Origin of the sequence: Thermus islandicus DSM 21543 (assembly GCF_000421625.1) — a bacterium.
GTDB classification, from domain to species: Bacteria; Deinococcota; Deinococci; order Deinococcales; family Thermaceae; genus Thermus; species Thermus islandicus.
Genome location: NZ_ATXJ01000003.1, coordinates 53,738 through 106,937 on the forward strand (window position 1 = coordinate 53,738; position 53,200 = coordinate 106,937).

General features: G+C 69.7%; 58 protein-coding genes and 1 other RNA gene (2 of these 59 cut by a window edge). 22 read left to right on the plus strand and 37 right to left on the minus strand.

Going from position 1 to position 53,200, the window contains the following annotated elements:
* On the plus strand, positions 1 to 668 hold the 3' portion of the coding sequence (locus H531_RS0104130) for a sodium-dependent bicarbonate transport family permease (protein WP_022798098.1). 286 nt of this gene lie to the left of the window's left edge; the window shows 668 of its 954 coding nt (coding positions 287-954); the start codon falls outside the window, past its left edge; it ends in the stop codon at positions 666 to 668.
* A 3-nt stretch (positions 669 to 671) separates the two neighbouring features.
* Positions 672 to 974, plus strand: coding sequence for a P-II family nitrogen regulator (locus H531_RS0104135; protein WP_022798099.1), 303 nt, complete (start codon positions 672 to 674; stop codon positions 972 to 974).
* Here the strand turns inward: H531_RS0104135 and H531_RS0104140 are convergent.
* From H531_RS0104140 to H531_RS0104150, 3 genes are all read right to left on the minus strand, one after another.
* On the minus strand, positions 971 to 1,498 hold the full coding sequence (locus tag H531_RS0104140) for a DedA family protein (RefSeq protein ID WP_022798100.1): 528 nt from the start codon (positions 1,496 to 1,498) through the stop codon (positions 971 to 973). The genes H531_RS0104135 and H531_RS0104140 overlap by 4 nt on opposite strands.
* A gap of 1 nt (position 1,499) precedes the next feature.
* Positions 1,500 to 2,198 (minus strand): TerC family protein, encoded by a 699-nt coding sequence (locus tag H531_RS0104145; RefSeq protein WP_028490636.1) that lies wholly within the window; start codon positions 2,196 to 2,198, stop codon positions 1,500 to 1,502.
* 151 nt (positions 2,199 to 2,349) lie between these two features.
* The gene (locus H531_RS0104150; protein ID WP_022798102.1) at positions 2,350 to 3,231 is read right to left on the minus strand and encodes a DUF72 domain-containing protein; all 882 of its coding nucleotides are present in this window, start codon (positions 3,229 to 3,231) and stop codon (positions 2,350 to 2,352) included.
* 71 nt (positions 3,232 to 3,302) lie between these two features.
* On the opposite strand from H531_RS0104150, the gene H531_RS0104155 reads away from it, so the two are divergent.
* Entirely contained in the window at positions 3,303 to 4,247 is a 945-nt protein-coding gene (locus tag H531_RS0104155) for a YbgA family protein (protein ID WP_022798103.1), read from the plus strand.
* A 147-nt stretch (positions 4,248 to 4,394) separates the two neighbouring features.
* Here H531_RS0104155 and fni read toward each other — a convergent pair whose 3' ends face one another.
* From fni to H531_RS0104195, 8 genes are all read right to left on the minus strand, one after another.
* Entirely contained in the window at positions 4,395 to 5,393 is a 999-nt protein-coding gene (gene fni / locus H531_RS0104160; RefSeq protein WP_022798104.1) for a type 2 isopentenyl-diphosphate Delta-isomerase, read from the minus strand.
* Positions 5,390 to 6,958 (minus strand): phytoene desaturase family protein, encoded by a 1,569-nt coding sequence (gene crtI / locus H531_RS0104165; protein WP_022798105.1) that lies wholly within the window; start codon positions 6,956 to 6,958, stop codon positions 5,390 to 5,392. Before crtI ends, fni begins: the two co-directional genes overlap by 4 nt.
* A gap of 113 nt (positions 6,959 to 7,071) precedes the next feature.
* Entirely contained in the window at positions 7,072 to 8,094 is a 1,023-nt protein-coding gene (locus H531_RS0104170) for a glycosyltransferase family 2 protein (protein WP_022798106.1), read from the minus strand.
* On the minus strand, positions 8,091 to 8,768 hold the full coding sequence (locus H531_RS0104175) for a lysophospholipid acyltransferase family protein (protein ID WP_022798107.1): 678 nt from the start codon (positions 8,766 to 8,768) through the stop codon (positions 8,091 to 8,093). The genes H531_RS0104170 and H531_RS0104175 overlap by 4 nt, the downstream gene beginning before the upstream one ends.
* 4 nt (positions 8,769 to 8,772) lie before the next feature.
* Positions 8,773 to 9,474, minus strand: coding sequence for a lycopene cyclase domain-containing protein (locus H531_RS0104180; protein WP_022798108.1), 702 nt, complete (start codon positions 9,472 to 9,474; stop codon positions 8,773 to 8,775).
* Positions 9,471 to 10,640 (minus strand): cytochrome P450, encoded by a 1,170-nt coding sequence (locus tag H531_RS0104185; protein WP_022798109.1) that lies wholly within the window; start codon positions 10,638 to 10,640, stop codon positions 9,471 to 9,473. Before H531_RS0104185 ends, H531_RS0104180 begins: the two co-directional genes overlap by 4 nt.
* A gap of 9 nt (positions 10,641 to 10,649) precedes the next feature.
* Positions 10,650 to 11,936, minus strand: a complete 1,287-nt coding sequence (phr, locus tag H531_RS0104190; RefSeq protein WP_028490637.1) for a deoxyribodipyrimidine photo-lyase — start codon at positions 11,934 to 11,936, stop codon at positions 10,650 to 10,652.
* Positions 11,933 to 12,760 carry a phytoene/squalene synthase family protein gene (locus H531_RS0104195; RefSeq protein ID WP_022798110.1) on the minus strand — a complete coding sequence of 276 codons (828 nt, stop codon included), beginning with the start codon at positions 12,758 to 12,760 and terminating at the stop codon, positions 11,933 to 11,935. The genes phr and H531_RS0104195 overlap by 4 nt, the downstream gene beginning before the upstream one ends.
* 110 nt (positions 12,761 to 12,870) lie before the next feature.
* Between H531_RS0104195 and carH the strand changes: the two genes are divergently transcribed.
* Genes carH through H531_RS0104210 form a run of 3 tightly spaced genes read left to right on the plus strand, consistent with a single transcriptional unit; the run spans position 12,871 to position 15,174 of the window.
* Positions 12,871 to 13,728, plus strand: a complete 858-nt coding sequence (gene carH / locus H531_RS0104200) for an HTH-type transcriptional repressor CarH (protein ID WP_022798111.1) — start codon at positions 12,871 to 12,873, stop codon at positions 13,726 to 13,728.
* Positions 13,725 to 14,312 (plus strand): transcriptional regulator LdrP, encoded by a 588-nt coding sequence (gene ldrP, locus H531_RS0104205; RefSeq protein ID WP_022798112.1) that lies wholly within the window; start codon positions 13,725 to 13,727, stop codon positions 14,310 to 14,312. The genes carH and ldrP overlap by 4 nt, the downstream gene beginning before the upstream one ends.
* Before the next feature lies 1 nt (position 14,313).
* Positions 14,314 to 15,174 carry an NAD-dependent epimerase/dehydratase family protein gene (locus H531_RS0104210; RefSeq protein WP_022798113.1) on the plus strand — a complete coding sequence of 287 codons (861 nt, stop codon included), beginning with the start codon at positions 14,314 to 14,316 and terminating at the stop codon, positions 15,172 to 15,174.
* 67 nt (positions 15,175 to 15,241) lie between these two features.
* On the opposite strand, the gene H531_RS0104215 is transcribed toward H531_RS0104210, so the two are convergent.
* From H531_RS0104215 to mraZ, 16 genes are read right to left on the minus strand one after another with little or no spacing between them, the layout of a single operon-like run.
* Positions 15,242 to 15,736 carry a crossover junction endodeoxyribonuclease RuvC gene (locus H531_RS0104215; RefSeq protein WP_022798114.1) on the minus strand — a complete coding sequence of 165 codons (495 nt, stop codon included), beginning with the start codon at positions 15,734 to 15,736 and terminating at the stop codon, positions 15,242 to 15,244.
* 6 nt (positions 15,737 to 15,742) lie between these two features.
* Positions 15,743 to 16,798, minus strand: a complete 1,056-nt coding sequence (gene ftsZ, locus H531_RS0104220; protein ID WP_022798115.1) for a cell division protein FtsZ — start codon at positions 16,796 to 16,798, stop codon at positions 15,743 to 15,745.
* A gap of 17 nt (positions 16,799 to 16,815) precedes the next feature.
* Positions 16,816 to 18,060 (minus strand): cell division protein FtsA, encoded by a 1,245-nt coding sequence (ftsA, locus tag H531_RS0104225; RefSeq protein WP_022798116.1) that lies wholly within the window; start codon positions 18,058 to 18,060, stop codon positions 16,816 to 16,818.
* A complete protein-coding gene (locus H531_RS0104230; protein ID WP_028490638.1) occupies positions 18,057 to 18,644 on the minus strand; it encodes a cell division protein FtsQ/DivIB in 588 nt (195 codons plus the stop codon). Before H531_RS0104230 ends, ftsA begins: the two co-directional genes overlap by 4 nt.
* Before the next feature lie 31 nt (positions 18,645 to 18,675).
* On the minus strand, positions 18,676 to 19,473 hold the full coding sequence (locus tag H531_RS0104235) for a UDP-N-acetylmuramate dehydrogenase (RefSeq protein ID WP_022798118.1): 798 nt from the start codon (positions 19,471 to 19,473) through the stop codon (positions 18,676 to 18,678).
* Positions 19,463 to 20,803, minus strand: a complete 1,341-nt coding sequence (gene murC / locus H531_RS0104240) for a UDP-N-acetylmuramate--L-alanine ligase (protein ID WP_022798119.1) — start codon at positions 20,801 to 20,803, stop codon at positions 19,463 to 19,465. The genes H531_RS0104235 and murC overlap by 11 nt, the downstream gene beginning before the upstream one ends.
* A complete protein-coding gene (locus tag H531_RS0104245; protein WP_022798120.1) occupies positions 20,800 to 21,819 on the minus strand; it encodes a UDP-N-acetylglucosamine--N-acetylmuramyl-(pentapeptide) pyrophosphoryl-undecaprenol N-acetylglucosamine transferase in 1,020 nt (339 codons plus the stop codon). The genes murC and H531_RS0104245 overlap by 4 nt, the downstream gene beginning before the upstream one ends.
* Complete coding sequence (locus tag H531_RS0104250; RefSeq protein WP_022798121.1) at positions 21,807 to 22,862, minus strand: FtsW/RodA/SpoVE family cell cycle protein; 1,056 nt, start codon at positions 22,860 to 22,862, stop codon at positions 21,807 to 21,809. The genes H531_RS0104245 and H531_RS0104250 overlap by 13 nt, the downstream gene beginning before the upstream one ends.
* The gene (locus H531_RS0104255) at positions 22,841 to 24,094 is read right to left on the minus strand and encodes a Mur ligase family protein (protein WP_022798122.1); all 1,254 of its coding nucleotides are present in this window, start codon (positions 24,092 to 24,094) and stop codon (positions 22,841 to 22,843) included. The genes H531_RS0104250 and H531_RS0104255 overlap by 22 nt, the downstream gene beginning before the upstream one ends.
* Complete coding sequence (locus tag H531_RS0104260) at positions 24,091 to 24,942, minus strand: MraY family glycosyltransferase (RefSeq protein WP_022798123.1); 852 nt, start codon at positions 24,940 to 24,942, stop codon at positions 24,091 to 24,093. The genes H531_RS0104255 and H531_RS0104260 overlap by 4 nt, the downstream gene beginning before the upstream one ends.
* Entirely contained in the window at positions 24,933 to 25,634 is a 702-nt protein-coding gene (locus tag H531_RS0104265) for a hypothetical protein (protein ID WP_022798124.1), read from the minus strand. Before H531_RS0104265 ends, H531_RS0104260 begins: the two co-directional genes overlap by 10 nt.
* Positions 25,622 to 26,932, minus strand: a complete 1,311-nt coding sequence (locus H531_RS0104270) for a UDP-N-acetylmuramoyl-tripeptide--D-alanyl-D-alanine ligase (RefSeq protein WP_028490639.1) — start codon at positions 26,930 to 26,932, stop codon at positions 25,622 to 25,624. The genes H531_RS0104265 and H531_RS0104270 overlap by 13 nt, the downstream gene beginning before the upstream one ends.
* Entirely contained in the window at positions 26,916 to 28,235 is a 1,320-nt protein-coding gene (locus tag H531_RS0104275) for a peptidoglycan D,D-transpeptidase FtsI family protein (protein ID WP_028490640.1), read from the minus strand. The genes H531_RS0104270 and H531_RS0104275 overlap by 17 nt, the downstream gene beginning before the upstream one ends.
* On the minus strand, positions 28,232 to 28,477 hold the full coding sequence (locus H531_RS0104280; protein WP_022798127.1) for a hypothetical protein: 246 nt from the start codon (positions 28,475 to 28,477) through the stop codon (positions 28,232 to 28,234). Before H531_RS0104280 ends, H531_RS0104275 begins: the two co-directional genes overlap by 4 nt.
* Positions 28,474 to 29,334, minus strand: a complete 861-nt coding sequence (gene rsmH, locus H531_RS0104285; RefSeq protein WP_022798128.1) for a 16S rRNA (cytosine(1402)-N(4))-methyltransferase RsmH — start codon at positions 29,332 to 29,334, stop codon at positions 28,474 to 28,476. The genes H531_RS0104280 and rsmH overlap by 4 nt, the downstream gene beginning before the upstream one ends.
* Before the next feature lie 6 nt (positions 29,335 to 29,340).
* The gene (gene mraZ, locus H531_RS0104290; RefSeq protein WP_022798129.1) at positions 29,341 to 29,775 is read right to left on the minus strand and encodes a division/cell wall cluster transcriptional repressor MraZ; all 435 of its coding nucleotides are present in this window, start codon (positions 29,773 to 29,775) and stop codon (positions 29,341 to 29,343) included.
* Positions 29,776 to 30,000: 225 nt separating this feature from the next.
* Between mraZ and rnpB the strand changes: the two genes are divergently transcribed.
* From rnpB to H531_RS0104300, 3 genes are all read left to right on the plus strand, one after another.
* Positions 30,001 to 30,370, plus strand: an RNA gene (gene rnpB, locus H531_RS13630) — RNase P RNA component class A.
* A gap of 123 nt (positions 30,371 to 30,493) precedes the next feature.
* On the plus strand, positions 30,494 to 30,709 hold the full coding sequence (gene rpmE / locus H531_RS0104295) for a 50S ribosomal protein L31 (RefSeq protein ID WP_028490641.1): 216 nt from the start codon (positions 30,494 to 30,496) through the stop codon (positions 30,707 to 30,709).
* A gap of 71 nt (positions 30,710 to 30,780) precedes the next feature.
* Complete coding sequence (locus H531_RS0104300; RefSeq protein WP_022798131.1) at positions 30,781 to 31,359, plus strand: thymidine kinase; 579 nt, start codon at positions 30,781 to 30,783, stop codon at positions 31,357 to 31,359.
* Here H531_RS0104300 and H531_RS0104305 read toward each other — a convergent pair.
* A complete protein-coding gene (locus tag H531_RS0104305; protein WP_022798132.1) occupies positions 31,356 to 31,757 on the minus strand; it encodes an Hsp20/alpha crystallin family protein in 402 nt (133 codons plus the stop codon). The genes H531_RS0104300 and H531_RS0104305 overlap by 4 nt on opposite strands.
* Before the next feature lie 18 nt (positions 31,758 to 31,775).
* On the opposite strand from H531_RS0104305, the gene miaA reads away from it, so the two are divergent.
* The 4 genes from miaA to H531_RS0104325 are packed head-to-tail and all read left to right on the plus strand — an operon-like array spanning position 31,776 to position 35,904.
* Entirely contained in the window at positions 31,776 to 32,684 is a 909-nt protein-coding gene (gene miaA / locus H531_RS0104310; protein WP_022798133.1) for a tRNA (adenosine(37)-N6)-dimethylallyltransferase MiaA, read from the plus strand.
* Between the two features lie 7 nt (positions 32,685 to 32,691).
* On the plus strand, positions 32,692 to 34,107 hold the full coding sequence (gene gatA / locus H531_RS0104315; protein WP_022798134.1) for an Asp-tRNA(Asn)/Glu-tRNA(Gln) amidotransferase subunit GatA: 1,416 nt from the start codon (positions 32,692 to 32,694) through the stop codon (positions 34,105 to 34,107).
* Positions 34,107 to 34,850, plus strand: coding sequence for a 3'-5' exonuclease (locus H531_RS0104320; RefSeq protein WP_022798135.1), 744 nt, complete (start codon positions 34,107 to 34,109; stop codon positions 34,848 to 34,850). The genes gatA and H531_RS0104320 overlap by 1 nt, the downstream gene beginning before the upstream one ends.
* A 1-nt stretch (position 34,851) precedes the next feature.
* Positions 34,852 to 35,904, plus strand: coding sequence for a hypothetical protein (locus H531_RS0104325; RefSeq protein ID WP_022798136.1), 1,053 nt, complete (start codon positions 34,852 to 34,854; stop codon positions 35,902 to 35,904).
* Here H531_RS0104325 and csaB read toward each other — a convergent pair.
* The 4 genes from csaB to H531_RS0104345 are packed head-to-tail and all read right to left on the minus strand — an operon-like array spanning position 35,879 to position 40,372.
* Positions 35,879 to 36,871 carry a polysaccharide pyruvyl transferase CsaB gene (csaB, locus tag H531_RS0104330; protein WP_022798137.1) on the minus strand — a complete coding sequence of 331 codons (993 nt, stop codon included), beginning with the start codon at positions 36,869 to 36,871 and terminating at the stop codon, positions 35,879 to 35,881. The genes H531_RS0104325 and csaB overlap by 26 nt on opposite strands.
* The gene (locus tag H531_RS0104335; protein WP_022798138.1) at positions 36,856 to 38,556 is read right to left on the minus strand and encodes a DUF5693 family protein; all 1,701 of its coding nucleotides are present in this window, start codon (positions 38,554 to 38,556) and stop codon (positions 36,856 to 36,858) included. Before H531_RS0104335 ends, csaB begins: the two co-directional genes overlap by 16 nt.
* Entirely contained in the window at positions 38,553 to 39,188 is a 636-nt protein-coding gene (udk, locus tag H531_RS0104340; protein WP_022798139.1) for a uridine kinase, read from the minus strand. Before udk ends, H531_RS0104335 begins: the two co-directional genes overlap by 4 nt.
* A gap of 53 nt (positions 39,189 to 39,241) precedes the next feature.
* Positions 39,242 to 40,372, minus strand: a complete 1,131-nt coding sequence (locus tag H531_RS0104345) for an ABC transporter ATP-binding protein (RefSeq protein ID WP_022798140.1) — start codon at positions 40,370 to 40,372, stop codon at positions 39,242 to 39,244.
* 82 nt (positions 40,373 to 40,454) lie between these two features.
* Between H531_RS0104345 and mscL the strand changes: the two genes are divergently transcribed.
* Positions 40,455 to 40,820 (plus strand): large conductance mechanosensitive channel protein MscL, encoded by a 366-nt coding sequence (gene mscL, locus H531_RS0104350; RefSeq protein ID WP_022798141.1) that lies wholly within the window; start codon positions 40,455 to 40,457, stop codon positions 40,818 to 40,820.
* On the opposite strand, the gene H531_RS0104355 is transcribed toward mscL, so the two are convergent.
* A complete protein-coding gene (locus H531_RS0104355; RefSeq protein WP_022798142.1) occupies positions 40,765 to 41,619 on the minus strand; it encodes a hypothetical protein in 855 nt (284 codons plus the stop codon). The two genes, mscL and H531_RS0104355, sit on opposite strands and share 56 nt — an antisense overlap.
* A 102-nt stretch (positions 41,620 to 41,721) precedes the next feature.
* On the opposite strand from H531_RS0104355, the gene H531_RS0104360 reads away from it, so the two are divergent.
* From H531_RS0104360 to H531_RS0104395, 8 genes are read left to right on the plus strand one after another with little or no spacing between them, the layout of a single operon-like run.
* On the plus strand, positions 41,722 to 42,051 hold the full coding sequence (locus H531_RS0104360; RefSeq protein ID WP_028490642.1) for an ArsR/SmtB family transcription factor: 330 nt from the start codon (positions 41,722 to 41,724) through the stop codon (positions 42,049 to 42,051).
* Positions 42,048 to 43,697, plus strand: a complete 1,650-nt coding sequence (locus H531_RS15080; protein WP_022798144.1) for a proton-conducting transporter transmembrane domain-containing protein — start codon at positions 42,048 to 42,050, stop codon at positions 43,695 to 43,697. Before H531_RS0104360 ends, H531_RS15080 begins: the two co-directional genes overlap by 4 nt.
* Positions 43,694 to 44,548, plus strand: a complete 855-nt coding sequence (locus tag H531_RS0104370) for a respiratory chain complex I subunit 1 family protein (protein WP_022798145.1) — start codon at positions 43,694 to 43,696, stop codon at positions 44,546 to 44,548. The genes H531_RS15080 and H531_RS0104370 overlap by 4 nt, the downstream gene beginning before the upstream one ends.
* The gene (locus H531_RS0104375) at positions 44,536 to 45,168 is read left to right on the plus strand and encodes a hypothetical protein (RefSeq protein WP_022798146.1); all 633 of its coding nucleotides are present in this window, start codon (positions 44,536 to 44,538) and stop codon (positions 45,166 to 45,168) included. The genes H531_RS0104370 and H531_RS0104375 overlap by 13 nt, the downstream gene beginning before the upstream one ends.
* A 2-nt stretch (positions 45,169 to 45,170) precedes the next feature.
* A complete protein-coding gene (locus tag H531_RS0104380; protein WP_033399262.1) occupies positions 45,171 to 46,517 on the plus strand; it encodes a proton-conducting transporter transmembrane domain-containing protein in 1,347 nt (448 codons plus the stop codon).
* Positions 46,505 to 47,818 (plus strand): hydrogenase large subunit, encoded by a 1,314-nt coding sequence (locus tag H531_RS0104385; RefSeq protein ID WP_022798148.1) that lies wholly within the window; start codon positions 46,505 to 46,507, stop codon positions 47,816 to 47,818. Before H531_RS0104380 ends, H531_RS0104385 begins: the two co-directional genes overlap by 13 nt.
* A gap of 9 nt (positions 47,819 to 47,827) precedes the next feature.
* On the plus strand, positions 47,828 to 48,616 hold the full coding sequence (locus H531_RS0104390; protein ID WP_022798149.1) for an NADH-quinone oxidoreductase subunit B family protein: 789 nt from the start codon (positions 47,828 to 47,830) through the stop codon (positions 48,614 to 48,616).
* A 9-nt stretch (positions 48,617 to 48,625) separates the two neighbouring features.
* A complete protein-coding gene (locus tag H531_RS0104395; RefSeq protein ID WP_022798150.1) occupies positions 48,626 to 49,684 on the plus strand; it encodes a pyridoxal-phosphate-dependent aminotransferase family protein in 1,059 nt (352 codons plus the stop codon).
* Here the strand turns inward: H531_RS0104395 and H531_RS0104400 are convergent.
* The 4 genes from H531_RS0104400 to H531_RS0104415 form a co-directional block, all read right to left on the minus strand.
* A complete protein-coding gene (locus H531_RS0104400; RefSeq protein WP_022798151.1) occupies positions 49,647 to 50,237 on the minus strand; it encodes a TIGR01440 family protein in 591 nt (196 codons plus the stop codon). The genes H531_RS0104395 and H531_RS0104400 overlap by 38 nt on opposite strands.
* 305 nt (positions 50,238 to 50,542) lie before the next feature.
* A complete protein-coding gene (gene mqnP / locus H531_RS0104405) occupies positions 50,543 to 51,397 on the minus strand; it encodes a menaquinone biosynthesis prenyltransferase MqnP (RefSeq protein WP_022798152.1) in 855 nt (284 codons plus the stop codon).
* Positions 51,394 to 51,744: an aspartate 1-decarboxylase gene (panD, locus tag H531_RS0104410; RefSeq protein WP_028490644.1), complete on the minus strand. Its 351-nt coding sequence runs from the start codon at positions 51,742 to 51,744 to the stop codon at positions 51,394 to 51,396. Before panD ends, mqnP begins: the two co-directional genes overlap by 4 nt.
* 23 nt (positions 51,745 to 51,767) lie before the next feature.
* Positions 51,768 to 53,200, minus strand: the 3' portion of a protein-coding gene (locus tag H531_RS0104415; RefSeq protein ID WP_022798154.1) for an Rqc2 family fibronectin-binding protein. The gene runs 118 nt beyond the window's last position; the window shows 1,433 of its 1,551 coding nt (coding positions 119-1,551); its start codon lies off the right edge, out of view — the gene reads right to left on this strand; its stop codon occupies positions 51,768 to 51,770.

Sequence of the window (53,200 nt, forward strand, 5' to 3'; positions counted from 1 at the left end):
GGGAGGACGCCGGGGCCCTGGCCGCCCACTACGGCTCGGTCTCCGCGGTCACCTTCCTCGCGGCCCTCACCTTCGCCCAGGGGGTGGGCCACCGCCCGGAGGGGTTTTTGCCCACCCTGGTGGCCCTCCTGGAGGTGCCGGGGATCGTGGTGGCCCTCCTTCTCGCCAAGCGGAAAGGCGGCCTGGGGGAGGCCCTGCCGGAGGTGCTCACCGGGAAGAGCGTGGTCCTCCTCCTGGGGGGGCTTCTCGTGGGGGCCTTTTCGGGGGAGGCGGGGATGGAGCGGGTCAAGGCCTTCTTCGTGGACCCCTTCTACGGGGCCCTCACCCTCTTTCTCCTGGACCTGGGGATGGTGGCGGCCTCGAGGCTTTCCGCCTTAAGGCGCGTGGGGCCGCGCTTGCTCCTCTTCGGGGTGGGCCTGGCCCTGGTCCACGGGGCCCTGGGGGTCTACCTGGGCCACCTGGCGGGGCTTTCCGTAGGGGGGGCCACGGTCCTGGGGGCCATGGCGGCCAGCGCCTCCTACATCGCCGCCCCGGCGGCGGTGCGCCTCGCCCTGCCCGAGGCCAACCCGAGCTTGTACCTCACGGCGAGTCTGGCCGTCACCTTTCCCTTTAACCTAGTCCTGGGCATCCCCCTCTACCACGCCCTGGCCCAGGCCCTGGGGAGGTGAACCGTGGACCTTGTGCCCTTGAAGCTCTTGACCATCGTAGCGGAGAGCCTCTTGGAGAAGCGGCTGGTGGAGGAGATCAAACGCCTGGGGGCCAAGGGGTACACCATCACCCCGGCCCGGGGGGAGGGCTCCCGGGGGATAAGGAGCGTGGACTGGGAAGGCCAGAACATCCGCCTCGAGACCCTCGTTCCCGAGGAGGTGGCCCTAAGGATCCTCCATAGGTTACAGGAGGCGTACTTTCCCCACTACGCCATGATCGCTTACGTGGAAAACGTCTGGGTGGTGCGCGGGGAGAAGTACGTTTAAGTCCGGCCCTTTTTCCGCCGCGCCAGGGGCAGGAGGGCCAGGAGGAGAAGCCCGGAAAAGAGGAGCCAGGCCGGCACCCTCTGCCCCAGGAAAAAGGCCAAGAGCACCAGGCCCTGGGTCCATAGGAGGCTCCCCATGGCGGCGAGGAGCAGGTAGGGAAGGAGGGGATAGCCCAGGGCCCCGAAGAGGAGGGGGATGAGGGTGCGCAGGCCGGGGACGAAAGGGGCGACGAGGAGGGCGGAAGGGCCAAAGCGGCCGAGGAACCTTTCCCCGCGCCTTAGGAGTTCTGGGGGAAAGCGCTTTCTGATCCCGGCCCCAAGCCGGCGCCCCACCCCGTACCCGAGGGCGTGGCCGGCCAACGCCCCCAGGAAGAGGAGGGGGAGGAGGGGGAAGAGGGCAAGCCTTCCCTCCCCGGCCAGGGCCCCGAGGGCGAGGAGGAGAGTGTCCCCCCCGGGGACGAAGAGGCCAAAGGGAAGCCCCACTTCCAGGAGGAGGACGAGGGCGGGAACAAGGTAGGCGCCCATCCTAGGAGGTCTGGGGGGCGGGCTTTCGTAGGGCCCAGAGGCTACCTACGAGGAGCACCAGGAGGATGAGGAGGCTGAAGGCCTCCTTGTCCAGCCCCAAGGCCAGCTCAGGCCGCCCGAGCGTCTCCTTGGCCAGCTTGTCCCATCCCCCCAGGGCCAGCTTCACCCCCGCCAGGCCCACCACCAGGTAGGCCAGGTGCTTGAACCGGGGATAGCGGTCCAGAAGCGTCACCACCAGGCTGGCTAGGAGCCGCAGGGCGAGGATGCCCAGGAAGACCCCGGTGTAGATCACCCAGAGCGTGTCGGAAAGGGCTACGGCCACCAGGACGGAGTCCACGGCGAAGGCCAAGTCCATGAGCTCCACCTGGGCCACCACCTTCCAGAACTGGGCGGCGCCTACCTCGAGGTGGGCCTGGGCCGGGGCCTGGGCCTCCTGCGACAAGAAGTGCTTGAGGGCGATATAGAGGAGGTAGGCCGCTCCCAGGGCCTGGACCCACCAGAGCTTGACCACCAGGGCAGCGAAGAGCAGGGCGAGCCCCCGCAGGAGGTAGGCCCCCAGGATCCCGTAGAAGAGGGCCTTGCGCCTTAGGGGCACAGGTAGCTTCTGGACCAAGACCCCCAGGATCAGGGCGTTGTCCGCGGAGAGGATGACTTCCAGAACCACCAGGATCAGGATCACCGAGATCGCGCTGGCCTCCATGTCCACCTCCCAAAGAAAAAGACCACCGCAAGCGCGGTGGTCTTGCCCGGGCCTTACCGCCCCCGGCCTCCCGGGGCCTAGGGGCCCGTCCTGACGGGAGGCCGGCCTTGGGGCTACTCCCCAACCTGGTTCATTCTAGCATAAAGGGGGGTCAGGCAAGCCCCAGAAGGGCCTTGAGCCCCAAGGCGGCCTCTACCCCTTGGGTGCCGTAGTTGTTGTTGAAGAGGACGAAAACCCTTTCCGCACCCTCCGCCAGGGTCCTTGTGGCCTGGGCAAGGTCTCGGAGTTCCTCCTCGCTATAGCGCCAGTTGAAGCGCTCGTAGGGCTTCCCGTGGGGTCCCTTCCAGGTGTCGGCGTTCCGGCCGTGGCAGCGGAGGACGGCCACGGGGTGGGTGGCCTCGAGGACCCTCGGGGGGGCCTCGGGGTGGGGGGGTGCGTCCACGCTCACGTGGATGAGACCAAGGCGGGAGAGCTCCTTCCTCACGAACCCCCAGGCGGTGTACCACTTGGGGTTGCGGAACTCCACGGCCACCCAGTACCCTCGGGTCCTCTCCGCCAGGCGCTCTAGGTACTGGAAGCTCCTAGGTTTGGGTTCGGTCCAGGGAGGGAGGCCGAAGTGGAGGTATCCCAGCTTACCCGCTTCCCTCAAGGGGCTTAAGGCGGCGAAGAAGCGCCTCCAGGCCTCCTCCACCACCTCCTCCGGCACCTCCCGCTGGGGAAGGTGGCCCTCCTCTTGGGGGAGGAGGACCTTTAGGTCCTTGGGGAGGGCCTTCGCCTCGAGGCCGTGGCCGGTGAAGGCGGAGAAGGCCTTGACGTGAAAGAGGAAGCCCTCGGGGGTCCTCTCCGCCCACTTCCGCACCACCTCGAGGCGGGGCAGGGCGTAGAAGGTGCTGTCCACCTCCACGGTGTCAAAGAAACGGGCGTAGTGGCGGAGGCGCTTTTCTGGGTCATTTCTCGCCTCGGGGGGGTACCAGCCGGAGGCGAGGAGGGTGGGGTCAGTCCAGCTTGCCGTGCCCACGCGGACTTCCGCCACCCCTCCATTTTACGGCTTCCCTGGGGCCCCTCTTGGGCCGCCTCCCTTCCCCCACCCTGTACCATGGGGTCATGGGCTCCTCCTGGCCCAAGCCTCGCCTCGTGGTGAGCGCCTGCTTGGGGTTCGCCGCCGTGCGCTATTCCGGGGAGCTCATCCCCGACAAGGTGGTGGCGGCCCTTAGGGAGCACGTGGACTTCCTCCCCGTCTGCCCCGAGGTGGAGATCGGCCTCGGGGTGCCGAGGCCGGTGGTGCGCCTGGTGCGGGGGGAAGGGGGCGTTAGGATGGTCCAGCCCAGGACCGGAGAGGACCTCACGGAGAGGATGCAGGCCTTCGGCCGGGGGTTCCTCGAGGGCCTGGGCCAGGTGGAAGGCTTCCTCCTCAAAAACCGCTCCCCCAGCTGCGCCCTCAAGGACGCCAAGGTTTACGCCCACCCCGAAGGGGGCGGGGTGGTGGGGAAGGGCGCGGGCCTCTTCGCCAGGCTCGTGGAGGAGCGCTTTCCCCTCCTCCCCAAGGAGGACGAGGGGCGGCTCACGAACGCCAGGATCCGGGCCCAGTTCCTCACCCGGGTCTTCGGCCTGGCCAGGCTGCGGGAGGTGCGGGACCTTCCTAGCCTCCAGGCCTTCCACGCCCGCTACAAGCTCCTCCTTATGGCCTACAGCCAGAAGGAGGCGAGGGTCCTGGGACGCTTCCTCGCCGAGGCCCAGGGGAGGCCCTTCCCCGAGGTCCATCGGGCCTACGAGGAGGGGTTTTTGCGGGCCACGGAGAGGCCCTACCGCCTCGGCGCCATGGCCGACGCCCTCCTCCACGCCTTCGGGCATTTCAAAAAGGCCCTTTCCCCTAGGGAGAAGGCCCACTTCCTGGACCTTCTTTTGGACTTCCGGGAGGAGCGCCTTCCCCTCGAGGCCCCCCTCGCCCTCCTCGCCTCCTGGGCCCGGCGCTTCGCCGAGCCCTACGTGGAGGCCCAGGCCCTCCTGGAGCCCTATCCCCGGGCCCTGATGCACGTTCCCGGGGCCTAGAGGAACCGGGCGAGAATCCGGCCCAGGGCCTCTATTCGCCCGCGCCCGCCCCTCGGCGCGGGACCCAAAGAGGAAGGCGGCCTGGACCTGGGGGAAGGGAGCGAGGACCTCGCGGAGCCGGGCCTCTTGGGCTTCCACGCCTTCTAGTTACACCCGCTCCACCCGCCCCCGCGCCTCCTTTGGGTTTCCCGCCCCGATGGCGAAGAGGGCGGTCCTAAGCTCCTCCAGGTAGTCCCGGATCCAGGCCGCCACCCTCTCCGCTCCCTCCAGGGCAGGCCGCAAAAGGGGCCGGGCCACGGCCACAAGGTCTGCCCCCAGGGCCAGGGCCTTGGCGGCTTCCGTCCCCGTGTACACCCCCCCAGAGGCCACGAGGGGAAGTTCGGGCAGGACCTCCCGGACCTCCAGGATGGCCCTTGCGGTAGGGATTCCGATCTCGCAGAGCTCCGGGTGGCGTACCTCCCCGAAGCGTACCCACTCCTCCACCCGGGCCCAGCTCGTCCCCCCGGCCCCGGCCACGTCCACCGCCGCCAGGGGTAGGTCCCGTAGGGCGAGGGCCGCCTCCCGGGAGAGGCCGTGCCCCACCTCCTTCACCAAGACGGGGAAGGGAAGGGGTAGGAGGGCCTCTAGCCTCGCAAGAAGGCCCCGGAAGTCCGTGTCCCCCCCCTGCACCGCCTCCTGCAAGGGGTTGATGTGCAAGGCGAGGGCGTCCGCTTCCAAAAGCTCCACCAGGCGCAGGAGGTCCTCCCGGCCGTAGCGCCTGAGCTGGGCGAGGCCTAGGTTGGCGATGAGGAGAACTTTGGGGGCCACCTGGCGCACCCGGAAGCTCCTCAGGGCCTCGGGGCGCTCCAGGACGATTCGGCCCGAGCCCAGCATCATTCCCACCCCCAGGGCCTCGGCGGCCTCGGCCAGGGCCAGGTTGATCCTTTCCCCGTTTTCCTCCCCCCCGGTCATGGCCCCGATGAGGAAGGGGGCCTTCAGGGTCTTCCCCAGGAAGGGGGTGGTGAGGTCTATCTCGGAAAGGGCAAGGCCCGCCAGGGCCTGGTAGCGGAGGCGGAAGGCTTCCAGCCCCGTGGTGGTCCTCTGGTAGGCCACCTCGCCCTCGAGGCAGGCCTCCAGATGCTTCCGCTTCCGCTCGGCGGTGTTCACGTAAGGCCCTCCTGCAGGCTTCTCGGCATCCGCTCCAGCCCCAGGTCGTGGGCGATGAGCCTCGCCGTCATCTTGGCGGACATCATCACGCTGGGCAGGCCCGCCCCGGGCTGGTAGCTCTGGCCCACCAGGTAGAGGCCCTGGACGTCCTCCGAGCGGTTCTTGGGGCGGAAGGAGGCCGTCTGCCAGAGCACGGGCTCGGGGCCGAAGGCGTTGCCCAGGTGGCTATTCAGGGTCCACTGGAAGTAGTCCGGGGTGATGTAGTGGGCGTAGACCAGGCGGTCCATCAGCCCGGGGAGAAAGCCCCTCTCGTCCAGGTAGCGGAGGGCCTTTTCTAGGTAGCCGGGGCCGAGCCTCCCCCAGTCCAGGCCGCTCCCGTTGTGGGGCACGGGGACCAGGGTGTAGGCGGCGTGGTGGCCCGGGGGGGCCAGGGAGGGGTCGGTGAGGGTGGGGAGGTGGAGGTAGTGGGCGAAGTCCTCGGGGAGGACCTTGCGCCCAAAGATGTCCTGGAGGAGCCCCTCGTAGCGGTGGGAGAGGAGGACGTTGTGGTGCTTAAGCTTCTCCCCCTCGTCCCCACGGGCCTTGAAGCCGAAGTAGGCCACGAAGAGGCTCATGGAAAGCCGCGTGCGCCTGAGGCGCCAGTCGGCGTGCCAGAAGCGGTCCTCGGGAGCGAGGAGCTCGCCGTAGGTGTGGACGTAGTCGGCGTTGGAGACCACGAGGTCGGCCTCGAGCTTCTCCCCGTCTTCCAGGACCACGCCCACCGCGCGGCGCCCCTTGGTGAGGATGCGGCGCACGGGGGCGTTAAAGCGGACCTTTCCCCCGAGCTCCTGAAGCTTCCTGACCAGCCCCTGCACCAAGGCCCCCGTCCCCCCCATGGCGAAGTGCACCCCCCAGCGGCGCTCCACAAAGTGGATCATGGCGTAGAGGGCGGGCACGGCGAGAGGGTTTCCCCCGATGAGGAGGGACTCAAAGGAGAAGATCTGCCGGGTCTTGGGGTTTTGAAAGTAGCGGGAGACGAGGCTAAAAAGGGGCCGCACCGCGTCCAGCTTGAGGAGGTCTGGGGCCACCTTGAGGAGGTCAAGGAGGCTGCCGAAGTGGGTGAAGCCGAGCTCCAGAAAGCCCTTCTGGAAAAGGGCCCGGGCGTGGGCCTCAAAGCGGCGGTAGCCCTCGAGGTCCTCCGGAGCGAGGCGGGCGATTTCCCTTTGCAGGTGCTCGGGGTCGTCCCTGTAGTCAAAGTGGGTGCCGTCTGGGAAGTGGAGGCGGTAGAAGGGGTCCAAGGGGACGAGCTTCACGTAGCGCTCGGTGTGGGCAAGCCCTTCCTCCTGGGGGAAGTCGGGGTAGAGCCTGGGGTCGCCGGGCTTCGTGGCAAAGAGGTCTTCCAGGAAGGGGGGGACGGTGATCACCGTGGGGCCCATGTCAAAGGTGAACCCTTGGGCTTGGTGGACGGAGGCCCGCCCTCCCGGACCCCCGAGCTTCTCCAGGACCAGGACCTCAAGGCCCATGGCGGCGAGCCGGATGGCCGCGGAGAGCCCCCCCACCCCGCTTCCGATGACTACAGCGCGCATGGGGAGGAGTCTATCAGGTCGCCTCCCCCCCTCAGTTGGGCTTGGCCCACAGAGGGCTATCCGAGGGGCACGGGGAGGTGGCGGAAGCCCGCCATCCGGCCAGGGTCAGGCGCCTACACCTCCCGCCCCTTCCAGCGCTTCCCCGGGAGGAGGGCCCGCAGGTACACGGGAAGGAGGAGAAGGGGGGCGAGGGGGACGAGGAGGCCGGGCCAGAGGGCCCCCCCCAAGGCCCGCTGCACCAGAAGCCGCTCCAGGAGCCCCATAAGCCCCAGGTCCCACCGACCGAAGAGCCAGGGCAGGGTGTAGAGGGCGAGGTGGTAAATGGCCGAGCCCAGGAGCAGGGCAGGGTTTTTAAGGTGGATGTCCAGGAAGTTTTTCCCAAAGCCCTCCACCGCCTCCCCGTAGCCCCGGTACATGCGCACCCGGAAAAGCCCCCCGCCCAGGAAAAGCCCGTAGGCCCTCGCCCGCCTCGCCAGGGCCACGTCCTCCAAGACCTCCCCCCGCACGGCCCCGTGCCCCCCGGAGGCGAAGTAGGCCTCCCTCCAGAAGGCCAGGACCTGGCCGTTCGCCACCCGTAAGCGCTCCAGAAGGGGGTGGGGCAGGAAGGAAAAGAGCCCGTTCATCACGAAGGCCACAAGGGCCCCGTCCCCAAGGCCTACCTCCTGCTTGGGCAGGGCCGAGACCATCTCCCTGCCCTCCAGGGCTTCCAAAAGCCCCCCCAGGGCCCCCTCCTCCCAGAGGACATCGGCGTCGGTGAAGACCAGGACCTCGCCCCGGGCCTCCTGGGCGAGCTTTGAGCAGGCCCAGTTCTTCCCCTTCCACCCCGGGGGCGGGGGAGTGCCTCGGAGGAGCCGGAAGGCGGGGTGGGTGCCCGCTACCTCCAGGGCCGCTTGGGCGGTGCCGTCCTCCGAGAGGTCGTCCAGGACCAGGACCTCGAGGGCCCCCTGCCGGAGGAGGCTGGGAAGGGTCCTCCTTAGGTTTTCCGCCTCGTTCCGGGCCGGGACCAGGAGGGAGGCCGTGGGCCTTTGGGGCGTGGGGCGGGGCCTTAAGCGGGGGAAGGCGAGGAGGTTAAAGAGGAGGGCGAGCCACCTTAGGAGGAGGAAGAGGAAGACGCCGAAGAAGAAGTCCCCCGTCATGGCCGAAAGAGCCGTACCAAGGGCAGGATCCTTTCCTCCAGGCTCCGCCTTCCCCGAAGCACCTCAAGGAAGCCCTCGGGTATCTCCCTGGGGTGGGTTTGGGCGAGGAGGGCGTCAAGCGCTGCTAGAAGCCCCCCCAAGGCCCCGGCGAGGTCCTCCCCCGGGGGGAGGGGCTTTCCGATCCAGAGGAAGGCCTCGGGGTGCTCGTAACCCCGGAGGACCACCCTTAAGGCCACGGGAAGGAGGGGAACCCCCGCCCGCTTGGCCAGCCACGCTGCCCCCTGCCTCAAGGGGCGGAGGGGCCCGGGGTAGGCCATCGCCCCCTCGGGGAAGAGGGCCACCCACTCCCCCCGCCTAAGCCTCCTTAGGGCCTCCCGGACCCTTCCCGCCTCGAGGGCCCCCGCGAGCTTTAAGACGGGGAAGCTCCTCAGGTTTTCCTCCGCCACCAGGAGGCTCGTGGGCCTCCGGTAGAACCTCCCCAAAAGCCACACCAGGTGCCCGTCAAAGAAGCTGTGGTGGTTTAGGGCGAGCACCAGGGGACCCTCCGGGGCCTCCCCCCGGAGGTAGACCCCCCGGAGGCTCCCTTTTAGGCTTCGGAGGAGGAAGAACCCCACCGCCAGGCGGAGGAGCCTGCCGGCGGGCCTCGCCTCCAGGCGCTCCCAACGCTCGGCCACGGGCCTATCTTAGGCGCCTCAGGGCCTCGGGGTGCCAGGCGAGGAGGAGGCCCTGGACCACGGCCAGGTTGGTGAAGAGGAAGAAGACCATCTCCTCCAGGGGAAGCCCGAAGGCCTTTAGACCCAGGGTGTACCGGGGAGCGATCCACCAGATGCCCTCCCGGAGGATGGCCCAGCCGTCCGCCACCCACAGGTACAAGGTGGGGAGGCCCACCCCCAGGAGGAGGGGCCTCCTCCAGGCCCAGAGCAGGTCCCCCCCGTAGGCCCACTGGAGGACGAAGACGGGGGCGAAGTAGGCGAGGATGAGGCCCAGGTAGAGGAACCTCTCCCCGAGGGCCAGGAGGATCACGCCCGAGGCGGCCAAGAGAAGCCACACCCCTCCCCCCGCCACCCGGGCCAGACCCGGTCCTCCCGGGGGAGGGGTTTGCGCCAGCCGGAAGAGGAGGGCCCCGGTGAGGAGGGGCTGGAGGAGGAAGAAGAGGTACTCCTCCAGGGGCACGTAGCCCAGGCGGAGGAGCACCTTTCCTTCCGGGTACCCCCAGACCCCCCTCCACACCAGGTAGTTGTCCCAGGGGGTGGTGTAGAGGAGGGCGATGAGGGGCATGAGGAGGTAGGCCCAGACCCTCGGGGGCCTCGGCCTCGCCCACAGGAGGAGAAGGAGGAGGGGAGGCAGGAGGAAGAAGAGGTGGAACTCTAGATAGGTCATGCCCTCACCCACAGCCGTGGCTTGGCGGGGACGCCCCCTTCCGGCCGCAGGGTGACCTGGGCCAGGACCCGGGGGAAGGGGAGGGGGTCAAGCCGGAAGCGCCGGAAGAAGGCCTGAAGGACGAGGGGACCCTCGAGGAGGGCCAGGTCCCGCCCCAGGCAGAGCCTCTGGCCCAGGCCAAAGGGGAAGTAGCGCCCCGAGGGGGTGCCCTTTTCCCCCAGGAAGCGCTCCGGCCGAAAGGCCTCCCCTTCGGGGAAGGAAAGCCTGTGGGTCACGTAGGGGGAGAGGACCAGGGTGGTGCCCCGGGGAGGGAGGTCCTCCCCCAGGGAGAAGGGCGCTTCCACCTTGCGGGTAAGGATCCAGGCCGGGGGGTAGAGCCTCAGGGCCTCCTGGAAGGCGGCGAGGGCCGCCTCCTCCTGCTCGGCCACCCTCTCCTGGAAGTCGGGGCGGTGGGAGAGGAGGAGGAGGGCCCAGGTGAGGGCGCTGGCCAGGGTCTCGTGCCCGGCCACGAGGAGGGTCACGGCTTCGGAGAGCGCCCGCCCTCGGGGCAGGCGGCTCAGGGGAGGGTAGGGGAGGAGGGCCTCCGCCTCCCGGTAGAGAAGGGCCTTGTTCCTTTGGAAGCGGACCTCCTCGCGGAGGTCCAAGGCCGCGAGGGGGCTTCGCGTCCGGGCCATGATCCGGTCCAGGGCCAGGAGGGCGAGCCGGGCCAGGTCCGGGGAAAGGGGCTCGCCGAAGAGAACGCGGCCCAAAAGCCTCAGGGAAAGGGCGAGCATCTCGTGTTCCAGGTCCCTCTCCTCTCCTCCCCACCCGGTGAAGAAGGCCTGGGCCTCCTCCTTTATGGCCTCCCGGTAGGTCCAAACCGCCTTGGGCAGGAAGGGGTCCTTGAGGGCCCTCCGGGCCTCCTTCCAGCTAGGCCCCCAGTCGGTGAGGAGCCCCCTTCCCGTGAGCCGGGCGAGGGCCCGGTACTGGAAGGTGGCCTTGGTGGGCCCTTCGGCGAGGAGTACCCTTTCTACCCCCTCCGGGTCAAAGACGAGGGCCAGGGGAAGGCCGGGGAGGGGGAGGAAGACCCTGGGATGGGCCCGGCCCCACTCCAGGAGGACGGCGAGGGGGTCCTCCTGGAGGCGCTTCAGGTGGGGCAGGGCTCCCTTCAAGGAGAGGCGTTCCATGGGCCTATCCTAAGGGGAAGGTGGGGTCGCCGGAGGGTCTTTCTCCCGAAGAAGCCCCTCGGCCAGGGAGAGGTAGCGCCGTCTTGCCGCCTCCAGGCCCACCACGGGGTCTTTGGGGGCGTAGGAGGGGTACTCCGGGGCCCAGCGCCTTAGCCAGCGCCTTTCGGGGTCGTGCCTTTCCCCTTGGAGCACGGGGTTGAAGAGGCGGAAGTAGGGGGCGGCGTCCACCCCCAGGCCCCCCGCCCACTGCCACCCCTGGAGGTTCACCGCCCGGTCCCCGTCCAGGAGGAGGTGGCGGAAGGCCTCCTCGCACCTTTTCCAAGGAAGAAGGAGGTACTTCACCGCAAACTGCGCCGCCACCATCCTCGCCCGGTTGGAGAGGAGGCCCGTGGCGTGGAGCTCCCGCATGGCGGCGTCCACCAAGGGAACGCCCGTCTTCCCCCGGTACCAGGCCTGGAAGAGGGCCTCGTCCTCCTGCCAGGGAAGGGCCTCGAGGCGCCCGTCCATGGGCTTTTCTGCCATATGGGGGAAGTGGTAGAGGAGGTGGTAGGAGAAGTCCCGCCAGAGGAGCTCCGAAACCCACTTCCTCGCCCCCTCTCCCCCCTGGCCCAGGGCCCGGAGGGCGGCCTCCCGGGGGGAGAGGACCCCTAGGGCGAAGTAGGGGGAGAGCCTCGAGCCCCCCTCCCCGTCCAGCCGGTCCCTCTCCTCGGCGTAGCGGGCGAGCTTGGCCTCCAGGAAAGCCCGAAGCCTTCCCCTCGCCGCCTCCTCCCCGGGCTCGGGGAGGGGGACGTCGCTCAGGACCCTGGGCACCTCCCCTTCCTCCTCCTCCCGAGGTAGGGCCTCGGGGGCGGGGAGGGGGGCTTCCACCCCCTGGAAGCGCCGGGCGAAGGGGGTGTAGACCCGGTAGGCCCGGGGGAGGTCGGGGGGGATGAGGTGGGGGGCGGGGAGGAGGTGAAGGGGAACGGGAAGGGCCTCCTTCACCCTAAGGTCCCGGTAGCGGCCGTAGGGGGTGTAACTCCTTAGGGCGTAGACGGCCTTGGCCCGAAGCCGCCTCGCCGCCTCCGGCACCTTTTCCCAGGGAAGGCCCTCCAGGACCCAAAGGGCCCCGCCCCGGGCCCGGTAGGCCTCCCGGAGGGCCCGGACGTTCTCCAGAAACCAGGCCTGCCGCCTGGGGGAGGTCCTCAGGTTGTTGGGGTCCAGGACCACCAGGCCCACCGCCGGGCCCGCCTTCAGGGTCTCGAGGAGGGCCGGGTGGTCCGCAAGGCGGAGGTCGGCGCGGTGCCAGACCAGGTTCACCACCGCACCGCCCATAGGGCCTTGGGGAGGAGCCAAAGCCGCTCCCAGGGCTTGAGGTGGGCCCGCTGGCGCAGGTTGTCGTAGCCCTGGAGGCGGAGCTTGTCCAGGATGCCCTGGTACTGCAAGGCGGCGAGGGCGATGGCCGCCCGGCCCACCCGAAGGTGCCGAAGGCCGGATAGCCCCTCGCGGTAGAGGCTTCGGGCCCTCCCCTCGAGGTGGGCCATAAGGGCCCGGTACCCCGGGGTGACCCGCCCCTCCAGGAGGTCCTCCAGGCGGACCCCATGGGCCTGGAGGAGGGTCCTTGGGAGGTAGAGCCGGTTCCGTCCCAGGTCCTCCCCCACGTCCCTGAGGATGTTGGTGAGCTGCATGGCCTGGCCCAGGCGAACGGCCTTCTCCTCGGCCTCCTCTTTTCCTCCGGCGATGGGGGCGATCATGCGGCCCACGGTGCCCCCCACCCGGTAGCAGTAGGTGAGGAGCTCCTCCTCGGAGTCCAGCCGCACCGGGCCCAGGTCGGTGCGGAACCCCTCCCGCATATCCCTAAAGGCCTCCAAGGGGATGGGCCAGCGCTCCAGGGCCCAGGCCAGGCCCTGCTCCCACGCTTCCCTTGGCCTTCCCCCATAGGCCCGCTCCACCCCGGCCCACCAGCGGGCGAGGGCCCCCTCCCCCCCTCCTTCCCCGTCCACGGCCTCGTCCCCCAGGCGGCAGGCGGCGTAGACGGCCCAGGCTCCCTTCCTCTCCTCCTTGGGGAAAAGGAGGCTTCCCCAGTAAAAGGTGGTGGAGTGGAGGCGGATTAGGCGGGATAGGGCTTTCCAATCGGGTTCCATATGAGGATCATCTTCAGTATAGCCCGGGGCGGGGATGTTTGCCCCGCCCACACTCGGCTAAAACTCTACAAAGACTTGACAAATGATGGACAACGCGCTAGGCTAGGCCCATGACCCGCGCCGGGGTGTACACCATCGCCGAGGTGGAGGCCATGACCGGGCTCTCCGCCGAGGTCCTGAGGCAGTGGGAGCGCCGCTACGGCTTTCCCCGGCCCGAGCGCACCCCCGGGGGCCACCGCCTCTACCGCCAGGAGGAGGTGGAGGCCTTGAGGACCATCCGCCGCTGGCTGGAGGAAGGGGCTACGCCCCAGGCGGCCATCCGGCGCTACCTCGCCCAGGAGGTGCACCCCGAGGCCCTCGAGGCGCCTCTTTACGGGGCCCTCCTCTCCGCCGACCTTTTGGGGGCGGAGGCCGTCTTCCGCCGCGCCGTGAGGCTTTTGGGCCCCGAGGGGGCCCTGAACCGGCTCCTCGTGCCGGTTCTTAGGCGGGTTGGGGAGGCTTGGCACAAGGGGGAGGTGGGGGTGGCGGAGGAGCACCTCGCCACCACCTTCCTCCGGGCCCGGCTGCACGAACTTTTGGACCTGGTGGGCTTTCCCCCAGGGGCCCCCATCCTGGTGACCACCCCGCCCGGGGAGCGGCACGAGATCGGGGCCATGCTGGTCGCCTTTAGCCTCAGGCGGCGGGGCCTGCCCGCCCTCTACCTCGGCCCCGACACGCCCCTACCCGACCTGAAGCGCCTGGGGGAGCGCCTTCAGGCCAGGGCCGTGGTCCTCTCCGCCCTGCTCTCCGAGCCCTTAAAGGCCTTGCCCCAAGGGGCCCTCTCCCGCCTCGCCCCCAGGGTCTACCTGGGCGGGCAAGGGGCAAGCCCCGAGGAGGCTAAAAGGCTTGGCGCACGGTTTGTGGAGGGCCTCGAGGCCCTCGCTGAGGAGCTCCAAAGCCCCGAAGGGGGGGAAAGGAAGGGAACATGAAGAGGTTCGGCCGCAAGGAGACCATCTACCTGAGGGGAGAGAACGCCCACACCCTCTACCGCCTGGAGGAGGGGCTGGTGCGCATCGTGGAGCTTCTTCCAGACGGGCGCCTCCTCACCCTCCGCCACGTCCTGCCCGGCGACTACTTCGGGGAGGAGGCCCTGGAGGGCAAGGGCTACCGCTATACCGCCGAGGCCATGACCGAGGCCGTGGTCCAGGGCTTGGACCCCAGGGCCATGGACCACGAGGCCCTCCGCCAGGTGGCGAGAAACCTTGCCCGGCAGATGCGCCGCGTCCACGCTTACGAGGCCCACCTGCAAATGGGGGAGCTCAGGGCCAGGATCGCCCGCTACCTCCTTTTCCTGGCCGACACTCCGGCCTCCTTCCGGGACGAAAGGGGGCTTTACGTCACGGCCTCCCACGAGGAGATCGCCGACGCCACGGCTTCCACCCGGGAGTCCGTCTCCAAGATCCTCTCTGACCTCCGCCATGAGGGGCTCATCGCCACCGCCTACCGCCGGGTCTACCTCTTGGACCTGAGGGCCTTGGAGAAGGAGGCGGAAGGCGCCCTCGAGGCCGCCTAGGATGCGGGTCTTCGTGGTAGGGGGCACGGGCTTCGTGGGGCGGGCCCTGGTGGCCCTCCTTTTGGAGCGGGGCCACACCCCCGTGGTCCTGGCGAGAAGGCCTAGGGACCTTCCCCCGGGGGCGGTCTTCCTCCGGGGGGACATCACCCGGGAGGTGCCGGACCTAAGGGGGATGGAGGCCGCCATTTACCTGGCGGGCATCATCCGGGAGGGGGAGGAGACCTTCCGGGCCGTGCACGTGGAGGGGGTGAGGAACCTGCTTGCGGGCATGCGCCGGGCCGGGGTGGGGCGGCTTCTCCACATGTCCGCCCTGGGGGCGAGGCGGGGCACCCGGAGCCGCTACTACGAGACCAAGGCGGAAGGGGAGGAGCTCGTGCGGGGAAGCGGCCTCTCCTACGCCATCTTCCGCCCGAGCCTCATCTTCGGACCCGGGGACGAGTTCTTCGGGAAGGTCCTCAAGGGCCTCGTCTGCAACCCCCTCCCCTTCGTGCCCCTCCTGGGGGACGGGGGCTTCCCCTTCCGGCCCGTGTACGTGGGGGATGTGGCCGAGGCCTTCGTGAGGGCGCTGGAGGGGGGCCTCGAGGGCAGCTTTGACCTCGTGGGGCCCAAGGAGTACGCCTTCCGGGAGCTCCTCGCCCTGGTGATGAGGGTGGTGGGGAGGCCGAAGCCCTTCCTCCCCATCCCCCTTTTCCTCCTGGACCTCTTGGTCCCCCTGCTGAGCCTCCTCCCCTTCGCCCCCCTGACCCAGGACCAGTACGTGATGCTCAAGGAGGGGAACACCGCCCCCTTTCCCCCTCCCGCCGACCTCCTCCCCCGCCTCACCCCCTTGGAAGAGGTCCTGCCCGGTTACCTCCGCTGCTGAGCTCATTGGGGTTCTTGCCTAGCCCAAGCCTCGCGGGGGGCCCCATGCGGGCTTGGGCCCGCATGGATCAAAGGGGCTTCGCCACGCCCAGGCGGGCGTAGAAGGCGTGGGTGAGGGCGATGGCCAGGGCGTCCGCCAGGTGGCTGGGCCCGGGGGTCTCCCGGAGCCCCAGGATGCCCCGGACCATGAGGGCCACCTCCTCCTTGCCCGCGTGTCCGTGGCCCGCCAGGGCCTGCTTCACCTGCATGGGCCCGTAGGCGTAGGCGGGCACCCCCGCCTCAAAGGCCGCCACCAGGACCGCCCCCAGGGCCCAGCCCACCTTGTAGGCGAGCTCGTTTTGGCGGTAAAAAAACTGCTCCTCCACCGCCAGGGCCTCAGGGCGGAAGGCGAGGAGGGCCTCCTTGACCCGGGCGTGGATGCGGCCCACCCGTTCCTGGGCCCTCTCCCGGGCGGAGGTCCTCACCACCTCCCCGTGGAGGAGGCGGGCCTTCTGGGGGCCCCTGACCTCCACCACCCCCAGGCCCAGGTGGGTGATGCCGGGGTCCACGCCCAGGACGACCACCGGGCCTTAGTTGCCCCGCTTGGGGAGGAAATCCCCGTCCCCGTAGCGGATGAAGGCGGGGATATCGTAGTTGTAGGCGTCGGTGTGGGCGGGGAAGTCCAGGGGGCGGATGGGCCTGGGTACCACGGTGCTCTCCCCGAAGCCGGCGGCGATGAGGATGACCCGGAGCTCGTCCTGGGCCCTTTCGTCGTAGGTGACCCCGTAGAGGATGTCCACCTCCTCGTGGCCCGTGGCCTCCCGCACCCGCTCCACCACCTCCGCCGCCTCCATGAGGGAGAGGTCCTCCGACCCCACCACGTTGAGGAGGAGCCTCTTGGCCCCCTCAATGGAGCGCTCCAGGAGGGGGCTCTGGGTGGCGGTCTTGGCCGCTTCCTCCACGCGGTTCTCCCCGCGCCCGGCGCCGATGCCCATGAGGACCTGGCCGGCCCCCTCCAGAAGGGCCTTGACGTCGGCGAAGTCCACGTTGATGAGGCCGGGGAGGTTGATCACGTCGGTGATCCCCTTGACCCCGTGGTAGAGGACCCGGTCGGCGATGAGGAAGGCGTCTTTGAGGCTCATCTTCTTGTCCACGGCGGAGAGGAGGCGGTCGTTTTGGACCACCACCATGGCGTCCACCCGCTCCTTGAGCTTCCTTATCCCCTCCTCGGCCACCTTCAGCCGCTTGGGGCCTTCAAAGCTGAAGGGCCGGGTCACCACGGCCACGGTGAGGGCCCCCAGGCGCTTGGCGATGTCCGCCACCACCGGGGCGCTTCCCGTGCCCGTGCCGCCCCCCATGCCCGCGGTGAGGAAGACCAGGTCCGCCCCCTCCAGGGCCTCGGCGATGAGGTCTTCGGCCTCGAGGGCCGCCTTCTCCCCGATCTCCGGGTTCGCCCCCGCCCCCAGGCCCCGGGTGAGCTTCTCCCCAAGCTGAATGCGGTGGTCGGCGAGGCTCTTGGCCAGGACCTGGGCGTCGGTGTTGGCGGCCACGAACTCCACCCCCGAAAGCCCGGCCTCAATCATCCGGTTTACCGCGTTGTTCCCCGCTCCCCCCAGCCCGATCACCTTGATGACGGCTCCTTCCATCTTCCCCCTCCTCGGAATCAGAATAGATTGTTGATAATCTCCTTGAGGCGGGCCCAGAAGCCCACACCCTGCGGGCTTTCCTCCCGCCTCTCCTTCCTCTCCCGCCTCGGCCGGGCCTCGAGGGGCCGGGGGGGTAGGCTGGCCCCGTAGCGCACCAGGCCCACGGCCGTGGCGTGGGCCGGGGTGGCCACCACGTCGGTGAGGCCCGAGACCCCGTGGGGTTTCCCGATCCTCACCGGAAGGCCGTACTGGTGCCGGGCGAGGAGGTCAAAGCCCCGGAGGAGGGCCGTCCCCCCGGTGAGGACCACACGGTTCACCTTGATCTCCAGAGGGCCCAGGGCCTCGTCCACGGACTGGCGGGCCAGGTGGAGGATCTCCCTGAGGCGGGGACGGATGATGCGGGATAATTCCGGAGCGGGCACCTCTCCCAGCGAGCCCCCCTCCTGGTTGATCTCCAGGACGAGCTCGGGGTCCGCGAGCTCCGGGAGGGCGGCCCCGTACTTCTTCTTCACCCGCTCCGCCTCCTCAAAGGGGATCTTCAGGAGCTGGGCGATGTCCTGGGTGACGTGGTCGCCGCCGAGGGGCAACACGGCGGAGTGGGCCAGGCGGCCTTCCCGGAAGACGGCCACATCCGTGGTACCCCCGCCCACGTCCAGGACCAGGACCGTCATGTGCTCCTCCTCCGGGGTGAGGGCTCCGAGGCCGCAGGCCAGGGTCTGGGCCACCAAGGCCTCCACCTCGAGGCCCGCATCCTCCACCGCCCGGCGAAGGTTGGCCAAGGGCCCCCTGCCCGCGGCCACCAGGTGCACGTCCACCTCGAGGCGGACCCCCGCCATGCCCACGGGGTCGCGGATGCCCTCCTGCCCGTCCACCTTGAACTCCAGGGGCAGGGCGTGGAGGAGCTCCTGCTCCCCATCCAGGGGGTAGGCCTTGGCCTGCTCTATGGCCCGTTCCACGTCGGCCTCGGCGATGCTGTGGCCCCGGCGGATGGCGGCCAGGCCGTGGCTGGTCACGCTCTTTAAGTGGGCCCCGCCCACCCCCACCACCACCCGCGCCACCTGGACCCCAGCCACCCTTTCCGCCTGGTGGACGCTCTGGCGGATGGCCTCCGCGGTGCGCTCCAGGTTGACCACCACCCCCCGCTTGAGCCCCTGGGAAGGGACGGTGCCCTCCCCGATGATGTCCAGGATGCCGTCAGGGGCCAGCTCCCCAATGACGGTGGTCACCTTGCTGGTGCCTACGTCCAATCCGGCGATGATCATGGGCTTACGCTCACCCCCCAGGAATACAGGTAAATCCGACTCCCTAATGGCCGGTCCACTTGGGCATACTCTAGCAGAAACCGGGCCTCCGGGGCGAAGAGGAGACTTCCTTGGACCTCCACCCAAAACCCCGCCGGGGTGTAGCGGAGGGCCGTGGCCTTGGGGTAGGCCCGGGCCAGGGCCAGGAGCTCGGCCTTGGGCAGGGGGCCCTTCCCCTCCACCCGGGGGCCCGGGGCCCAGGGGGCGCCGCCGGGGAGGAGGGTGCCGTCCTCCGCCAGGGCGGAGCCGTCCCCTAGGGGCAGGAAGGGCTGCCGCTCCCGCACCCAAAGGCGCACCTCCCCAAGACGGGGCTTTTCCAGGCGGACCTCCGCCACCCAGGGGTCCTGCAGGAGGGGCAGCGCGCGGGAGGGGGCCACCCAAAGCCAGGCCTCCCCTGGGTGGAGGCGGATGCGGGCCAGCACCTCGGCCTCCTTCAGGTGCTTAAGCCCCACCACCTCCACCTTCTCCACGGGGAAGAGGACCAGGCTGGCCACGTAGAGGGTGGCGAGGACGAGGGAGGCCAGGATGGCCCTCATGGCGCCCATTCTATTCCCCCTTTCCTAACAGGCCCCAAACTCACGGCCAGACCTCCCATTCCAGCTCCAGGGGCAGCTCCTCCTGGATGCGCTTGAGGAGCGCCAGCACGTCCTTGGCCTTGGCCTGGCCCAGGTTCACGATGAAGTTGCCGTGCTCCAGGGCCACCATGGCGTCCCCCACCCTTAGGCCCTTCAGGCCCCTTTCGTCTATGAGGCGGCCCGCGGACTGGCCAGGGGGGTTTTTGAAGGCGCATCCGGCGCTCTTGCGCTTGGGTTGGCCCTTCCTCGCCGCGTCCACCTCGGCCATGCGCCGCCGGATCTCCTCCAGGGGCCGCTCCCTTAGCCGGAGCTTGACCCGGGTGACGATGCCCCCGGGGGGCAGGTGGCTTTGGCGGTAGCCGAACCCGAGCTCCTCCGGCAGGTAGATGTGGAACGCCCCCCCGTGGAAGACCTCCACCGCCTCCAGGGCGTCCGCCATCTCCCCGAAGCGGGTGCCCGCGTTCATCTTCACCGCGCCGCCCACCTGGGCGGGGATGCCGAGGAGGCCCTCGAGGCCCGATAGCCCCGCCCTGGCCGCCTCCTGGACCAGGAGGGGGAGGAGGGCTCCCGCGCCCACCCAGCCCTTCAGGTCGTACTCCTGGAACTCCCCCGCCAGGCGGATCACCCGCTCCGGCACCCCTTCGTCCATCACCAAGAGGTTGGAGCCGTTTCCAAGGACCCGGTAAGGGGCTTCCGTGGCCCTCTTGAGGTCCTCCCGGGTCTCCACGGTCCAAAGCTCCGCCGGCCCCCCCACCCCCAGGGTGGTGTAGTCCTTCAGAAGCACCCGCTCAACCCTCATGGGCCAACCTCTGGGCCAGCTCGGTCACGTCCCCTGCCCCCAAGGTGAGCCAGAGGTCCTTAGGGGTGGCGGTGGCCCGGGCGTAGGCCAGGGCCTCCTCCCCCTCGAGGAAGCGGGCAGCCACCCCCCGCCTTTGCAGGCCCTCGGCGATCCTCTGGCTCAGGCCTTCGGGGGAGACCTTTCCCTTCTCCCCGGCGGCGTAGACGGGCAGGACCACCACCTCCTGGGCCAGGGCGAGGGCCTCCACGAACTCGGCCCAGAGGGCTTGGGTGCGGAGGAGGCGGTGGGGCTGGAAGAGGACCCGCACGCGGCGGCCGAGCCGCCTGGCCGCCTCGAGGGTGGCCCGCACCTCCGTGGGGTGGTGGGCGTAGTCGTCCACCACCCAGGCCCCGTTCACCTCCCCCACCCTTTGGAAGCGCCGCCCCACCCCGGGGAAGGCGGCGAGGCCCTCCAGGATGGCCTCGGCCCCCACGCCGAAGGCCAGGGCCGCCAGGGCCGCGGCCAGGGCGTTGCGCACGTTGTGGGCCCCCGGCACCCCGAGGGTGGCCTCGCCCAAAACCCTGCCCTCGTGCAAGAGGAGGAAGCGGCTTCCCCAAGGGCCCAGCTCCACCCTCTCCGCCCAAAGCTCCCCCCCCTCCCCGAAAAGCCTCCGGGGAAGCCCGTGGGAGAGCGCCAGAAGCGTGGGGTCAAAGGCCGGGACCACCACTACCTGAGACTTCTCCAGAAAGCCCCTCATGGCGGCCTTGAGCTCCTCTAGGCTCCCGTGGTAGTTGGGGGCGCGGTGGCCTGGAGGGGCCACGTGGTCGGCCTCGAGGTTGGTGGCCACGGCCACAAAGACCTGGACCCCTTGGAAGAGGGGGTCGGACTCGTCCACCTCGGCCAGACGGGGGCCCGTGCCGAAGCGGGCGTTCCCCGGGAGGAGGGCGAGCTCCCCGCCGAGGAGGACCCAGGGGTCCAGGCGGGCTTGGAGGAGGATGCTCGCCAGCATCCCCGTGGTGGTGGTCTTGCCGTGGGTGCCCGTGACCCCGAGGGAGGGCCTCCCCGAGAGGAGGTGGGCGAGGAGCTCCATACGCCTCAGCACCCTGAGCCCCTTGGCCCGGGCCGCCGCCACCTCGGGGTGGTCCAGGGGGATGGGGGTGGGGACGATGAGGGTGTCCTCCTCCGCCAGGTGGGCGGGGTCGTGGCCGGCGTAGGCGGGGACGCCCAAGGCTTTGGTCCGCTTGCCCGGGGCCAGGTCGCAGCCCGTCACCGCCACCCCCTCCGCCAGGAGGAGGCGGGCCAGGGCGCTCATGCCCACACCCTCTATGCCCATCACGTGCACGCGCTTCATAGGAACTCCTCCAACCAATCTGCAAGCCGCCCCGCGGCTCCCTCGGGGGAAAGGCGGCCTAAGGCCTCTCGGTAAGGTTCCGGATGCTCCAGGATCCGCTGCACCTGCTCCCCCAGGCGGGCGCGGTCCCCAAGCTCCGCTGCCCCCGCCTTCTGGTAGGCCAGGGCGTTGGCCACCTGGGCTCCTCCGTCCAGCTTAGGGGAAAGGGGGAAAAGGAGGGCGGGAAGCCGGTGGAAGGCGGCCTCCGCCAGGGTGCCCGCCCCGGCCCGGGAGAGGAGGAGGTCGGCGGCGCTCATGGCCAGGGGGGCCTCCACGAACCCCGCCACCCGGTACCCGTCCCCTTCCAGGTGGCGGAAGCGGCCGAGCCACCTTTCCCCCACCTGGTGGAGGACGGGGAGGCCGAGGGGCTTGAGGAGGGGGGGGAGGGTTTCGTTGAGCTCCAGGCTCCCCTGGCTGCCCCCGAGCACGAGGAGGAGAGGCTGGCCTGGGTCAAAGCCCAACCTCGCCTTGGCCTCCTCCTTGGGGTAGCGCACCTCCCGCACGGGGTAGCCCACCACCCGGGCCTTCCGGGCGAGCCCCGAAGCCAGGGCCACGGGCACGGAGAGGGCGAGGCCCCGGGCCCAGGGGGAGAGGAGGCGGATGGCGAGGCCCAGCCTGGCGTTTTGCTCGTGCAGGAGAAGGGGAATGCCTCTCAAGGCCCCTGCGAAGGCGCCGGGAAAGCCCGCGTACCCCCCGGTGGAGAGGATGGCCCTGGGGCGGACCGCCTCGAGGACCTCCCGGGCCGCCCGGAGGCCCCGGAGGAGGGCAAGGGCCTCCCCCGGCCGGAAGGCGCTCCGGTCCAGCTTCCCCGCCGGAATGAGGGCGTGGGGGAGGGGGGTTTGGGGGAGGAGCCGGGCCTCGAGGCCCCCTTCCGCCCCCAGGTAGAAGACCCCGTGCCCCCGCCTCCTAAGTTCCTCCGCCACCGCCAAGGCGGGGAAGAGGTGCCCGCCCGTGCCCCCGCCCGTCAGGAGGACCACGTCCTCACCTCCCGGGCCGCCTCGCGGCCCAAGCGCATAAGCACCCCCAGGGCGAGTCCGGAGACGAGGAGGGAGCTTCCCCCGTAGGAGACCAGGGGCAAGGGGACGCCGGTCACGGGCAGGAAGCCCACCGTGACCCCGATGTTGAGGGCGGCCTGCAGGGTGAGGTAGAGGGTCAGGCCCATGGCCACCAGGCTCTGGGGCCCGGGGAGCCTTAGGGAGAGGGAAACCCCCTTGAGGAAGAGGAGGAGGTAGAGGAGGAGGACCCAAAGCCCCCCGGCCCAGCCCGTGGCGAAGACCACGCTGGCGAAGACCATATCGTTGTGGGCCTCGGGGAGGTGGGGGAGGGTCCCGCCCGGCCCTTGGCCCAAAGGCCCCCCCAGGAGGATGGCCTTCTGGGCCTGGAGCACCTGGTAGGCGACCTCCCGGGGGTTGGCCTCCCCCCGCATATAGCTGAGGAAGCCCTGGAACCGCTCGGAGACGTAGGCGAAGCGGCTCAGGTAAACCCCGGAAAAGGGGGCGATGACCAGGGCCCCCGCCAGGGCGATGGCGATGAGCCTCCGCCAGGGCACCCCCGCCAGGATGAAGAGGAGGCCCCCCAGGGTGAGGAGGAAGAGGGCGGTGGCGAAGTCGGGCTCAATGAGCACCAAGCCCACCGTGCTCCCCACCAGAAGGGCGGGCCCAAGGATGGGGTTGTCGTTGCCCTTGCGGCCCACGAAGGAGGCGAGGTAGAAGACCAGGGTCACCTTGGCCAGCTCCGAGGGCTGAAAGGCCACCGGGCCCAGGTAGAACCAGCGCCGCACCCCTCCGGGCCCGTCCCCGAGGAGGAGGACCAGGAGGAGCAAAAAGAGGGTGAAGAGGTGCAGGCCGAAGGCGTGGCGCAGCCAAAGCCGCGGGGGAAGGAGGGCGCCTGCCCCCAGGGCGAGGAGGGCCATCCCTACCCGCAGGAGGTGCTCCTCCAAAAGCCCGGGCTCCGCCACCTCTACGCCCAGGAGGCCGAAGACGAGGAGGAGGAGGCCGGTCAGGAGGTAGAGGGGGTCCACGGCTCACCTCCTAAGGCGAAGACCGCCTCCCGGAAAGCCCGGGCGCGGTCCTTGTAGTCCTGGAACTGGTCAAAGCTGGCGGCGAGGGGGGCGAGGAGGACGCTCCCCTCCTCCAGGCGCCGCAGGGCTTCGGCCACGGCCCGCTCCATGGCCTTTCGCCCCTCCCGTTCCCCGATCACCACCACCTCCACCCCCTCCCCCAGGGAGGCCGCCATCTTGGGCCCATCCCGGCCTATGGCCAGGGCCACCCTTACCCGGGGAAGGAGGGGCCTCAGGGCCTCGAGGTCGGCCCCCTTGTCCTCCCCTCCCAGGATCCAGGCGATGGGGGCAGGGGCGGCCCTAAGGGCGGCGGCCACGGCGGCGGTGCGGGTGGCGATGGAATCGTCAATGAAGACCACCTTGCCCTTGCGGGCGAAGACCTGGAAGCGGTGGGGGGCCTCGGGGAGGGTCCGGAGGCTGGCCTCCAGGGCCTTTTCGTCCAGGGGCCGCCCTAGGAGGTCCAGGTAGGCCCGGGTGGCCTGGAGGGCGGCTTGGAGGTTGCTGGTCCGCGGGTCGTCCCCGGGGGAAAAGGGGTAGAGGCGGGCGGGGGAGGAGCGGGCCGCCTCCCTCACCTTGGGATCGGCCTCGTTGTAGACCAGGGCGTCCTCGGGGGTGAGGTTTTTCAACAGGTTCAGCTTGGCGGTGTGGTAGGCCTCCAGGCTCCCGTGCCGGTCCAGGTGGTCTACCCCCAGGTTGAGGAGGACCGCCACGCGGGGGCGGAAAGCGTGGACGCGCTCCAGCTGGAAGCTGGAAAGCTCGGCCACCGCCACCTCCGCGGCGTCCACCACCTCCACCAAGGGCGGGTCCACGTTGCCCCCCTCCAGGGCCTTGAGCCCCTGGCCCCTTAGGAGGTGGGCAGTGAAGAGCGTGGTGCTGGTCTTCCCCGCAGTGCCCGTGATGCCCACGATGGGGGTGGGGGAGAGGCGGAAGGCGAGCTCCGCTTCCCCCAGGACCCAGGCTCCCCTTTTCCGTAGGGCCTCGAGGTGGGGATGCCCCAGGGGGACCCCAGGGGCGGCCACCACCTCGCGGTAGCTGCCCTCGAGGGCCCAGTCGGGGGCAAAGCCCAGGGCCATGGCCTCGGCCACCTCCCGTTCCTGGGGCCGGTCGTCGTAGAAGCGGGCGGAAAGCCCCCGCCTCCTCAGGAAGCGGAGGACTCCCAGGCCGCTGCGTCCCAGGCCGTAGACCAGGATCATCCGCCACCCCCAAAGGCGAGGGCGGTGGCCAAGGCGGTGAGGACGGCGAAGCGGAAGGTGATCTTGGCCTCCTCCCAGCCGGAGAGCTCCAGGTGGTGGTGCAAGGGGCTCATCCGCAAAAGCCTTTTCCCCGTGCGCCGGAAGTAGAGGACCTGCGCCACCACCGAGACCACTTCCATCACCGGCACGATGGCCGCCAAGGGCAAAAGCCAAAGCTTTCCCGTGAGAACGAAGAGCCCTGCCACCAGGGCGCCCAGGGCCTGGCTTCCCGTGTCCCCCATGAAGACCTTGGCCCGGGGGGCGTTGTGCCAGAGAAAGCCCAGCAAGGCCCCGAGAAGGGTCTGGGCGAAGGGGTGGGGATAGAAGGGAAGGAGGAGGATGGCCGCCACCGAGGCCAGGAGCCCGTCCAGGCCATCGGTGAAGTTGAAGGCGTTGGCCGCCCCCACCACGGCCAGGAGGACCAGGAGGACGTCCAGGAGGGGCCAGGGGGTGTAGGCCACGTGGCGGGCGGCCCAGAGGGCGAAGACCAAGGCCATGAGGCCCTGCAGGGCGAGCTTCTCCCGGGCCCTCAGGGGCCTCGCCAGGCTGCCCGAGAGGTCGTCCACCAGCCCCAGGAGGGCGAAGCCCAGGCCCAGGAGCCACAGGCCCGAGAAGGCGTCCCTCCCCAAGACCAGGTAGGCCACGAAGGCGGCCAGGAGGAAGGCCACGCCCCCCATGCTGGGGGTGCCCTCCTTGGCGAGATGGGCCTCGGGCCCGTCCCGGCGTACCCTTTTCCCCAGGCCCAGGCCCTTCATGAAGGAGATCCAGACCGCGGTAAGCAACCAGGAGAGCACCAAGGCTAGGGCCATACCGCCTCCTTGCAGCTCAGGACCTTTCCCGAGGGCGCCAGGTAGATCTCCTCCCCGTACACTGCGAAGTCCTCCGCCCTGCCCAGGGGCTTTAGGCCCCAGGGCTGCACCAGGTAGAGGGCGTCCAGGAGGGCCACCACCCCGCAGGCCCCCGTCTGGGCCTTGCGCGCGGAATGGGGGAGGGAAAGAAGGCGGCCTTCGGGGTAGAAGTAGGCCTCGCGGCCCAGGGCCACCACCCCCCTTTCCCAGGCCACCACCTGGCGGAAGGCCCCGGGTTTGAGGAGGGTGCCCTCCCGGTAGAGGCCCCGGCCGTCCACGTAGAAAAGGCCCCCTTCCCCTTGGACTGCGTCCAGGGCGGGGTAGGGGTAGAGGGCGTCCCGCGTCCAGACCGCGCCCTCCAGGCCCACGAGGAGCCGGGGGCTTGCCCGGAGGAACCGGGGGATCCCGGGGAGGGGCAGGCTCTCCAGGGCCCCTTCCCGGTAGATCAGGAGCTGGTACGGGTAGGCGGCGTAGAGGGCCTTCTCGTCGGCGTCCAGCAGGAGGGGCGGCCCGGGGAGGGCCACCTGGAAGCGGCCCTCCACCCCTCCCCCCCGGGCGAACCCCCCGGGATAAGGCATCAGGGGGGGTTGGGCCGCCAGGGGGGCGCAGGCGGCGAGGAGCCCGAGGCCCAAAAGAGGGGTCAGCCGTCCCATAGCTCCAGGATCCGTTCCAGCCCCACCGCCCTCGAGGCCTTCAGGTAGACCAGGTCCCCGGGGCGCACCCGTTCCTTGAGCCAGCGGAGGGCGTCCTTTAGGTCCTCCGCCGCCTCCCCGCCGAGGGCGGCCTGGGCCTTGGCGTGGGGGCCGAGGTAGAGGGGGCTCAGGCCCAGGCGGGCGGCCTCCTCGGCCACCTCGAGGTGGAGCTCCAGGGCCTTGGCCCCCAGCTCCCGCATCTCCCCCAGGACCGCCCATTTGCGCCCGGGCTGCGCGGCGAGCCAGGCGAGCCCTGCCTTGGCCGAGAGGGGGTTGGCGTTGTAGGCGTCGTGGAGGAAGACGACCCCCCCTATTTCCCGGCGCTCCATCCGGCCTGGGGGGAGGCGGAGCCCGGAGAGCCTGTCCGCCACCCCTTCTACCCCGTACCCCAGGATCTCCGCCGCGGCCAGGGCGGCCAGGGCGGCCAGGGCGGGGCCGAGGCCGGGGTAGGGCAGCCGGACCCGGATCCCTCGGTAGCGGAAGCGGCTTTCCTGGGGCAGAAGCTCCAGGTCCTCCCCGCGGAAGGTGGCCTCCCCGAAGCCGTAGGTGGGCCAAGGCCCCCGCCGCCCGAAGGCTAAGAGCACCTCCGCCGCCTGCAGGCTCACCAGGACCTGGGGGGCGGAGAGGAGCCCCGCCTCCTCCCGGACCACCCCTTCCAGGTCGCCGAAGGCGAGGAGGTGTTCCTCCCCCAGGGCGGTGAGCACGGCGAGGTGGGGATGGCTCAGCTCCATGAGCTCGGCCATCTCCCCCACCCGGTCCACCCCGAGCTCCACCACGGCCCCCGGAGCCGTGGGGGAGAGGGTTAGAAAAAAGCGGGCGAGCGGGGGCGCCGTGTTCTGGTTCCCCGGCGGGCAGGGAAAGCCCAGACTCTGGGCCAGGGCCTCCTTGGCCGTGGTCTTGCCCGAGCTTCCCCCCACGGCCACCACCGTTCCCGGGAAGAGGTCTCTAAGAGCCCGCCCCAGGCGGAGGAGGGCCCTTTGGGGGTCGTTCACCTCCACCGTGGCCCTGCCTGGGCGGTCGGAGAGGACCAGATGCGCCCCCCGGGCCAGGGCCTCCTCGGCGAACTGCCGGCCGTGGGTCTTGGCCCCAGGGAGGGCCACGAAGAGGGAGCCCGGCCCCACCTCTCGGCTGTCCCAGTGGAGGTCCCTCACCGGCCTTCCCCCGGGATGGAGGCGGCCTCCCGTGGTCCGGGCCACCCACTCCGGCGTCAGTTCCCTACCATGTGCAAGATGCACCACCACCTCACCGCCCCTCAGGATAGGGGGGGATCCCCGCATAGGCCAAGAGGCTCGCGGCCACCTCCCGGAAGATGGGGGCGGCCACCTGGGCCCCGTGGATCTCGCCCTTAGGGTGGTAGACCGCCACCACCACGGTGTAGAGGGGCCTGTCCCCGGGCACGAACCCAGCGAACCAGGCGGTGAAGACCTCCCGGGAGTAGCGCCCGTTCACCACCACCTGGGCCGTGCCGGTCTTGCCGGCGAGGGGGTAGCCAGGGAGGGCGGCCCTAGGGGCAAGGCCCTGGTGGAGGGCTTCCCGGACGGCCCGGGCGGTTTCCCCAGAGAAGACCCGCTCCGCCTTGGCCTCCTGGTCCTGGAAGAGGCGGGGAGGGCGGTAGAGGCCGTCCGCCAGGCTGGCGAAGGCGGCGGCCAGGTGCAGGGGGGTGATGAGGAAGCCCTGGCCGAAGGCGTGGTTGGCGTAGGCCGCCCGGCTCCACTCCTGGGGGGGCGGGACCAGGGGCGGGGTGGTGCGCACCCCAGCCAGGGGTTCAGGATCGGTGAGGTGGAGCCTTTGCATGTAGCCGTAGAACACCTCCTTAGGGATCCTCTCGGCCAGCTGGCTGATGCCCACGTTGGAGGAGTACTTGAGCACTTCCGCCAGGGTGAGGCTGGGGGGGTGGGGCACGATGTCCTGGATGATCCACCCGTCCACCACCCGGTGCATGGGGGCTTCCACGCGGGTGGCCAGGCTGGCCGCCCCCTCCTCCAGGAGCATGGCCGCGGTGAGGGCCTTCATGGTGGAGCCGGGCTCGAGGGCCACCAGGAAGGCGTGGTTGCGCCAGGACAGGTCCTGGTTGGGGTCCTTCCGCGGGGCCAGGGGGTCAAAGGGGGGGGCGTTGGCCACGGCCAGGAGGCGCCCTTCCCGGTCCAGGACGAGGAGGGTGGCGAACTCCCCGCGGCTTTGGGCCAGGCCCGCCCAGAGGGTCCTCTCGGCCATGGCCTGGACCCAAGGGTCCAGGGTGAGGGTAAAGGAGCGCCCCTGGCTGAGGGCGGCGTTCAGGTCCCGCTCCAGCCCCTCGAGGCCGCGCCCGGATCCCCGCTCGCCGAAGCCGATGAGCTGGCTTCCGCTCGTGCCCAAGGGGTAGTACCGCCCCGTCTTCAGGCTCACCGCCAAAGGGGTGCCGTCCCGGGCGTAGAGGTTTCCCCGGGGCGGCGGGGCGGGAGGGGGAGGGGAGGGGGGCCTGGGCCCCCGGGCCAGGAGGGCGTAGACCCCGAGGGCGAAGAGGAGGGCCCAGAGGAAAAGGCCCGCCAGCACCAGGGGAACCCGCTTCACCCCTACGGTCACCGCGCCCACCTCCCCCGGCTCATGGGCACGAAGCCCTCCTTTTCCGCCCACGTGAGGACCCGCTCCGGCCTCGAGGCCCGCCATCCCTCCTTGAGCAGGGCCTCCTCGCGAAGCTCGAGGGCCTCGAGGCGCGCCTTCATCCGCGCCAGGTGGGCCTTCTCCACCTGGTTGCGGTGGCCGAGGCCGAGGAGGAGGAGGAGGGCGAGGAGGTAGAGGGCGCCGAAGCGCAGGGCGGTGCTCATAGGCTCTCCTTCTCCGCCGCACGGAGCTTGGCGCTGCGGGCGCGGGGGTTGCGCGCCACCTCCTCGGGGCTTGGGGTGAGGGGCTTCTTGGTCAGGACCCGCAGGCCGCTCGCCTTGAGGAAGCGCTTCACCAGCCGGTCCTCCAGGGAGTGGAAGGTGAGGACCACAAGCCGCCCCCCCGGGGCCAGGGCCTCCTCCGCCTGCCTGAGCAGCTCCTCCAGCGCCCCGAGCTCGTCGTTCACGTAGATGCGCAGGGCCTGGAAGGTCTTCCGGGCCGGGTGGCCTGCCCTGCGGAAGCCCACCGCCTTCTGCACCACCTGAGCGAGCTCCGTGGTGGTGCGGAGGGGGGCCTTGCGCCGGGCCTCCACGATGGCCTTGGCGATGCGGTAGGCCTGGGGCTCTTCCCCCAGGTCCCGGAGGAGGCGGTAGAGGTCCTCCAGGGGCAGGGTGTTCACCACCTCGGCCGCGGTGGGGCCCTCTTCCCCCATGCGCATGTCCAGGGGCCCCTCGAGGCGGTAGCTGAAGCCCCGCCTGGGGTCCTCCAGGTGGAAGCTGGACACCCCGAGGTCGGCCAGGACGCCGGCCACGCGGTCCACCCCCGCCTGGCGCAGAACCTCAAGGAGGTGGCGGAAGTTGGCCTGAAACACCTGAAGACCTTCCAGGTTTAGGGCCCGGGCCCGGGCCACGGCCTCGGGGTCCCGGTCCAGGCCGATGACCCTCCCCCCCCTCTGGAGGATTCCCCGGGCGTGTCCGGCCCCGCCCAGGGTAGCGTCCACGTAGACCTGGCCCGGCCGCACCTGGAGCAGGTCCAGGGCCTCCTGGTACAGAACGGGAATGTGCTGGGCAACGGTCTCCATAACCCCCTATCCGATGAGTCCCTTGAGGGCCTCGGGAGCGGGTGGGCGGCGCATGATCTCCTCAATCGTTCTCCACCAGCGCTCCTGGCTCCAAATCTCCAGCCTGCCCGGGGCTCCGGCCACCACCACCTCCCCGCCTTCCTGGAGCCCGGCGAACTGGCGCAAGGGCGGGGGGATGAGCACGCGGGAGGCGTTGTCCATGCGGGTCTTGTGGGCTCCTGAGTAGAAAAAGCGCACGAAGGCCCGCGCCTCCGCGTCGGTCAAAGGGAGGTTGACCAGCTGCTCCTCAATCTTGCGCCAGCGGTCCGAAGGGAAGACGTAGAGGCATCCTTCCATCCCCCGGGTGAGCACCAGCCCGTCTTCCAGAAAGTCCCGGAAGGGGGCGGGGATGACCACCCGCCCCTTATCGTCCAGGCTGTACTGGTACTCGCCGAAGGGCATTTCCCACCTGCTCCCACCTTCCGGGGTCCGGGCCTAGGCGCTTCGGGGGACTTTGACCGTACCCGGGACAGGCTTTTCTGGCGTGAGTATAGCACGAGTACCCACGGTTTTCCACCAGGCCCCACCTAGGTCCCACCTAGATCCCACCCCCACCCGGGAGCGCGGACCTCGCCCCGGAGCCGCTTTTGCGTCCGGCGGGCCGAAGGGGTAAAATGAAGGGTGCCCCAGGGTGGGCGTGCGGTCGCGCCTGGGGGACTTCGCCCCTGGGTGAGGAAAGTCCGGGCACCATAGGGCAGGGTGCCAGCTAACGGCTGGGCGGGGTAACCCGACGGAAAGTGCCACAGAGAAGAGACCGCCAGCGGCCGGGGCATGCCCCGGTGCGGGCAAGGGTGAAACGGTGGGGTAAGAGCCCACCGCCTGGCCTGGCAACAGGCTGGGGCACGGCAAACCCCACCCGGTGCAAGGCCCAGTAGAGGGGAAGGGCTGGCCCGGCCCGCCAGAACCCCTGGGATGGGCCGCTTGAGGCCGGTGGCGACACCGGTCCCAGAGAGATGACCGCAGGAAACAGAACCCGGCTTACGGCCCACCCTGGGGGGGCCCCACTTTTTAGGGTGGGGCCCTTTTCCGCTTCCAGGGGGCGGCCCTTGCGCCAGCGCCTTTTCCCCCTTAGACTGAGGGGGTGTTTTCGCACGGCCAAGACCGTGCGGGGGAGGAAGACGTGAAAGAGGGCATTCACCCCAAGCTGGTCCCGGCCCGCATCATCTGCGGCTGCGGCAACGTGATCCACACCTACTCCGTCAAGCCCGAGATCCACGTGGAGGTCTGCAGTAAGTGCCACCCCTTTTACACGGGCCAGCAGCGGTTCGTGGACACCGAAGGGCGGGTGGAGCGGTTCCAGCGCCGCTACGGAGACGCGTACCGGAAGGGGCGCTAAGGGGCTTTGCCGTGCCGGGGGCCCAAAGGCCCCCGGCTTCCGTTAGAATGCCGGGGCGGAGGTCCGGGAACATGCCCCCCGTCTTGCACCGGCAGGGTTGGATTGAGGTGATCGCAGGCCCCATGTTCTCCGGCAAGAGCGAGGAGCTCATCCGCCGGGTGAGGCGGGCCCTGATCGCCCGCCAAAGGGTCTTGGTCTTCAAGCCCCAGTTGGACCGTCGCTACCACGAAAGCCAGGTGGTGAGCCACGACGGCAAGCGGGTGGAAGCCCTTCCTGTGGAAAGCGCCGCGGAGATGGAGGCCTGGCTGGACCCCCTGCCGGAGGTGGTGGCCGTGGATGAGGTCCAGTTTCTGGACCCGGGGTGCGTGTCCTTGGCCGAGCGTTTGGCCCGAATGGGGGTACGGGTGATCCTGGCGGGCCTGGACCTGGACTTTCGCGGGGAACCCTTTGGGATTATGCCCGAGCTTTTGGCCCGGGCGGAGTTCGTGGACAAGCTCACGGCCATCTGCGCGCGGTGCGGGGCCCCGGCCACCCGCACCCAGCGCCTGGTAAACGGGAGCCCCGCCCGCTACAACGACCCCGTGATCCTGGTGGGGGCTTGGGAGCACTACGAGCCCCGTTGCCGCGCCTGCCACCAGGTGCTTCCCTAGAGGGGCAGGGCGCGGGCCTTTTTCTTTTTGAACCGGATCTCCAGGACTCCCTGGCGGAGGTTGGCCTGGGCCGTTCCCTCCTCAATGGGGCCGGGGAGGTCCAGGGTGCGCTGAAAGGTTCCCATGGGCCTCTCCTCAAGAAGGTAGGTGCCGGGCAGGGGATAGCGCACCCCCGCCAGCGTGATGCGGCTTCCTTCCTCCAGGAGTTCCAGATCCTCGGGGCGCACCCCCGGGAGGTCCACCAGGAGGACGTAGTGCTCCTCGTCCTCCAGGAGGTCTACCCTAGGGGTCCAGGCCGCGGGTTCCTCCCCTGTGAGCTGGTGGGCCAGTTGGGCGATGCGCTCTTGTAGCTCCCTCAGCTTCCTGAGGGTTTCCAGGCGGTTTAGGGGCTCCAGCATGCCCTTAGCATAAGGGACGTGGAGGCCATACCGGTCCTCGCCGGGCCCACGGGGAGCGGAAAGACCCTTCTGGCCCTTCGCCTGGGGGAGGAGCTCCCCCTGGAGGTGATTTCCGCAGACGCCACCATGGTCTACCAGGGGCTGGACATCGGCACCGACAAGCCTACCCCGGAGGAAAGGGCCCGGGTGCCCCACCGACTGGTGGATGTCCTAAAGCCCAGCGAGGCCATGAGCGTCGCCCGCTTCGTGGAGCTGGCGGAGGAGGCCATTGCCGAGGTCCTGGCCGGGGGTCGGGTGCCCCTGGTGGTGGGGGGCACGGGGTACTATATCCGCGCCCTTTCCCAAGGGATCCATGAGCTTCCGCCCCCAGACCTCGAGGTCCAGGCCGCCTTGTGGCGAGAGCTGGAGGAAAGGGGGCTTGAGGCGCTAAAGGAGGAGCTTTTCCGGGTAAGCCCTGAAGACGCCCTCCGGGTGGGCAGGAACCCAAGGAGGCTGGTGCGGGCCCTGGAGGTATGGCGGCGCACGGGCCTTCCTCCCGCCCGCCACCCCAGGAGGCCGCCCCGTTTTCGCTACGGAAAGCTGGTGCTTTGGCCCGAGAGGGCCTGGCTTTTCCCCAGGCTACAGGAGCGGGCCCGGAGGCAGTTTGAAAGGGGCCTGGTGGCGGAGGTGAAGGCCCTCTTGGAGCAGTTCCCCAGCATGCCCACCGCCCTCCAGGCCATCGGGTACAAGGAGGTGGCGGGCTACCTCCGCGGGGAGTACGGCTTGGAGGAGGCCATCGCGAGGGATGTCCGGGCGGTGAAGGCCTACGCCAAGAGGCAGTACACCTGGTTCCGCCACGAGCCCGGGGACGTGACCTACCTGCCCAAAGGGGGGGAGGCGGCCTACCCGGGCTTCCGGGACTGGCTTCGCCTCCACTTCCGGATATAGTGGGGGCATGTTGGCCCACGAGATCCGCGTCCGGGTGGCCCGAGGGGAGCTCAGCCCCCTGGAGGTGGCCCAGGCCTACCTGAAGCGGGTCCGGGAACTGGACCCACGGGTCCAAGCCTTTCTCACCCTGAACCCGGACCTCTTGGAGGAGGCCCAGAGGGTAGACCCCGGCCTCCCCCTGGCGGGCCTTTTGGTGGCGGTGAAGGACAACATCGCCACCCGGGGCCTGCGCACCACCGCGGGAAGCCGCCTCCTGGAGCGTTTCGTCCCCCCCTACGAGGCCACCGCCGTGGCCCGCCTGAAGGCCCTGGGGGCCTTGGTCCTGGGCAAGACCAACCTGGACGAGTTCGGCATGGGCTCCAGCACGGAGCACTCGGCCTTCTTCCCCACGCGCAATCCCTTTGACCCCTCCCGGGTCCCCGGGGGGAGCAGCGGGGGGAGCGCCGCGGCGGTGGCCACGGACCTGGCGCCCCTGGCCCTGGGTTCGGACACCGGGGGGAGCGTGCGCCAGCCCGCAAGCTTCTGCGGCGTCCTGGGCCTCAAGCCCACCTACGGCCGGGTGAGCCGCTACGGCCTCATCGCGTACGCCTCCAGCCTGGACCAGATCGGGCCCATGGCCCGTTCGGCCAAGGACCTGGCCCTGCTCATGGACGCTCTCGCGGGCCCGGATCCCCTGGACGCCACCAGCCTGGACCTTTCCCCCCGCTTCCAGGAAGCCCTCGAGGCGCCCCTCCCCCCCTTGCGCCTGGGGGTGGTGCGGGAGGGGCTTTCCGGGAACAGCCCAGGGGTGGAAAGGGCCCTAGAGGAGGCCGTTTCCCTCTTCCAGGGCCTGGGCTTCGCCGTGAAGGAGGTCTCCTGGCCCTCGTTGCCCTTGGCCCTGGCCGCCTACTACATCCTGGCCCCGGCGGAGGCCAGCTCCAACCTGGCCCGCTACGACGGCACCCTCTACGGGGTGCGGGCCGAGGGGGAGGAGCTTTGGCAGGTGGTGGAGGCCACCCGGGCCCTCTTCGGCCTCGAGGTCAAAAGGCGGATCCTTGTGGGCACCTTCGTCCTCTCCAGCGGCTACTACGAGGCCTACTACGAAAGGGCCCAGGCCTTCCGCAGGCGGCTCAAGGCTGAGGCCAGGGCCCTCTTCCAAGAGGTGGACCTCCTCCTCCTCCCCACCGCCCCCCATCCGGCCTTCCCCCTGGGCGCCCGCCCCGACCCCCTCGCCATGTACCGGGAGGACCTCTACACCGTGGGGGCAAGCCTGGCTGGGCTTCCCGCCCTCTCCTTCCCCGCGGGGTTTGAGGGGCACCTGCCCGTGGGGTTACAGCTCCTCGCCCCTTGGGGCAGGGACGAGCTTTTGCTCCGGGTGGCCTGGGCCCATGAGGAGGCTACGGATAGGGCCTTCCTCCGGACGCCCCTGGGAGAAGCCCTGTGATGGACCCCGTCCTGCGCTACCGCCTGGCCACCCGCCTGGCCCGGCGCCTTAGGGCCGAGGGGAGGCCCCTGCCCCTCCCCACCTTGGGGGAGGCCCTGGGCCTGAAGGGTCCCGTGGGCCCCGTGCTGGCCCCGCTTCTGGACGGACGCTTCATCCCCGGGGAGGAGGTGGGCCTTTGGGAGTGGCGCTACCCCTTTCCCCACCCAGAGGAGGCGGTGGTGGTCCTGGACCTGGAGACCACGGGCCTGGCCCCGGGGCTGAACGAGATCCTGGAGGTGGCCCTGGTGCGCCTGGAGGGGGGACGGCGGGTTGCCTTCCAGAGCCTGGTGCGGCCATGCCGTCCCCCTGGCCCCTTCATCCAGCGCCTCACGGGCATCTCCCTAGAGGAGCTGGAGGAAGCCCCGCCCCTCGGCGAGGTTTTGGAGCGCGCCTACCCCCTTCTCCGGGGGGCCACCCTGGTGATCCAGAACGCCTCCTTTGACCTCGCCTTCCTCCGGCCGGCCCTCGAGGGCCTGGGGTGGCGGCTGGAAAACCCGGTGGTGGACTCCCTCCGCTTGGCCAAAAGGGCCATGCGGGGCCTCAGGCGCTACGGCCTGGATGCCCTCGCCCAGGTCCTGGAGCTTCCCCAAAGGAAGGCCCACCGGGCCCTCTCCGATGTGGAACTCACCCTTGCCGTGGTCTACGAGGTGTACTATATGCTCACTTCAGGGAGTCCCCGACCCCTTTCTGCCCTCGGGAGGTAGTATGACCGCGCGCTATGTCCTAACCAGCACCTGTATTCAAGCAGGCACCATGGCCCTCACCGCCTCCTTGCGCCAGCGCCTCCTCGGGAAGGAGCGCGTCCTTTTTGTGGACGAGGACGGGGAGGTGTACGAGGCCGAGGTGGACTGGAAGGGGGGGGTGGTCCGGGGGCTTGCCCCCTACTACGCCAAGCGGCGCTTGGCGGCCAACGAGGCCATCCTTCTCCATTTCCGCGGGGAGGAGGTGGAGCTCAAGGCCCTGCCCCGGGCCCCCTTCCACCCCCCCCAGCCCGAGAGGCCCCCGGAGAAGGAGCGCCCTCCCGAGCCGGAGAAGAGGCGGGTGCGGGTCACCCCTTACCCTAAGGAGGTGCTCTTCCCCCATGAGCCCGGCTTCCGGGAGCCTCCCGGGGTGACGGAGGACCTGAGGCGCCTGGGCTTCCTCCTGGAGGGGGGGCCTCCTTGGGTGTACAAGGCGCCCTTGGGCCGGCGGCAGGTGGTCCTGGCCCTCTTGCGCCCGGGGGAAGGAGGGGTAGGGCTCCTCAAGCCCTACCGCCAGCAAGGGGCCTACGCGGCCTTCCTGGCCCCGGAGTCGGAGAAGGGGGCCGTGCCCGAAGGGGCGGGCTACGTTTCCCCGGAGGCGGTGGGCCGCCTGGTGCGCCTTAAGGCCCGGTTCCCCGTCTCCCCCCTGGACCTCGAGGACCTCCTAAGGGAGGGGCGGGTGGACCTGGAGGCGGTGGAGGCCCTGGAGGACCGCCTGGTGGCTGAGCTTTCCGAGCGGGGCGCGCTCGCCGCCTTCCTCCTCCTTCTGGCCAGGAAGCGCTTGGGGGAGGTCTTCCTCCTGCCCGACCTCGAGGCGGAGGCCCTGGAGGAAGGCCTGACCCCCGAGGTGGTGCGCCAGGGGGTGGAGCTCCTCTCCCAGCCCCCCTTCCTCCTCCTCAAGCGCCTCTCTCCGGGGGAGTTCCTCCTCAGGCAGGAGGTGGAGGAGGCCCTTCGGGACCTCGAGGCCTTCGCCCAGGGGGTCAGGGGGCGGCTCAACCGCGTCTATGGGGGCGCTTGACCGGGGTGGCCTCCCCCAGGGCCAGGTCAAAGCTCCGCCTGGCCCGCTCCTTTAGGGCCTCCACCTTTTCCCAGTCGGGGTAGCGTCCGTACACGGCCGCCTTGGAGAGCTTGATGGGGTCGCCGGGAAGCTCCTGGTAGTAGGCCCCGGTTTCCTTGGCGAAGGCGGCCACCTTGGGGTCGTAGGAGAGGGCGGCGAAGGGGGTGCCCGCCGCCGCCGCCAGGATCAGCCCGTGAAGCCGCATGGAGATCACGTACCCCGCCTGGGCCGCCAGGTAGAGGACCCGCCTGGGGTCGGAGGTCTTCTCCACCCGGTGGTGGGGCAGGTCCTCCAGCACCGCCTCGTCGTACCCGGGCTGGAGGAGGAGGATGAGGACCTGCTTGCCCTCGTGGAAGAGGTGGTTAGCGGTGACGTACAGGGTCTCTACCGCCGCCCGGCCCACCCCGGCCCGGGGGATGACCAGGACCAGGTCCTCCTCCCGCTTCACGGGGGGCGGGGTGAGGAGGAGGGCGGGGTCGGCCCCAAGCGCGGCGGGGATCCCGAGGCGCCTGGCGTACTCCAGGGAGTCCTGGTCCCGGAGGATCACCGGCACCCCCTTTAGGGCCCGCTGGACCCGCCTCTCCCCCCAGGGGGATAGGGGGCCTAGGGACTGGTTGAAGACCACCACCCGTTTGCGGAACAACCGGGCCAGGCGGAGGACGGAGAGGTAGTAGAGAAGGCTCAGGGAGCTGGTGGCGTCCTGCAAAAGCCCCCCGCCTCCCAAAAGCCAGAGGTCCGCTCCGAGAAGGGCCAGGGGGTTCAGGCGGTGGCCGGCCCGGATCCCGTGCTCCTCCCGGGTGCGCCTGGGGTCTCCCGAGAGGGCGAGGACCTCATGCCCCCGGGCCTTGAGCTCCCGGACGATGGCCTCGAGGATGGCCTCGTCCCCAGCGTTCCTGAACCCGTAGTAGCCCGCTACCCCCACCACCATGCCCTTAGCCTCCTTACCAGGATAACCCCGGCCAGCCCCAGGAGTACGCCCAAGAGGGCCCCGTTCACCACCCGGAAGAAGGAGATGGCCAAGGGGGTGTGGAAGTGGCTGAAGGTGTTGAGGATGGAGGCGACGCCGAGGGCGGCCAGGAAGAGGAGGCCGTTTTGCACCCAGCGGGGCCAGGGAAGGAGGAGGGCCAGGGGGAAGAGGGCGTGGCCGAAGACCTCCTTGAAGCGCGGGCGCACCATGAGGTCCTGAAGGAGGCTCCGCAGCTTGAGCTCGGCCTCGGGCACCAGGGGCGCGTCGTTGCCCCGCCTGAGGAGGGCGAGGGCCAAAAGGCCCAGGGCGAGGAAGGCCAGGGCTACCTCCCCTAGGCGCAGGGGGTGCTGGAAGAGGCGGGTGAGGGTTTCCCGGTAGTTCCGGTCCAGGAAGCTATAGGCCACGAGGAGGGGCGGGACGAGGAGGGTGAGGGAAACCCCCTTGAAGGGGGTAAGCCCCAGCATCGCCTCCCTCGTAGAGCCCAACGCGGAGAGGAAGACCGCCCCCACAAGGGCGTAGCCCAGGGCCCGGAGCCACATCCTCAGGCCCTCCCTCGGGCCCAGAAAGCCGAGGACCGGAAAGACCAGGGCGGCGAGGAGGGCGCCCGCCTGGCTCCCCGCGTAGCCCAGGGCGAAGAGGAGGAGGAGGAAGGCCACGGCCGGGCCGTACAGGGGAAGCCCCTGGGCCAGGAGGCCCAGGCCCGCTAAAACCCCGATCCAGGCGGCGTGCCTTAAGGGGCTTGGGGCGAGGTCCCTGGGCCTTGGGGCCCCCGTGGGGATGCCGCTTGTGCTCAGGCCCTCCTGGATCCGCCGCAGCATCCGGGCGGTGTCCTCGGGGTAGGGGTAGGGCCTAAGGTAAAGGAGCTGGTGGCCCCGCTCCCTTGCCGCCAGCACGTACTTGTCCGCGGCCTCCTCGGGCTTCAGGGTGAGTTGCCACTCGGGGCGCAGGCTGAAGAGCCGGAGAAGGCCTTGTTCCCGAAAGGCCTGGAGGCCCGGCTGGGGGGTGCCCTCAATGAGGGCCACCGGCACCCGCACCAAGGCCTTGGCCTCCTCGAGGCGGTAGGGGTAGCCCAGGGCCTCGAGGCCGGCGAAGACCACCGCGTCCGCCTCCTTGGGCACCAGGGGAAGCCCGGGGTCCAGCCGGCGCAGGCGCTGGTTGATGGGCCGCACCACCACGTAGTACCCGGCCTCCTTGGCCTGCCGGACCTCCTCCAGGGGGTAGAAGGCGGGGAAGGTCTGCACGTCCACGGGGAAGCCCAGCCACGGGCCTAGCCGCTCGGTGGGGAGGGCGTAGGCCCTTTCCAGGAGGGCAAGGAGCCAGGCCTCCCCCTTCAGGTAGTGCCACCCGGGCTTGGCGGGTAAGCCCATCTCCGCAAGCTCCCGCCCCTGGCGGTAGAGGAGGACTCCATCGGCCACCCAGTCCTTGACGAACCGCTCGGGGAAGGCGATGCCGTTCACCCCCAGGGCCCGGTAGGCGGCCAGGACCTCGAGGAGGTTCCTCCCCTCTGCCTTCGCCTCCTCCCGCAGGGCTTCGGCGTCCACCACCAGGGCCACGGGGCCGGGACGCTCCGCCCGGAGCCTGGGGGAAAGGGCGAGGAGGGAGGGGAGGAGGGAGAGGAGGATCAGGAGGTTAAGCCAACGGTTCATAGGGCCCCCGTCCGGACCAAGTGGGCTTGGGCCTTGGCCGTGAGCATCTCCAGGGCCACGGGGTTCTTTCCGCCTCCAGGCAGGATCACGTCCGCATGCCGCTTGGTGGGTTCCACGAAGGAGAGGTGCATGGGTTTGACCTGCTCCAGGTACTGGGCCACCACCCCCTCCAGGCTCCTGCCCCTTTCCAGGACGTCCCGCTTGAGCCGCCGGATGAAGCGCTCGTCCGCGTCCGCGTCCACGAAGACCTTCAGGTCCATGAGGGCCCGGAGCTCCTCCGGGTAGAGGACCAGGAGGCCCTCGAGGACCACCACGGGGGCGGGGTGGACCCGCTCGGTTTTGGGGCTTCGGGTGTAGGCCCGGAAGTCGTAGACGGGCCGCTCCACCACCCTCCCCTGGAGAAGGGCCCGGACGTGGTCCAGGTAGAGGGCGAGGTCAAAGGCGTCCGGGTGGTCGTAGTTTTGGCGGAGGCGTTCCTCCAGGGGGAGGTGGGCCAGGTCCTGGTAGTAGTGGTCCATGGGGAGGAGGGCGACCCTTTCCCCCAGGGCCCGGGCCAGGGCCTGGGCCAGGGTGGTCTTGCCGCTCGCGGTTCCCCCGGCGATCCCGATGACGAAGGGCTTGGACGCGCTCACCCTTCCATGATAAAGGGGCGGAGGGAAGCCCCCCGCCCCGGACCCCAGGCGCCCTAGCGGGCCACGGCCGCCCGCTCCTGGGAGTGGCCGATGGTGAGGTCGGTCTCCAGGTCAAAGGCGTGCAGGCGCCCGGTATCGGCCAGAAGCTCCACCCGGTCGCCGGCCCGCACCGGGGCGTGGCCTTCCACCTTGGCCACCAGGACCGTGCCGTCCACGCTCACGTGGAGCTCGGTTTCAGGACCCAGGGGCTCCACCACCTCCACCTCCCCGCGGATCGCGTTCTCCTCCTCGGGGATGGTGGTGTACCCCTTAAGCCCCAGGTGCTCGGGGCGGATGCCCAGGAAGACCTCCTTGCCCCCATAGGCCCTCAGGGGTTGGGCCAGGACGGGGTTGGCCCGGAGGCGGAAGCCCGGGGCGCTGAGGTAGACCTTCTCCCCCTGGACCTCCACCCGGGCCCGGATGAAGTTCATGGATGGGCTCCCGATAAATCCGGCCACGAAGCGGTTAGCGGGGAAGTCGTAAAGGTTGAGGGGGGTGTCCACCTGCTGGATCTCCCCGTCCTTCATGACCACGATGCGGTGGCCCAGGGTCATGGCCTCCACCTGGTCGTGGGTCACGTAGATGGTGGTGACCCCGAGGCGCCTCTGGAGCTTGGCGATCTCGGCCCGCATCTCCACCCGGAGCTTGGCGTCCAGGTTGGAAAGGGGCTCGTCCATGAGGAAGACTTTGGGCTCCCGCACGATGGCCCTTCCCATGGCCACCCGCTGGCGCTGGCCCCCCGAGAGCTCCCGGGGCTTGCGGTTGAGGAGGTGCTCAATCTTCAGGATCCGCGCCGCCTCCTTCACCCTTCGGTCAATCTCGTCCTTGGGGTAGCGCCGGAGGCGGAGCCCAAAGGCCATGTTCTCGTAGACGTTCATGTGGGGGTAAAGAGCGTAGTTCTGGAAGACCATGGCGATGTCCCGGTCCTTGGGAGGGACGTCGTTTACCAGGCGGTCGCCGATATAGATCCGGCCCTCGGAGACCTCCTCCAGCCCGGCGATCATGCGCAGGGTGGTGGTCTTGCCGCAGCCACTGGGCCCCACGAAGACCACGAACTCCCCGTCCTCCGTCTCCAGGTTGAAGTCCTTGACCGCCACCACCTTGCCGAAGCGCTTCCAAACGTGCTCCAGCCTCACCTTGGCCATCCTCAACCTCCGGTAGACCCCGCGCTTTGAGCCTGCCTTTTGCCCATCGGGGGTCGGGTCCATTATAAAGGAGGGGGTGGGTATGCTGAAGGGGTTCAAGGACTTCCTGTTGCGGGGCAACCTGGTGGAGCTGGCCGTGGCCTTCGTCATGGGCGGGGCCTTCGGCCAGGTGGTGAGCGCTTTCGTGAGCGGGGTCCTCCTCCCCCTCATCGGGGCCCTGGGCGGGAAGCCCGATTTCTCCGCCCTGAAGGTGGGGCCGGTGCTCCTAGGCCGCTTTCTGGACGCGTTGGTCAACTTCGTGGTGGTGGCGGCAGTCCTCTACTTCCTGGTGGTGGTCCCCGTGAGCCGCCTCAGGCCCAAGCCCGAGGCCTCCGCCTCTCCCCCGGAGGAGGTTAGGCTTCTCCGGGAGATTTTGGAAGAGATACGGAAGAAGGCCGGAGCCGGTTGAAAAGGAAGAGGGCGAGGAAGCCCAGTCCGATCTCCGGGCTAGGCCGGAGGGTGAGGGAGAGGGCGAAGGCGTGGAAGAGGAGGCTCTCCAGGGCGTGGCGCGGGCTTTGGAGGAAGAGGGCCTTAAGCGCTGGGCCCTGGCGGAGGGCCAGAAGGCCAAGGTAGGGGAGGTAAGGCCAAGGTCCTGGGGAGAGGCCCAGGGCGGAGACGCCCAGGGTGGCGAAGGCCAAGGTCCGGGCGAAAGGGAGGGGGTCTGGCCTAAGAGGCCTCAGCTCCTCCCACCCCTTAGCCTCCTCTCCCGGCCAGGGGGCGCGGAAGAGAAGGAGCCTCTTGCCCTCGTGCCCGCCCAGGTAGAGGTAGGGGCTGGGGGCTACCCCTAAGGCGAGGAGGTGGGCGGGGTTTTCCTGGAGGGCCGCACACAGGGTGGGGTCCAGGGGAAGCCCGTCCACCAGGTACCAGGCGTGGGGCCTTCCGGAGAGGAGGAAGCCGTAGGCCCTTTCCACCCGGTGCCCAAGGTGGGCGAGGATTCCTGGCCAGGCCTCGGGAGGCTCCTTGAGGAGGGCCTCCCTCCAGGGCGGGCTGGCCTTCAGGGGGGTGGTCTGGAGGCGGAAGCGCACCTCCACCGCCTCCCCCTCCTCCAGGGCGAAGCGGGCGAGGAGGTTTCCCTGGGCCTCGTAGGCCTCGAGGGCCTTATGGGTCAGCGCGAGGCCGGTCACCCTTTGCCCGGGGAGGTCCTGGGGCAGGGGCAGGAGGTGCTCGCCAGCATGGAAGGCACGGAAGCGCAGGACCCAGTCGCCCATGCCTCCAGGGTACTCCCCATGGGCCGCTTGACGGCCGAGGCCCTAAAGGGTAGCCTCCGCATATGCAAGTTTGCGCATATGTTTATTTTGGGGAGGGCGGGTATGCCTAGCCCTCTCCACCAGTACAAAGCGGAGTTCTTCAAGGCCCTGGCCCATCCCCTCCGCCTGGCCATTCTGGATGCCCTCCGCTCGGGGGAGAAAAGCGTTTCCGCGTTACAGGAGGAGCTTGGGGTGGAGCAGTCCTCCCTTTCCCGGCAACTGGCTTTCCTCCGGGAGCGCGGCCTTCTGGAGGTGCGGCGTCAGGGGCCTTTGGCCTACTACCGGGTGAGGGATCCGGAGGTGTATGCCTTTTTGGATCTGGGGCGAAGGATCTTCCAGCGCCATCTCGAGGCCGAGCGCGGCCGCCTCGAGGCCCTGCGGGAGGGGGAATGACGCCCCTTGTGGGGGCTGCCCTCGGCGGCTTGGCCCTGGCGAGCCTTATTGGCCTCCGGGGCCCTGGCCGCCTGGCCTATCCTTTGGGGTTTTCCGGAGTATCCCTGGCGGTGGCGGGCGGGGTGGGTTGGGCCGAGGGATGGGGAGCCGGGGCGTTCTACCTGCTCCTTCTTGGGCTGGCGGTACTGGGCTTGGCGCCCTACCTTCCGGCCTACCTGGAGCTTCATCCCTCCCGGGCCTACGCCTTCTTGCTCCCCCTCTTCGTGGGGGCCATGGCCGGGGTGGCCTTGGCCCCGCCGGGGTATGCCTTTCTCTTCCTGTGGGAGGCGATGTCCCTCCTGGGGTACCTGCTCGTGGCCCTGGAAGGGGCCAAGGCGGTGGAGGGCGCCCAGGCCCTTTTCCTGGCGAGCCGCCTCTTCGGCCTCGGGCTCTACCTGGCCTTCCTGGGACAGGGTCGCCTGGGGCAGGATGCCGTCTGGCTGGGTCTGGTGCTGGGCTTCGGGGTCAAGGCGGCCCTCTTCCCCTTCCACGGGTGGCTTCCCCGGGCCCACCCCGTGGCCATCAGCCCCGTCTCCGCCCTTCTCTCCGGGGCCATGACCAAGCTTGGCCTTCTTGGGCTGTACCAGGCGGCCTTCTGGTTCGGCCCCCCGCCCCTTTGGGTGGGGCCTTCCCTGGTTACCTTGGGCCTTGCGGGAGCGGTCTACGCCCTGGTGCGGGGCCTGGCCGAGGAGGACTTTAAGGGAGCCTTGGCCTACTCCAGCGTGGAGAACCTCGGGCTCATGCTGGCGGCCTTGGGGGGCTATTTCGTTACCGGCCACCCCCTCTTCCGGGCCGCCTTCTTCCTCCACCAGCTGACCCATGCCCTCTTCAAGACCCACCTCTTCCTGGTGGCTGGCGTCTTAGGCGAAAGGCGGCTTTCCCGGCTGGGTGGCCTGTGGCGGCAGGCCCCGGGATTGGGGGCCCAAGCCCTCTGGGGGATGGCGGTGGGGGCGGGGCTTCCGCCGGGGCCCCTTTTCCTGGCCGAGTGGGCCCTGTACCTGGGGTTCAGCCGCGGCGGGTTTGGGCTTCCCCTGGGGGTGGGGGCCTTGGCCCTGGTGGGGGCCCTGGCCCTCTTTTACTATGTGCGCCTCTTCGGCCTGGCCTTTCTGGGTCAGCCTCGAGGCCCGGCCTCTTGGCACCTGGCGCCGGGCATGGTCCTGGGCCTGCGGATCCTGGGGGGCGCCCTCTTCCTTCTGGCCCTTTGGCCCGGCCTGGTCCTCGGGCCGCTGGGCGTCCAGGTTTACCCTAACGCTCCCCTGGCCCTTCTCCTCTTCGCCCTGGCCTACCTCCTCTACCGCCGCCTCCAGGCCCTACCCCACCGCACCTACAGCACCTGGGACTGCGGCCATCAGCCCCTCACGCCTAGAATGCAGCCCACAGGCCTTGGGTTCAGCCAGCCGGTTCTGCGGCTCTTTCCCTTTGTCCGCCTGCGGGAGGGGGAGCACCCCCACCTGGAGGAGCCGCTCCAGCGCCTCCTTCAGGTCATAGGCGAGGCCTACGCCAGGCTTGCCCGTCTTGTCCAGGGGTTGCAGTCAGGGAGCCTGCACCTTTACCTGCTCCTCCAGCTATTGACCCTGGTCCTGGTCCTGGGGGTGGTGTTGCTGTGAGCGCCCTCTTGCTCCTTTTCCTGGCCCCCCTCTTCACCGGGAGCGTCAAGTGGCTCAAGGCCCGGCTGACCCACCGCCTGGGGCCCTCGCCCCTCCTGGAGTACCAAAACCTTTTTAAGCTTTTGGGGAAGGCCTGGGTGCGCCCTGAGGTGGGCACCCCCCTTTTTCTCCTCGGGCCCGTCCTCGCCTTCCTGGCGAGTATGGCCGCAGCCAGCTTCCTGCCCCTTCTGCCCGGGCCCCACTTCGCGGGCGATGGGTTTCTGGCCCTCTACCTCTTGAACCTGGGGCGGTTTTTCCAGATGCTGGCGGCCTTGGACGCGGGGAGCGCCTTCGGAGCCCAGGGGAGCTACCGCGAGGGGCTCATTACGGTCCTGGCGGAGCCGGGGACGCTTCTGGCCTTGGTGGCCGCGGGGCTCTTGGGCGGGGAGTTTTCCCTTGCCCGTCTGCCTGTCCTGGACCCGGCCAACGCCTTGGTCCTGGTCCTGGTGCTGGCCTCCCTGGCCCTGGCGCTCCTGGCCGAAGGGGCCCGCATGCCCGTGGACGACCCCGCCACCCACCTGGAGCTCACCATGGTGCACGAGGCCCAGCTTTTGGACCACGCCGGCCCCCTCCTCGCCCTCTACGAGCTGGCCTCGGGGGTGAAGATGCTCTTCTACGCGGCCCTAATGGCCCTTTTGCTGCCTGGCCCCTCCTTTTGGGTCTTCCTGGGGATGGGCGCAGCCTGGGCCTTGGCCCTGGGCTACCTGGAGACCTACGGCGTGAAGCTTAGGTATCTGCGGCTTCCAGACTTTCTTTCTTACAACACCCTTTTTGGGGTGCTGGCCGTCCTGGGGGCGGTATGGAGGTTCTGAACACCCTGACCCTGGCGGTCCTGGCCACCGGCGTTCTCATGGCGAGCCGGAGGAGCCTGGACGCCATCATCCGGCTTTATGCCCTACAGAACCTGCTTTTGGCGGCCCTGGCCTTTCTCTTGGCCCACGGGGAGGTGCACTTCATCCTGGCGGGGGTGGCGCTGTTCCTGGTGAAGGGGGTGCTGATCCCTGCCTACCTCTTCTGGCTTCTGGACCGCCTCGAGGTCAGCCATGAGGTGGAGGGTTACCTCTCGGTGAGCCTCTCCTTGCTCCTGGCAGGCCTTCTTACGGGCCTGGCCTTCCGGGTGGGGCAGGCCTTTGTTCTCCCCACGGCGCCCTTGCCCCAGGGGGTACCGGTGGGCCTGGCCCTGGTCCTCCTGGGGGCCCTCTCCATGGTGGGCCGCAAGAAGGCGGTGAGCCAGGTCCTAGGCTTCCTGGCCCTGGAGAACGGGGTGTTCCTTTTGGCGCTGGCAGAAAGCCACGGCCTCCCTCTTTTTGTGGAACTCGGGGTGGCCTTGGACGCCTTCGCCGCCGTGTTTTTGGCGGGCGTCCTCATCTTCCGCATCAAGGGGGAGCTGGGCCACGTGGACACGGCGCGCATGCGCTCGCTCAAGGGGTGAAGATGCTCTACCTTCTCCTTCTTCTGCCGCTTTTCACCCTCCTGGGCCGAAAGGAGGCCCGGGTCCTCCCTGCCCTGGCGGTGGGGACCGCCCTCCTTTCCGTTGCCCTCGCCCTGGGCCTCCTGGGGCGGGCGGAGGGGCCCTTCCGTCTGGACGGGGTGGGGCTTTTCTACCTCCTCCTCACCGACCTCCTTTATGCCCTGGTGGCCCTCTTCGCCCGGGGCTACTTCGCCGGGGAGGAGGCCTGGCGGTTTTACTGGTCGGGAGCGCTCTTTCTGGTGGCGGTCCACGGGGCCTATTTGGCCCACAACCTGGGGGTGCTCTGGGTCTTCGTGGAGGGGAGCACCCTGGCTTCGGCCCTCCTCATCTACCACCGGGGCGGGGCGCGGGCCCTCGAGGCCACCTGGAAGTACCTCATGTTGGGAAGCGTGGGTATCGCCCTGGGGCTCATGGGGGTCATCCTGGTCTATGCCCTGCTGAACGGGGCTACCCTGGACTGGGCCCACGCCAAGGCCCTGATGCCCGGGGTGGATGCGGAAGGCCTCCGGGTGGCCTTCGCCCTCCTCCTGGTGGGGTTCGGCACCAAGGTGGGCCTCTTCCCCTTGCATGCTTGGCTTCCCGACGCCCACGCCGAGGCTCCCGGGCCCGCCTCCGCCCTCCTCTCCGGGACCCTTTTGAACGTGGCCTTCTACGCCCTCCTCCGCTACGCGGCCTTAGTGGAGGCGGCGGGGCTTTTCCCCTTTGCCTCCAAGCTCCTTCTTGCCTTCGGCCTCTTGAGCCTCTTCGGGGCCGCCCTCTTCCTCTATGGCCAGCGGGAGTACAAGCGCCTTCTGGCCTACTCCAGCGTGGAGCACATGGGCCTGGCGGTCTTTGCCCTAGGCCTTGGCCTCCCGTGGCTTGCCCTTTTCCACACCCTGGCCCACTCCCTGGCCAAGACCCTGGCCTTCCTTGGGGCCAGCGCCGTGATGAAGGCCTCCCGCGCCAAGGAGGTGGGGCAGGTGGGCGGGCTGGTGCGCGCCTGGCCCTCCCTAGGGATTCCCTTCCTGTTGTCCCTGGCCGCCTTGGGGGGGCTTCCCCCCTTCCCCCTCTTCTTCGCCGAGCTCCAAGCGGTCCAGGCGGCGTTGGCCTGGCCTGGACTTGGCGTGGCCTACCTCCTTGGCCTCGGCTTGGCCTTTGTGGGCCTCCTTGGCCCCATGGGCCAGATGGGCTTTGGCCGGGGAAGGGCCGGGGCGGCGAGGGGGCTTGCCCTTTGGCCCCTATGGGCCCTCTTAGCGCTTCTTTGGCTTTTGGGTCTCTTCCCTCCCGTGGGGGTTTTTAAGGCCTTGGAGGTGGCGCTGTGGAAGCTCTGAAGGAGGCCCTGCGGGAGGGGAGGCCCGTGGCCTTCTTCCGGGATGGCACCCGGCTGATCTACGTGCTGGAACGAGCCCGGGCCCTGGAGGTCCACCGCCTGCCCGCCGGGGACCGGTTTCCCAGCCTGGCCCGCGAGTTCCCTGCCATGGACTGGTTTGAACGGGCCCTTTGGGAGCGGCACGCCCTGGTCCCCGAGGGGCACCCCTCGCTCAAGCCCCTCCGCCGCCACGACCTGCCCTATACCTTCCGCACCTTTCCCGAACTCCACGAGGTGCCCGTGGGCCCCGTGCACGCGGGGATCATTGAGCCGGGGCACTTCCGCTTCAGCGTCTTGGGGGAGAGGATCCTGAACCTGGAGATCCGCCTGGGCTACCAGCACCGGGGCCTCCTTTCCCTGCTTCCCGGAAAGGGTCCGGAGGAGGCCCTTCGCCTTGTGGAGCGGACCGGGAGCGAGCCCGTGGCCCACGCCCTTGCCTTCGCCGAGGCCTGGGAGGCTGCCTTGGGGGTGGAGGCCCCGCCCCGGGCCCAGGGGCTTAGGCGGGCCGCCCTGGAGCTGGAGCGCGCCTTCGGCCATCTGGGGCACCTGGCCGGGCTCTTCACCGACATTGGGTACGCTTTCGGGGCCACCCAGGTGGGGCGGGTGCGGGCCCTTCTCCAGGCGGAGGTGGACCGGCTCACGGGCCACCGCTACGGCCGGAACTTCCTGCGGGTGGGCGGGGTTTGGCGGGAGGGGGCGGTGGACCTCGAGGCCCTCAAGAGCTACCAGATGGAGCTTGCCCGCATGCTTCCCCGCCTCCTCAAGCACCCCCAGGTCTTGGACCGCATGCGCTACGTGGGCCGGGTTCGCCAAGCCGAGGCCCTGGCCTACGGTTTTGTGGGGCCCACCGCCCGGGCCAGCGGGGTGGCCCGCGACCTACGGGAAGAGGATCCCTATTACCCAGGCTTACGGCCTGTGGTGCGGCAGGGGGGGGACGTCCTGGCCCGGGCCCAGGTCTACGCCGCGGAGGCCCTGGAGGCCTTGGCGCATGCCCGGCGTTTCCTGAGGGCGCTCCCCCCTGGGCCCTTGTTCCGGGAGGTGCCGGAAGGGGACGGGGAGGCCCTGGCCCGGGTGGAGGCCGGGCGGGGAGAGGTCTTCTGGTGGGTGCGCTTGGAAGGGGGGCGGGTGGTCCTGGCCGAGGGGGTGGATCCCAGCTTCAAGAACTGGCGGGCCCTGGAGCTGGCGGTGAGGGGAGAGGGGCTTCCGGACTTTCCCCTCTGCAACAAGTCTTTTGACCTCTCCTATGCAGGGAGCGACCTTTAGGGGGGTAGGGTGAGCCTGCTTGTCAGTCTGCGCGTGGGGCTTCTTGCCCGTAGGTTGGAGGAGCTTCTTCAGGTGCCGGACCACGCCTTCGGCTATCCAGAGCTCAAGCCCGAGGGGCTTTCCAGGGAGGCCCGGGCCCACCTCCTCCGCCTCTGCCCGAGCCGGGCCTTCGGGGAAGAGGGAGGCCTCTTCCAGCTGGACCTGGCCCGGTGCGTGGGGTGCGGCCGGTGTGTCCTGGCCCACCCGGAGGCGGTGGGGGAGGTGCGGCGCCTCGAGGTGGCCGTGACCCGGAGGGAAGACCTGGTGCAGCGGGTGGACCTGGAGCAGAGGGCTTTCCTGGACCCCGGGCCGCCGCCCCCGCCAAGAAAGGAGCTCGCCCTGCCCACCCTGGCCTTCCGCGAGGTGAGCGCTGGGGACACAGGTCTTGCGGACTCGGAGGTGGCCCTCCTCGGCAACCCCTTTCACGACATGTCCCGGTTTGGCCTCTCCGTGGTGGCCTCGCCCCGGCACGCCGACGCCCTCCTGGTCACGGGCCCCGTGACCCGCAACATGGCCGAGGCGCTTCGCCGCACCTACGAGGCCATGCCCGAGCCCAAGGGCGTGGTGGCCGTGGGGAACGAGGCCATCGCTGGGGGGGCTTTCGCCGAAAGCCCCGAGGTGGTGGGCGGGGTGGATCGCCTGCTCCCCGTGGACGTGTACGTGCCCGGGGATCCCCCGCGACCCGGGGCCATCCTCCACGGCCTCTTGCTCCTTACGGGGCGGGCCCGCCAGCGGCTTCGGGGCGGAACCTTCCGCTAAACTTTGCCCATGGACTGGCTCCTCACCCCAGGTCCTGTGCGCTTGCACCCGAAGGCCTTGGAGGCCCTCGCCCGTCCCCAGCTCCACCACCGCACCGGGCCGGCCCGGGAGGTCTTCCTGAAGGCGAGGGGGCTTTTAAAGGAGGCCTTCCGCACCGAAGGCGAGGTCCTGATCCTCACGGGAAGCGGCACCTTGGCCATGGAGGCCCTGGTCACGAACCTCTTCGCCCCCGGGGAAAGGGTCCTGGTGCCCGTCTACGGCAAGTTCTCCGAGCGCTTTTACGAGATCGCCTTGGAGGCGGGCCTTGACGTCCACCGCCTGGACCTCCCCTATGGCCGGGTGCCCAGGCCCGAGGACGTGGCGCGGAAGGGCTACCGGGGCCTCCTCCTCGTCCACTCGGAGACCTCCACCGGGGCCCTCGCCGACCTTCCCGCCTTGAGCGGAGCCTTTAAGGCGGAAAACCCGGAGGGCCTGGTGGGGGCGGACATGGTGACGAGCCTCCTCTTGAGCGAGGTGGCCCTCGAGGCCTTTGGGGTGGACGCCGCGGCCTCCGGGAGCCAGAAGGGCCTCATGTGCCCTCCGGGCCTGGGGTTTGTGGCCCTTTCCCCTAGGGCCCTGGAGGGGCTTCGGCCTCGAGGCTACTACCTCAACCTGGCCCGGGAGCTTAAGGCCCAAAGGGAGGGGGAGAGCGCCTGGACGCCGGCCATCAACCTGGTCAGGGCGGTGGCTGCCGTCTTGGAGGAGGTTTTGCCCCGCCTTAAGGAGCACCTCGCCCTTAAGGCCTGGCAAAACGGGCTTCTCTACGGAGTAGGGGAGGAGAAGGGCCTGAAGGGGGTGCCCGAGGTGCGAAGCCCGGCGGTGGCGGCCTTCTACCTGCCCAAGGGGGCGGCCTACGGGGCGGTGAAGGAGGCCTTTGCCAGGAGGGGGGCGGTCATCGCCGGGGGGCAGGGGCCCTTGAAGGGGAGGATCTTCCGCCTCTCCCTCATGGGGGCCTACGACCGCTACGAGGCCCTGGGGGCGGCCGCCCTCTTCAGAGAGGTTTTGGACGAAATTCTTCCAGCTTCCTGAGCATGTCCTCCCGGGTGTAGACGGCCCGGGCCCCGCCCACCAGCTTGGGCCGGGTTTTGGCGGCGATGAGGGTCGCCTCCCCGATCCGTCTTACCGAAAGTCTCAGGGGTACGGCCACGGGGCGGAGGTGCATGCCGATGAGCACTCCGCCGATGTCCATGCCTCCCAAGGCCTGGGCCCTCAAGGACTCCACCATCACCGGGTCCTGGAAGCGTAAAAACGCGGCTGTGGCCAAGCTTCCCCCCGCCTTGGGGTGGGGGAAGACGGTGACCTCCTCCAGGCCGAAGGCCCGCACCGCCTCCCGCTCTACCACCAGGGCCCGGTTCAGGTGCTCGCAGGCCTGTACGGCCACCAAGATCCCCCGCGCCCGGAGGGGCGGCAGCAGGCCTTCCAAAATGGCCTCGGCCGCCTCGAGGCTCGGCCTCGTCCCCACCCTCTCCCCCAGGACCTCGCTGGTGGAGCCCCCGAGGACGAAGAGGCTCCCCTCGGGCATGGGGAAAAGCTCCAGGAACTCGCCTATGGCCTTCTCGGCCGCCCGCCGAATCTCCTCCATACCCTTAAGCCTAGCGCAGGCATCCGGTTTCCCTCGAGGAATAGGAAAGTGAAGGGAGGTCCGGGATGAAGCGGGTAGCGGTGTTGGGGTTGATGGCGGTCCTCGTGGTCTGGGGGGCGCTGGGCCAGATGGCCCGGCCCACGGAGGTCTACCACGCTGCCTTGAGCGGCCAGGGGGTGCGGGGCACAGCAGTAGTCGCTCCGGATCCCGCATGGGTGCCCGTCCCCAGGGAGGGCGGGGTGGCCAGGCCCTCTGGAGGCTGGGGGCGCCCTCAGTATACCCGTTCCCGTGGACCCCGGGCCCGGTCACCTCCGCAGGAGGAGGTCCAGGACGACAAAGAGCAGCATCCCCAGGCTCACCCCCACGTTGGCCTGGAAGAAGGCCAGGTCCACCTTGGAGAGGTCCTCGGGGGAGACCAGCCGGTGCTCCACCAGGAGGAGCCCTCCCACCAGAAGGAGGCCCAGGAAGTAGGGCCCCCCCGCCCCGTAGGCAAGCCCCGCCACAAGGAAGGCGAGCCAGGCCAGGAGGTGGGTGGTCCGGGCCACGGCGAGGGCCGCAGGAAGGCCGAAGCGAGCAGGCAGGCTTTTCACCCCGTGGGCCCGATCAAAGGCGTAATCCTGGGTGGCGTAAAGGATGTCAAACCCGGCGATCCAGAGCCCCACCCCGGCCCAAAGCCAGAGGGGGGCGGGGGCGAAGCTTCCCGTGACCGCGATCCAGCCCCCTGGGGCGGCGGCCCCAATGGTGAGGCCCAGGACGTAGTGGCAAAGCCAGGTGAAGCGCTTGGTGTAGCTATAGAAGACCAGGAAGAAGACAGCCACGGGCAGGAGGCGGGCGGTGAGGGGGTTGAGGTGGAGTCCGGCGTAGACCAGGAGAACCAGGCCCAAAAGGGCAAGGACCAGGGTCTCCCAAGGCTTCACCAGCCCCCGGGGAAGGTGGCGGTTCCGGGTTCTCGGGTTCAGGGCGTCCAGGCGCCAGTCAATGAGGCGGTTCAGGGCCATGGCCATGGTCCTGGCCCCCACCATGGCCAGGGTGACGAGGAGGAAGACCCGGAAGCCCGGCCACCCCCCTGCCGCCCAGAGCATGCCCCCGTAGGCGAAGGGGAGGGCGAAGAGGGTGTGCTCAAAGCGGACAAGCTCCAGGTAGAGCTTTAGCCGCCTCACCCTTTGCGCACCTCCAAAATCCGGTTTCTCTCGTCCACCAGGACCACGGTGGGCTTGAGGCCTTTGGCCTCTTCCTCCTCAAAGACCCCGTAGGCCACGAGGATGACCAGATCCCCGGGCTTCACCAGGTGGGCCGCGGCCCCGTTGATCTTGATCTCCCCCGAGCCCCTTTCCCCAGGGAGGGCGTAGGTGGTGAGCCAGGCCCCGTTGGTGAGGTCGTAGATGTCCACCTGCTCGTAAGGGAGAATCCCGGCGGCGTCCAAAAGGTCCTGGTCCACGGTCACCGAGCCCACGTAGTCCAGATCGGCCTCCGTGACCCGGGCCCGGTGGATCTTGGCGTGGAACATCACCCGCTTCACGGGGTCTAAGTTTAGCCCCCCTCCGCCCCTTCGGGTAGCGTCCCCTCCACGAAAAGGGTCTTGGCCCCCGTGTAGAGCACCTGGCCCATGGCGGCCTTTCGGGGCCGCCAGACGTGCTTCTTGCGGGTATAGTCCACGGGCACCTGGAGTTCCCCCCTCGCCTTGGAGTGGTAGGCGGCAAGCCTCGCGGCGAAGAGGAGGTCCTCTAGGGGGGGGCTTTTCCCCTCCGCCTTCAGGATCACGTGGCTTCCCGGCACCCCCTGGGCGTGGAACCAGAGGTCCTCGGAGTGGGCGGCGCGGGTTAAGAGGTCGTTTTCCTTGGCGTTCCTGCCCACCAGGACGAGGTAGCCGGAGGGGGAAGTATAGCGGAGGCCGAGCCGGCCTCCCTTTTCTTCCCTGGGCCTTTGGGAAAGCTGGAGGAGTTCCTCCAACGAGGCCTCCTTCACCCGGGCCATCTCCTCCTCCAAGGCCTTCACCCTGGCCTCGGTCTTGGGGATGAGGTCCAGGGCCTTCGTTGCGAGCTCCTCCAGGCGCCTAGCCCGCTCGTAGAGCTTCCTGGCGTTCTCCTGGGGGGAGAGGGCGGGGTCTAGGGGGATCTCCACCCTCTCCCCCAAGAACCCCTCCAGGACCACCCGGTCCGCCCCCTTGGGCACCTCCTGGAGCCGCGCGAGGAGGAGGTCAGCCTTTTGGCGGAGCTCCCCCGCCTCCTCCAGGCGCTCGAGGGCCCTCTGGTAGTCGGCAAGGCGGGCGAGGAGGGTCCGCTTCTCCCTTTCCAGGGCCTCGAGGAGGGGCTTCCTCAAGGCCGCCTTCTCCTCCTCGGCAAAGCGCCGCCTGAGCTCCTCGGAAAGCTCGGTGCGCAAGGTGGGGTCCTCCACCAGGGTCCGCAGGGCTTGGTACACCCGCTTCAGCCCCTCCTCGTCCAGGGGGGTTTCCGGGGTGAGGCCCGCCCTTTTGGCCAGCTCCTGGAGGAGCTCCTTGCCGATGCCGTCCACGTGGCGGACCAGGTCCTTTAGGGGCCTCCCCAAAAGGACCCGGAGGTCCTCCTCCTTTAGCGTCCTCGGGTCCAGCTTCTCGTAAGGGGGCGGGGGGGTGTAGGGGAGGCCCGGGCGGAGCTCCCGGTAGCGGTTCACCTCCTTGGTGATGACCCGGTCCACCCCCAGGAGGGTGCCGGTTTCGTCCAGGAGGAGGAGGTTGGCGTTCCGCCCCGTAGCCTCAAAGGCCAGGACCACAGGAGGGGTGTCCACGAAGCCCCTCTCCCCGGCGAAGCGGAGGAAGACCACCCGGTCCAGCTTGAGCTGCTCCGCCCCCACCAGGGGTCCCCTGACCCGGGCGTGGAGCTGCCGCTGGAAGGGGGTCTTGGGCTCCCCCTCGAGGCGGCCCTCCTCCAGGACCAGGCTCGGGGAGGGGGGGCGGTAGCGGAGCACCAGGTTGAAAAGGCGCCCCG

What these genes read in the sequence shown, in the direction of transcription:
- H531_RS0104140 (WP_022798100.1), bottom strand. Translation starts at nt 1,498, where the DNA reads ATGGGCGCCTACCTTGTTCCCGCCCTCGTCCTCCTCCTGGAAGTGGGG.
- H531_RS0104145 (WP_028490636.1), bottom strand. Translation starts at nt 2,198, where the DNA reads ATGGAGGCCAGCGCGATCTCGGTGATCCTGATCCTGGTGGTTCTGGAA.
- H531_RS0104155 (WP_022798103.1), top strand. Translation starts at nt 3,303, where the DNA reads ATGGGCTCCTCCTGGCCCAAGCCTCGCCTCGTGGTGAGCGCCTGCTTG.
- crtI (WP_022798105.1), bottom strand. Translation starts at nt 6,958, where the DNA reads ATGCGCGCTGTAGTCATCGGAAGCGGGGTGGGGGGGCTCTCCGCGGCC.
- H531_RS0104170 (WP_022798106.1), bottom strand. Translation starts at nt 8,094, where the DNA reads ATGACGGGGGACTTCTTCTTCGGCGTCTTCCTCTTCCTCCTCCTAAGG.
- H531_RS0104180 (WP_022798108.1), bottom strand. Translation starts at nt 9,474, where the DNA reads ATGACCTATCTAGAGTTCCACCTCTTCTTCCTCCTGCCTCCCCTCCTC.
- H531_RS0104185 (WP_022798109.1), bottom strand. Translation starts at nt 10,640, where the DNA reads ATGGAACGCCTCTCCTTGAAGGGAGCCCTGCCCCACCTGAAGCGCCTC.
- H531_RS0104195 (WP_022798110.1), bottom strand. Translation starts at nt 12,760, where the DNA reads ATGGAACCCGATTGGAAAGCCCTATCCCGCCTAATCCGCCTCCACTCC.
- carH (WP_022798111.1), top strand. Translation starts at nt 12,871, where the DNA reads ATGACCCGCGCCGGGGTGTACACCATCGCCGAGGTGGAGGCCATGACC.
- ldrP (WP_022798112.1), top strand. Translation starts at nt 13,725, where the DNA reads ATGAAGAGGTTCGGCCGCAAGGAGACCATCTACCTGAGGGGAGAGAAC.
- H531_RS0104210 (WP_022798113.1), top strand. Translation starts at nt 14,314, where the DNA reads ATGCGGGTCTTCGTGGTAGGGGGCACGGGCTTCGTGGGGCGGGCCCTG.
- ftsZ (WP_022798115.1), bottom strand. Translation starts at nt 16,798, where the DNA reads ATGGAAGGAGCCGTCATCAAGGTGATCGGGCTGGGGGGAGCGGGGAAC.
- ftsA (WP_022798116.1), bottom strand. Translation starts at nt 18,060, where the DNA reads ATGATCATCGCCGGATTGGACGTAGGCACCAGCAAGGTGACCACCGTC.
- H531_RS0104230 (WP_028490638.1), bottom strand. Translation starts at nt 18,644, where the DNA reads ATGGGCGCCATGAGGGCCATCCTGGCCTCCCTCGTCCTCGCCACCCTC.
- H531_RS0104235 (WP_022798118.1), bottom strand. Translation starts at nt 19,473, where the DNA reads ATGAGGGTTGAGCGGGTGCTTCTGAAGGACTACACCACCCTGGGGGTG.
- murC (WP_022798119.1), bottom strand. Translation starts at nt 20,803, where the DNA reads ATGAAGCGCGTGCACGTGATGGGCATAGAGGGTGTGGGCATGAGCGCC.
- H531_RS0104255 (WP_022798122.1), bottom strand. Translation starts at nt 24,094, where the DNA reads ATGATCCTGGTCTACGGCCTGGGACGCAGCGGCCTGGGAGTCCTCCGC.
- H531_RS0104260 (WP_022798123.1), bottom strand. Translation starts at nt 24,942, where the DNA reads ATGGCCCTAGCCTTGGTGCTCTCCTGGTTGCTTACCGCGGTCTGGATC.
- H531_RS0104265 (WP_022798124.1), bottom strand. Translation starts at nt 25,634, where the DNA reads ATGGGACGGCTGACCCCTCTTTTGGGCCTCGGGCTCCTCGCCGCCTGC.
- H531_RS0104280 (WP_022798127.1), bottom strand. Translation starts at nt 28,477, where the DNA reads ATGAGCACCGCCCTGCGCTTCGGCGCCCTCTACCTCCTCGCCCTCCTC.
- rsmH (WP_022798128.1), bottom strand. Translation starts at nt 29,334, where the DNA reads ATGGAGACCGTTGCCCAGCACATTCCCGTTCTGTACCAGGAGGCCCTG.
- mraZ (WP_022798129.1), bottom strand. Translation starts at nt 29,775, where the DNA reads ATGCCCTTCGGCGAGTACCAGTACAGCCTGGACGATAAGGGGCGGGTG.
- H531_RS0104300 (WP_022798131.1), top strand. Translation starts at nt 30,781, where the DNA reads ATGCCCCCCGTCTTGCACCGGCAGGGTTGGATTGAGGTGATCGCAGGC.
- H531_RS0104305 (WP_022798132.1), bottom strand. Translation starts at nt 31,757, where the DNA reads ATGCTGGAGCCCCTAAACCGCCTGGAAACCCTCAGGAAGCTGAGGGAG.
- gatA (WP_022798134.1), top strand. Translation starts at nt 32,692, where the DNA reads ATGTTGGCCCACGAGATCCGCGTCCGGGTGGCCCGAGGGGAGCTCAGC.
- H531_RS0104320 (WP_022798135.1), top strand. Translation starts at nt 34,107, where the DNA reads ATGGACCCCGTCCTGCGCTACCGCCTGGCCACCCGCCTGGCCCGGCGC.
- H531_RS0104325 (WP_022798136.1), top strand. Translation starts at nt 34,852, where the DNA reads ATGACCGCGCGCTATGTCCTAACCAGCACCTGTATTCAAGCAGGCACC.
- csaB (WP_022798137.1), bottom strand. Translation starts at nt 36,871, where the DNA reads ATGGTGGTGGGGGTAGCGGGCTACTACGGGTTCAGGAACGCTGGGGAC.
- H531_RS0104335 (WP_022798138.1), bottom strand. Translation starts at nt 38,556, where the DNA reads ATGAACCGTTGGCTTAACCTCCTGATCCTCCTCTCCCTCCTCCCCTCC.
- H531_RS0104345 (WP_022798140.1), bottom strand. Translation starts at nt 40,372, where the DNA reads ATGGCCAAGGTGAGGCTGGAGCACGTTTGGAAGCGCTTCGGCAAGGTG.
- mscL (WP_022798141.1), top strand. Translation starts at nt 40,455, where the DNA reads ATGCTGAAGGGGTTCAAGGACTTCCTGTTGCGGGGCAACCTGGTGGAG.
- H531_RS0104355 (WP_022798142.1), bottom strand. Translation starts at nt 41,619, where the DNA reads ATGGGCGACTGGGTCCTGCGCTTCCGTGCCTTCCATGCTGGCGAGCAC.
- H531_RS0104360 (WP_028490642.1), top strand. Translation starts at nt 41,722, where the DNA reads ATGCCTAGCCCTCTCCACCAGTACAAAGCGGAGTTCTTCAAGGCCCTG.
- H531_RS15080 (WP_022798144.1), top strand. Translation starts at nt 42,048, where the DNA reads ATGACGCCCCTTGTGGGGGCTGCCCTCGGCGGCTTGGCCCTGGCGAGC.
- H531_RS0104375 (WP_022798146.1), top strand. Translation starts at nt 44,536, where the DNA reads ATGGAGGTTCTGAACACCCTGACCCTGGCGGTCCTGGCCACCGGCGTT.
- H531_RS0104380 (WP_033399262.1), top strand. Translation starts at nt 45,171, where the DNA reads ATGCTCTACCTTCTCCTTCTTCTGCCGCTTTTCACCCTCCTGGGCCGA.
- H531_RS0104395 (WP_022798150.1), top strand. Translation starts at nt 48,626, where the DNA reads ATGGACTGGCTCCTCACCCCAGGTCCTGTGCGCTTGCACCCGAAGGCC.
- H531_RS0104400 (WP_022798151.1), bottom strand. Translation starts at nt 50,237, where the DNA reads ATGGAGGAGATTCGGCGGGCGGCCGAGAAGGCCATAGGCGAGTTCCTG.
- panD (WP_028490644.1), bottom strand. Translation starts at nt 51,744, where the DNA reads ATGTTCCACGCCAAGATCCACCGGGCCCGGGTCACGGAGGCCGATCTG.